Raw genomic sequence first — 55,983 nt, forward strand, 5'->3', positions numbered from 1 at the left:
GGGCGGGCCGGGTATGCGCGAGATGCTCGCGATCACCGCCGCGATCAAGGGCGCCGGACTCGGCAAGGATGTACTGCTACTGACCGACGGGCGCTTCTCCGGCGGCACCACAGGGCTGTGCGTGGGACACGTGGCGCCCGAGGCCGTCGACGGCGGACCCATCGCCTACGTCGACGACGGCGACCGGATCCGGCTCGACGTCGGCAAGGGCACCCTCGACCTGCTGGTGGACGAATCCGACCTCGCCGGGCGGCGTGAAGGGTGGGCTCCGCTGCCCCCGCGGTACACCCGCGGTGTGCTCGCCAAGTATTCGAAGCTGGTGGGGTCGGCGTCGACCGGTGCGGTGTGCGGCTGACCGTCAGCCTGCGCCTGGTTCGTCTGGGTCCTGTATGGCGTCGGTGATCCAGCCGATGTAGCGGTCGGCGGAGAAGCGGACCACCTCGCGGCCGTCGCCCATGATGTCGTGGCCGGGGAATCCGCCGTGGATGCGGTCGAACGGGAGCGAATCCACGGTGTCGGCGATCCCGCGGACCAGACGTTCGGGCAACGGAATCAGATTGGGATAGCTGCGCATGAACGACACGCTGCGCCGATCCGCACCGACCATCAACGTGTCACCGGTCAGGATCGCTCCAGGCCGCTCTGCCCCCGTGAGCAGGAGGACCGAACTGCCCGGAAAGTGTCCGCCGCACTGCACCAGTTCGACGCCGTCGGCCACGAGGTGACGGTCCGACCACAGTTCGATCACCGAATCATCCCGCGTGATCCAACCGGAGTCGGCACCGTTGACGAGCACCGGGACATTGCCCAGTAGGTGGCTCAGCGACACGCTCGCACCCACCAGGTGCGGATGACTCGAGGAGATCGCGCAGATGCCTCCATGATCGGCGATCCAGTCGAGCAGCGGCGCGCCCACGAACCCGGGTGGTTCCCACAACACATTTCCGGCAGGCATCTTCACGAAGAGCGCTCGCTGCCCGATACCCACCGTCGGCGACAACTGCAGTGAGTACAGGTTTGGCGCGATCTCGTCCACCGACAGTGTCCGGTCGTTGTGACCGGAATCGTCGAGGCGCACCCACTGCTGCCCCTCGGCGGGCACATACTGCCGTTCGTCGACACAGATAGGACAGTCGGCAGGCGGATCAGCGGCAGGCGGAAACTCGTTGCCGCACGCAACGCAGATCCACGACGAATCACCACCGGTCACTATTCTGTCCTACCACGCGAATGTCGACTGTTGTAGTCGAATATGTTGTCCCACTGGTGGTCCAGACGCCTCTTGGCTTCGGGTAGGTCGACGGCCGTCGTCCGCCCCTCTTGGTCGGTGGTGACGAGGTCGAGTTCTCGAAGCTTCGTCAACGCATCGGCCGTGTCGAAGTCGAACTTCTCGTTCCAACGCTCGGCGAACCACCCTTCGATGCGCTGGTCGACTTCTGCGACCGTCAACGGGCGGTCGGCAGTGCGCACGAAGTGGTAGGCCAGGATCGTTTCCTTGAACTCGGCATTCTCGGCTGCACCGAGCAAGCGGTAGAACACGCCCGCGTCGTTGTCCAGGTTGCGGTAGTACAGATTCTCTGCCAGTACCTTCATGAACTTGATCTTCCGGTTCGTGAACTTCGCGTACTGGCGCACAACGTATCCACCGACTGCCACCAGCGCAGCACCGAGCGCCACCAGCGCGGTCTGGTCGATCTCCACGGACTCGTCTCGTGCACCGACCAGAAACGCGGCGAACAGCAGCAGCAGCCCCAATGGGGCGATCAGCTTGGTCGTGACGACCACGATCCCGGAGACGACGGCTGGGACTCCGATCAACAGTTTGTCGAAGGTACGCATCCGAGGCGCAACATTGGGGAACAGCATTTCGAGGTCGTTGCGCGGGACATCCTCGAACAGCTTGACGATCGTCGTGCCCGGCGTGAACGGTAGGTTCGCAGGATCCGTATCGGTGAAGTGGTCGGCGTCTTTGAAGGTGACGTACATGAGCACCTTCGAGTCGCTCGTGAACTCGATTTTCTTGCGGCGCAACCCGAACCAGTGGGGCACCTCGGCCGTACGCTGCGACTGCCCACGGCGGAAGAACATCGCGGTGTCGATGGCATCGCGATCGACCTCCATGCGGACCTTCAACAAGGAGTGTTCTGCGAATGCTCTCCCGATCTCGTCTTCGCTGATCAGCGTGAAGTTGGCGTCCTCGGCCAGGACTGCCAGTTCCTCCTCGAGCCGGTGCCGCGCATCCCGCAATTCCTGTGGTGTCGGCCCTGCGACGACGCAGAGGTCGGCGGGAGGGTGCACCACGAAGAACTCGTCTTCGATCGCGACGAGCCGCTGGTGGAAACGTTCGTGGAACGTGCTCGCCAGAATCTCTGCGAAGTCGCGGAATTTCGGCTGCTCGTCATCGGTCAACTCTTCCGCACAAAAGTCGACGACGTCAGTCTTGCGGAACGGGATGAAGTGCTCATCACCCACTGATAACTCCCTCGGAATGCTTCAGGTCGAAACCCACCTTAGATCCGGGAGACCAGCAGTCGGTGTGCCCAGGGGCCACACTGGGTCACGGATGCCTCCACGCAGCCCCGAGCACTTCGTCCACGACACGTTTCGGGTGTACGTGGATTCGGGAGCTGTTCGCTACGTCAGATCGGCCTGAATCCAGCTCCCGGTCCTCCGCTGACATTCATGTCGTGCATGACCGATGCCATGGTGGTGCCGATCTCTGGTCCGATGCACGAGAAGCCGAGGTACGCGTTCACCATGGCGACCAGAGTGGTGCCGATGACCATGGGTGCGCCCGAGTCACCCTCCACCACACATGCCTGTGTCCAGGTCTCCTGCGATTGCAGAATGTCGCCGTAGACGATGCCGCACGTGTTGCCGGTGGTACGTCCTTCCTTGCACGCGATCTGCGGGAAGAAGGCGGGAGCACCGACGTGAGTGATGGTGACACCGCCGACCGTGTCGGTGGGGACCACCTTGGCGGGATCGAACTCGATCACCGCGTAATCGAAGTCGGCGTTCGACTTCACAATCGTGCCGACGACGCCGCTTTGTGGCTGGTATTCGGGCACGACCGTGGCGCCCGCTTCACCACAGTGCCCCGCAGTTATACCGACGAGGCTTCCCGAGTTGTCGTGACCGATCGTCGTGATCGTGCACAGCAACTCGTCGTCGAGGATGATGCCGGAGCCTCCGCCCAGCACGGCCGGAGCCGGGGCCGCCGTCGCGACCCCCGTACCCACCGCGAACGTACTCACCATTGCTGCCGTCGCCGCGAATGCTGCTGCGAACCGTTTCAACATGCCTCTGCCTCCCGGAAGGACCCCCGATGTCTTACCCTCCCTATCAGAATTCCACTTCGACGTGTCGGTTCGTGGGGAATTGCCGATGTAGGTGTGGCGTCTTCGCGGTCATACGGATTCTCCCAGCGCTTCGAGAAGTTTGCGGGCCTCTTCGAGCTCCTTGCTCAATTCGTCGACTCGCGCGGCCACCTTGCTTCGCGCCGCCACGATGATCGACTCCACTGCCTCGATCGCCGTGTCTTCACCCAGTTCGCGAACGGCACGCTCGACGGCATCGGGCGCGACCGGAACCGCCTTGCCCGGCTTCTTTGCCCCGTGTGCGACAGTGACGCTCCACTCGTTGTCCGCACCGGCATGGATCGTCACGCTCACGCCCGCAGGAGCCTTCTTCGGTCCGGCCCGGCGAGACCCGGTTGCGGGCTTCGGCCGCTCCGCGGGCGCCGACTCCGGCTTCGTCGCAGGACCGGCTGTCCGCGCCGGAACCGGCTTGGGAGCGGGCGGTGGCCCGGGTTCGATTCCCTGATGCACCACTGGCTCGGCAACAGCTTTCGGCTTCGGCGCGGTCTGTTTGGGCGTAGCGGGCTTCGACATCTGCAGTTCCTCGGCCTCGTAGGGCAGTTCATCATTGACACCCTTGGGGGAAATCATCACCGTATTGCCCTGAACCGATACTACTTTCGCAGAGGTTCCTGCAGGCAGGCCGAGGCCGGGGACCGCCTCGCGCAGGTACACGGTGGCGCGCTTGCCGAGTGCGACGGCAGAAGCGAGTGTCTCGAGGTTGTCTGCTGTGAGATGGTTCGGTTGGGTCGTTGCGCCACTACGACGACGGGGCGGCATGAGTGCGGTCCTTCCTGCATACGATTCGGGCTGCCCGGGCGGGCACCGCAACTCTTGCACAGCCCACCGACTTCTCACATTCGTCGGTGCGCGACCAGCGATCCAGCCAAACTCGAGAGACGCACGTTCACACGCAGAGGAGATCCGTGAACCAGGACGAACCGCGGTCGGAAGGACCGGATGTCGACTCGAGCACCCTCTCGCGTATTCAGAGCGACCTCGAGGAGTACCTCCTCGGCGGAACCCGAAAGTACACCCAAACGGAGGTGTCCGCCCTGGTGGGAGTCGACGTGGAGCGTGCCGACCGGCTGTGGGTGGCCATGGGCTTTGCAGTCGACAGCAACCCTGACGCGACAATGTTCACCGATGCGGACGTGCAAGCCCTGCGGTCCATCATCAGACTCGTGGATCAAGGCATGGTGGACCCGAACCAGGAGACTGCCTCCGCACGGGCACTCGGGCAGACCATGTCAAGCCTTGCCGAATGGCAGGTGGCGATGATCAGCACCCACGTGCTCGAGCAACTCACGGATTCCCATGGAAAGACACCGGAGGAGATCCGCGAACGGGTGACGGCGATCGTGACCGACGTCGTTCCTACTGTCGAGTCTCTGCAGAGTTATGTGTGGCGACGGCACATGGCGTCGACGACGGGACGCAATGTGGGTAATCCCGGGGGCGAGACGGCGAGTCGGCAGCTGGTGATCGGATTCGCCGACATCGTCGGATACACGTCACTCACCCGGCGCATCCAGCCTCGCGAACTGAGCGAGCTGCTGGGGCGCTTCGAATACGTCTCCGCCGAGGTCATCACTCAGAATCAGGGGTGGGTGGTGAAGACAGTCGGCGACGAGGTCATGTTCGCCGCGGAGTCGGTGGCGGACACAGCCGAGATCGGACTGCGCCTGCAGGAAACTGTGCTCGCCGACGACGAGGACCCGCAATTGCGCGTCGGACTCGCGTACGGGTCCGCACTGGTGCGGTTCGGCGACCTCTACGGGTCGGTCGTCAATATTGCAGCCCGCCTGACCAGCCTCGCGCGACCAGGATCAGTGCTGGTGGACAGCGAATTCGCCGAAGAGTTGGCGCAGACGCCGGGGTGGCGCCTGCGCCAACTACGTCCGAGACGCGTACGCGGTATCCGCAAGTTGGAGCCCTACGTACTGCGACGCGGCAACGAGTGAAACGATCAGGATCCGAACGGAAGAGTTCCGGGCTGAATCTCGTAACCGCTGCTGCCGGCGGCGACGGTACCGAGCATGTCGAGCATCCAGTTCAAGGCAATTGTGATCATGAGTCGATAGGTTAGCGAGAGCAACCAGGTCTGTCGACATCACCCCGCGTCTCGGGCCCGAACTGCGTCGAGCGATTCGGTCTCGGCACGAGCCGCCTTCCGTGCTGCGATGAAATCGTCGACGATCCGTTCGCACGCCGACCTGCCCAACGGCGTCAGCGTTGCCATGCGGGTGAACACGATGGGCCCGATCAATTGGGCCACAGCGAGGTCGTAGTCGAAGTCTCCGAACTCTGCACGTGCTTCCGGAGTACGCAGCACCTTGTCGAATGCGACTCTGTACTGCTCGGCGATGGTCTCGCGCAAGGTTCCGAACTCGGGCGGCGTGGTGTCCAACGAGAACCCGTCCAGTCCTGGCCCCATCCCGACCCAACACATGGCCGTCACCTTGATCGGCGCATTTTCGATGAGTGCCGCCTGACCGGCGAGGAGTTCGACGAGCCTGGTCCGCAGGTCGCCTTCGTCCGGGACCTCGGGGGCGGGCGGAATCAGCTTGCCGAACGCGGCGGCCAGTAGTTCGTTGCCGCTGCCGAAGTGTCGGTACAGCGTCGCCCTCGCAACACTGGCCGCTTTCGTGACCGCGTCGATCGTGACGGCATCCGTGCCGCCTTTTGCCAACAACGTGGTGGCAGCGTCGAGCAATCGCGTTCTCGAACGTGCCTTACGTGGATCCTGCTCGGACATCGCAGCCTCTCGCATCAGCCCTTGTGAACTATCAGTCTACCAACGATACTGACAGTCTCATTTCTATACGGTAAGGCGAGACGTGACACAAGAACTGCTGAACAAGCCGGACGACGAAATCGAATCCGGATGGACATTCCGCCAGCTCTGGATGCTCACCGTGTCCTGCTGCGCCGTCGCCCTCGTGGTGGCGACGATGGCAGCACTGAACACCGCCCTCGGCGACCTGGCCCGCGACACCGGGGCGACGCAGAGTCAGCTCACCTGGATCGTGGACGGCTACACCCTCGCTCTCGCCTGCCTGTTGCTGCCCGCCGGCGCTCTCGGCGACCGCTATGGGCGACGCGGAATACTCGTCCTCGGACTGTTCGTCTTCTCCATCGGCTCCGTGATACCGATCGCCTTCGACGAACCGACCTGGATCATCGCCGGCCGCATCGTCGCCGGTATCGGCGCCGCCTTCGTCATGCCGGCCACCCTGTCCTTGTTGACGGCAGGATTCCCGGCCACGCAGCGCGCGCGAGCAATCGGCATCTGGGCGGGCGTCGCCGGCAGCGGCGCCATCGCCGGCCTGCTCGTCTCGGGCGCGATGCTCGAGAAGTGGTCGTGGCACTCCATTTTCATCAGCCTCGCTGTGGTGTCCGTGCTGATTCTCTTCGCCAGCTTCACCTTGTCGTCGTCGCGCGACGAAAACACTGCACCACTCGACCTCCCCGGCACCGCGCTGATCGTCGCGGCCATCGGCCTGTTCGTCCTCGGCATGATCGAGGCCCCCGAACGCGGCTGGCTCGATACGATCGTCCTCGGTCTCCTCATCGGAGGCCTGGCCGCAGCACTGCTGTTCGCGGTGGTCGAACTACGCACCGAACACCCGCTCCTGGACGTACGACTGTTCGCCAACCGGGCTTTCGGCTCCGGCGCCTTCTCACTGATGCTGCAATTCCTCGCCACGCTCGGCTTCTTCTTCCTCGCCGTGCAATACCTGCAGATGGTGCTCGACTACTCGCCTCTGCAGTCCGCGTTGGCATTGGCTCCGATCGCCGCACCCGTCGTGCTGCTGTCGATGTTCATGTCCATGCTGCTCCCTCACGTCGGGCTGCGGATTCTGTGTGGGGGCGGCGCAGCGATCCTCGGATTGGGCATCCTGCTGATGACTCGCCTCGACGTCGATGCGAGCTATGGCGAGATCTGCGTTCCGCTACTCGTCGCCGCACTCGGACTCGGCATGTGCACGGCCCCGGCCACCGCCGCCATCGTGCAGAACACTCCCGACGACAAACAGGGTGTGGCATCGGCCGTCAACGACGCGGCTCGTGAGATCGGTTCGGCGATCGGCGTCGCTCTTGCGGGCAGCATTCTCGCTGCGACGTACTCCCACCACATCCAGCCCGCGGTCGATCAACTGCCGGAGGCAGCGAAAGAGCCCGTGTCCGGCTCGCTCGCCGCGGCACTGCACGTCGCAGACATTGCGGGTCCGCGAGGGCCGGAGTTGGCGGCCTTGGCGAAGGAATCGTTCATGGAAGGAATGGACCAAGCCTGTCTCGCGCTCGCCTGCGTTCTCTTCGCCTCGGCAGCGATCCTCGCGGTGTGGGCACCCGGCCGCACCCGCACCGCAACGCTCACTTCGAACCCCTCCTGACCTCGGCGAATGTCACACCGGTTCGCGTGAGCCGAACCGGTGTGACATTCGCCGGGGCGTGGGGTCGCCTTGAAAGTTCGGGATGCCGAACTCTATAGTGTGGAAGAACCAATTCCATCGGCAGGCGAGGTAGATGAGCATTGCTACGCGGGGGCGCATTCGCCCCGAAGGTAAGCCCCGGTCCAGCGGACGCTCCCTTGCGCTTCTGGGTCCGGCGTTCGTGGCGGCAATCGCCTACGTGGACCCCGGAAACGTCGCAGCCAACCTGACGGCCGGCGCCAAGTACGGGTACCTGCTGATCTGGGTACTCGTACTCGCCAACGCAATGGCCGTACTCGTCCAGTTCCTTTCCGCCAAGCTCGGACTCGTCACCGGCCGCTCCCTTCCCGAGATGCTCGGAGAACGCCTTCGGCCCGGCAATCGACGCGCGTTCTGGCTGCAGGCCGAGACGATGGCGATCGCCACCGACGTCGCAGAAGTGATCGGTGGCGCGATCGCTCTCAACCTGCTCTTCGGCATACCTCTGTTCCTCGGCGGCCTCATCACCGGCGTCATCTCCATGACGATCCTGTCCATCCAGAACCGGCGTGGTCAGCGCACTTTCGAGTTCGTGATCATAGGCATGTTGTCGATCATCACCGTGGGGTTCCTGACCGGATTGGCGTTCACCGACGTATCCGGGCCCGACGCACTTTCCGGGCTCGTGCCGCGCTTCGACGGCGCCGAAACCGTTCTGCTGGCCGCGAGCATGCTCGGTGCCACGGTGATGCCGCACGCCATCTATCTGCATTCGGCACTCGCCCGCGACCGCCACGGCCGGGTCGAACAGGGGCCGAAACTCGATCGCTTGCTCCGAGCAACCCGATGGGACGTCGTCGGTGCGCTGATCGTGGCAGGTGGCGTCAACATCGGCATGCTCCTTCTCGCCGCGTCCGCGCTCCGTGGCATTCCCGGAACGGACAGCATCGAAGGCGCGCATGCTGCCATCGAGTCCTCGCTCGGGCCGTCGATCGCGATCGTCTTCGCGATCGGACTGCTCGCCTCGGGTCTCGCGTCCACGTCGATCGGTTGCGCGGCCGGATCCGAGATCATGCACGGACTGCTGCACAAACGCATTCCGCTCCTGGTCCGACGCATCGTGACGTTGATCCCTGCCCTGATCGTTCTCGGTGTCGGCGTAGACCCCACCCTCGCACTCGTGCTGAGTCAGGTCGTGTTGAGCCTGTGCATTCCGTTCGCGATCATCCCGCTCGTGCGGATGACATCCGACCGCACATTGATGGGGGCGCAGACCAATTCGGTCACCATCACCACGGCAGCCTGGTTGACCGCGGGATTGATCGTGTCGCTGAACGTCGCACTCCTGTGGCTCACGTTCACCGGTTCCGCGTGATCACCCCAGTAGCGACTCGGGGCGCGCAACCGCTCGACAGACACCCTCGGCGCGTATAACTCCCTGGAATCCACCCGCAGTCAATTCGCCGACCACGTCTTCGAGGAGCCCTTCCAGCGCCAGTGTCGCACGCGTCGATCTCACGTTGCTGCGCTGCGCGAGGCATACGGTGCGCCGCAGCACGGGTTCGGTCAACCGCACCGCCCGCAGCCCCGGCCGGCTGAACACAGCAGTGGAAGGTACGACGGCAGAACCGATCCCACGCTCCACGAAACGCAGCACCGCATCCAGCTCACCACCTTCGACGGCCACGATCGGACGCAGACCCGCAGACTTGAACGCGGCATCCGTAGCAGTTCTCAGGTCGTAGCTTTGGTCGAACACCACCAAGGGGTGTTGCGCCAGATCTGCCAGGCGGAGCACGGGGAGTCGGGTGAGCGGCGGACGATCCGCTGCGGACACCACTACGAGTTCCTCGTGATACAGCGCCTGTAACTCGAGCCCCACGGCTGCGCGTCCGTCGGCGGCATCGATCACCAGCGCAGTGTCGAGTTCCCCGCGCGCCAACTTGTCGACCAGAACGCGTGAACCGTTTTCCGTGACATGCAGTTCGACGCCCGGGTACGACGAGCGGTATCGCTCGAGCAGTTCGGCCACAACGCTGATACACAGGCTCGGCGTGGCACCCAGTCTCAACCTGCCGGTGCGCAGGCCGGCGATGTCCGCAACAGCCCGACGCGCACTGTCGGCGTCCTCGAGCATTCGGGTGGCAACGGGAAACAGAGCTTCACCGGCCGCCGACAAGGTGATGTTTCCCCGTGCGCGATCGAACAACACAGCGCCGAGGTCGTGCTCGAGAGTGGCGATCTGACGACTCAGGCTGGGTTGGGAGAGGTGAATTTCCCTGGCTGCACGCGTGAAATGACCAGTACGAGCTACGGCGACGAAGCACTCCAGCTGATCCAGGGTCACACCGATAGCGTAAACACATCACTACGACTTGAACAATGCATTGGAGTTATCGCGGGGGCTCGCATAGCGTCCTTGCCATGGCTGCACACGAGAACAACCAACAGGTCGTCGTCATCGGAGGTGGATACGCGGGTGTCGCCGCCACCAACCGACTCATGAAGGACTCCCCCCACATCGGCGTCACCGTCGTCAACCCCCGTGACGTATTCGTCGAACGTGTGCGGCTCCATCAGTTGGCAGCCGGGACCTCCACTGCCACAGTGCCACTGAGCGACCTCCTCCGCCCCGTAGCACGCCTCGAGATCGCATCGGTCGACAGAATCGAACACACGGACCGGCAAGTGGTTCTCGACGACGACACAACCCTCGACTACGACTATCTGATCTACGCCGCAGGCTCGCGATCGAGACCGGATGCGATCGACGGCGCGGACATCCACGGATGGTCGGTCACGGAGTACGAGGACGCACACCGCCTACGCGAGCACATCCGCGGTCTCACCGCCGAATCCGTCGTCACCGTGATCGGCGGCGGCCTGACCGGCATCGAAACGGCGACCGAAATCGCGGAACAACGCCCCGATCTCGACGTCATGATGATCTCGAGCGACTCCATCGCAACGACTCTCTCGGACGGTGCCAGATCGAAGGTGCTGCACGTCATGGACAACCTGGGTATCACCACCATCTCGGATGCGGCCGTCACCGAAATAGCCGAAGGCAAGATCGTTCTCGCGGGCGGTCGGCACCTGCCCACCGATTGTGCGATCGTGGCGTCCTCGTTCGTCGCATCCGACCTGGCACAACGAAGCGGACTGGCCACGGACACGGACGGCCGACTGCTTGTCGATACGACGCTGGAAAGCGCATCCTCGCCGTTCATCGTCGGCGCAGGCGACGCGATGATCGTGGACGAAGCCCCCCTGCGCATGAGTTGCCAGGCGGCGGTCCCCCTCGGTACGCACGCCGCAGAAACCGTGCTCGCACTCATCGGTGGCACCCATCCAAAGCCATTGTCCCCCATGTTCGTCGGTCAGTGCCTCAGCCTCGGGCGGCGCAAAGCGGTATTCCAGTCCACGAACAGAATCGATGAGGTCCGCGAGTGGTCGATCGGCGGACGGACAGGCGCCGCACTCAAGGAACAGATCGTGTCGTCCACCGTGAAATTCGCTCTCAATCCCAAAAGAGGTTTCACCTACAGCTGGAGTTGATCGATGAACACTCGGATCACCGTCATCGGCGGCGGGATCGCCGGCCTCACCGCAGCAATCGAGTGCGCGGACGCGGGCGCGAACGTCACACTGCACGAAGCACATCGTGCAGTGCAATCGGCGCACATTCGGGCCTGAAGTAGCTATATTCGGGCGAAGTCGTTGCTCACTACGTCACAGGGGAGTGAAGGACCATGCCCGACCCGCGGAAAGATCTCGAATCACTTGTCGACGGCGAAGACGACGTGATGCCTGCGGCCGATCAGATCCGCCAGGCACAACGAGTGGTTGCCGCACAGGCCAAAGATGTCGACGAAGCACGTATGTTCCTGGCGATGCTCGGCATCGCCGACGCCCCCGAAACAGACGGACCCCACTGACCTGCAGTCCGGTTGTTCAGTCGATCCCGAAGAGGGCTACTGCGTTGTCGTGGCACACCGCCCGCAACCAGTCGTCGTCCGAAGCGAATCGGGTCATGCCCTCGAGTGCGCTGGCATAGGTATAGGGGATGTTCGGGTAGTCGCTGCCGAACAGGATGCGATCGCCTAGAGCTGCGAGACGTGGCAGCTCTCCGGGCGGGAACGGCGCCGTCTCCTCCGTGAAATCGGTGAATGCCATCGTGGTGTCGAGATGAACGTTCGGATACTTCTCCACCAGGTCGAGGAACTCCGAGTACTCGGGCAGACCCATGTGAGCGACGACGAGACACAAACGCGGAAAACGTCGAAGCAGCCCTTCGATGGGGACCGGGCCGGTATGAGTTCCGGGTGCAGGCCCCGAGCCGCAATGAATGACGACTGGGGTACCGGAATCCTCGATTGCTTGCCACACCGGATCGAGTAACGGGTCGTTGGGCGAATACTCACCGACCTGGATGTGCGACTTGAAGACCCGCACCCCCGCCTGAATCGCCTCGGGGACGTAGTGGGCGGCGGATTCCTCCGGGTAGAACGTGCCCGTGTGCAGGCAGTCCGGCGTGCGCCGGGCGAAATCGGCAGACCACTGCCCCAACCACGCCGCCATACCCGGCTTGTGCGGATACACCATGGACGTGAATCGGCGTACACCGAACTCGCGTAATTGCTGGACTCGCGTGCCTTCGTCGTGCCGGTAGGTGATCGGCCACGGCCTGCCGACGAGCGGACCCACCGCGTCGAAGTACTCCCACACCTTCTTCATGACGTTCCCGGGCATGAAGTGGGTGTGGACGTCGATGATTCCCGGCAATCCCAGGCCCTGCCAGAACTGCCGGACCGCGGGTGCGTCGGCAGTGTCAGAGCCGTACGAGCCGTCCTCGTTGCACATCGTCAGAACAGGGTCAGCGAATCGGATTCCTCGACGATTCCGGCAGACGGAACGGGTCGCGCGGGCGCATCGCCCTGCGTGGGTTCGGACACCGGCTGCGGCTGCAGATCACCGGATGCGATCGCTCGCGCTGCCTCGCCGGCCAAGGTGTCCGCCATCTCGTTGTAATGGTTACCGACGTGACCGCGCACCCACCGGAAGCGGACCGGTCCCGTCCGGCCGGTGATCGCACCATCGATTGCTTGCACCAGGTGCAGGTTCTTGACCGCACCACCGCCCGCGGTCTTCCAGCCCTTCCGCTTCCAGCCGGGCAACCATTCGGAGGCGCATTTGATGGCGTACTGCGAATCGGATTCGATCAGCAGTGGATCGGATCCCGGGTGCGCAAGAACTGCCTCGAGCAACGCCCGGAGCTCCGCGATCTGGTTGGTGCCCGAAGCTTCGCCACCGGAACAGCTGGGGCCTTCGTGATTGACCCACGCCCACCCGATCGCACCACCGGGGTTACGAAGACAAGATCCGTCGGTGCTCACGATGATCATGTTGGCACCCTACGTCTGCCGTCCGACAAGGCGGAGCACCGACGCCGTACTGTGGCGAGTTCCACGCGGCCCGCAGCGAGCGCTCCCACCTCGGGGCGAACGATACGCTGGTCACGATGACCGAGTCAGTCGAGGTGACGGTGACGTCCGCACGCCCGTTGGACGTGCAGTTGACGCTCGACCCCCTGCGCCGGGGTAACAGCGATCCGTGTCATCGGCGCGCTTCCAGCGGCGCGCTGTGGCGGACGTCGTATCTGCCGAGCGGCCCGGTCACCTATAGCCTCACGCAACCCGATCGGTTCACGGCAACAGGTCGGGCGTGGGGTCCCGGCGCTCGACAGTGGTCGGAAGGACTGGCCCGGCTCGTCGGTGTCCACGACGATTCCCCGGACTTCGCGCCGTCCCACCCGGTTCTCGTGGATGCGCACCGACGATTTCCGCACCTTCGGATCGGCCGTACGGACCGTGTATTCGAGGCACTGGTTCCGGCGATCCTCGAGCAGCGCGTCCACGGCATCGCCGCCTTCGCGTCGTGGCGGCGACTCGTGCGCAAGTACGGACAGCCGGCCCCCGGGCCGGCACCGGAAGGCATGCGCGTACCACCTCCTGCGGGCGTGTGGCGCACCATTCCGTCGTGGGAGTTCCACAAGGCAGGAGTCGACCCGGCACGGGCACGCACCATCGTCCGCTGCGCCCACTACGCGGACCGGCTGGAGAAGACTGTCGACATGAAACCTGATGCGGCTCTGCGTTGCCTCACTGCTGTCCCTGGCGTGGGAATCTGGACTGCTGCCGAGGTCGCACAACGGGCGCTCGGTGACGCCGACGCTCTGTCCGTGGGCGACTACCATCTGGCAGCCATGATCGGTTGGACGTTCCTCGGCCACCCCATCGACGACGACGAAATGGTGGAATACCTGGCACCCTTGCGCCCCCACCGGTATCGCGCCGTACGACTTCTGACGGTCAGTGGCAGCGCTGTGAAACCCAAGTTCGGCCCCAGGACTCCGATCACCGACCACAGAAGCCGCTGACGCAGCCAACCCAACGTTCCAGTCTTACTCCTGGCGGCGAGTGTCCACACGCGAAACGCGAAATTGATATTCCAATCGAAACCCCGCATGCGCCAACATGATCAACGGACTGGGATTACGTGCCATCTGGTCGGTCGACGTTTACCCGTCCGGTCGTACGGGTAGCCACCGGACACAGCGCGGGCGACGACGACGCCGCCGCCACGAAGCGGCCGGTGGGAGGCGACGCCCGTTCCCAACGACGTGGCGGGAAGTCCCATGAAGGTGATCAAAGCATTGACCCTGTCGTTCTTTGTCGTCGTAGCCATGGCGGTCGGGAGTGGTGCGGCAACCGCCGCCCCCGCCCCCGCCCCGGAGCCCGTCGACCTGAGCGTTCCCCTGTTCACACCGCTGCCTGACGGCAGTAGTAGCCAGGTGGCGCAGAACCTGTTCCCCACGAACAACGCGAAGCAGGACTCGTTCGATACGATGACCGACGAAATCAACACGGGCTGGCAGAATTCCGGCATCCAAGGCGTGATGATCGGGGCCAACGTCGGTATGGCCATCGGATGCGTGTCGATCTTCCCGAATTTCATTGCCGGCTGCATACTCGGTACCGTCATCGGCGCCGGTGTGGGCGCAGTAGCCGGTATCGGGCACGGCAATCCCGAGGCGCAGCCGGCCGTGGAGAAGTTCTTGGCAACACCCTGACCGTTACGTCTCGACGGACGGTTACGCGGACGGCTTCACCACGCCGGGTACGAGACCGAGTGCCAACAGGTCGTCGAGTGGTTCGTCGATGCTCCACGTGTCGAAGGAGCGGAAGGCCGCACGTAAACGTGTGGCCTTCGCCGCTGTCAATCCGTTCAGTTCGGCGGCGAGCGCCTGTCCATCTCTGTTCGCGAGCGCTTCGGCGATCGGTGCGGCCACCGCACCGTCCAGTGCCCGGTGGGTAGCGACGAGAAGGTTCAGAAATCCGTGCTGATCGATCTTCGTCTTCGGGTCCGTGTTCCGCACCCCACGCAGCAGCCCCCCGGACGCCTTGAATCGTACTCCCGATGCAACGAGTGCCAGAATGGATTCTGCGAGGTCCTTCTCAGCCGGGAACGACTGGACGGTGGGCCCCCCGGTAGGCAACTTCGCTGTGTATCCCAACGCGGTCAGGCCTGCGACGTATTCCAGATGATGTACGCCTCTTGGGATTTCCACACGAATTTCCACACCCTTGGGAATTCGCAGCGCGCTCAGTGCCTCGAAGAACTCGGGGGCGGGTCGCCCCATGGGATCGGCGAACTCCACGGCCGCCAACGTCACGCGATCGGCGGCTCGTATCTCCGGGAGTATCGCAGAAGCCTCGGCGCAACCGCCGGGAAAGGTCATCGCGACCTGGAACGTGTTCTCCGAAGTCAGGTCGGATACCGCCTCGGCAAGGGCAGGCCAGCGTGGACCTTCGACGACAAGTGGACCGATCAAGGCGGAATAGGCTGCGCCCCTGTGGCTCAGATGTTCCGCAAGCGCCTCGGGCAGCTTCGCACGCCTGGGCGGTGACATCGACGCATCGTCGCACAAGGCAGAGAACAGCGATGGAACAGCGGTCATGTGAGAGGTCCCCTTCCCGACCGGATCGAAACGCGGCCGGAGCCTTCACCCGGTCCAGACGCCTCGGCGCACACCCCGATCAGCGTTTGTACCCTTTTCGCATATCCTCCACGATGTGCGGTTGATCAAGCGTCGAGGGCTGGAGATGTTGCGGCGGACGGTCTTTCGGAAAATGTGCGGCAGCGTTCAGCGTAGGCTCGTCCAAGAAACTGAGGTCGGGGACATCGTCGGGCAGGAGCAGCTCCGGGGGCTGGTCGCCCTGCTGAGCGAGGACGAATCCCCAGTCGCCGAAGCTCGGCACGTACACGTGGTAGGGCGACACCGCCAGGCCCGCAGAATCGACTGTCGAGACGGTCCGCCAGTAGGCGTCGGGAGTGGAATAGGGGCTGCCGGACTGTACGACGATCAGCCCACCGGGATTCAGCATCGAGGCGGCAATGCCGTAGAACTCGGTGGAGTACAGGCGGCCGAGCTCCGGTGTGTCGGGATCCGGCAGGTCGACGATGACCGAGTCGAATCCACCCTCGTGCTCACGAATCCAGGAGAACGCGTCGTCGATCACGACGTTCACGCGCGGGTCCTTCAGTGCACCGTCGTTGAGTTCGAGCAGCCGAGTGTTCGCCAACTCGATCACTGCGGGATCCAATTCGACCTGCACGATCTCCCGGACACTGGGCAGCCGCAACACCTCACGGGCGGCCAAACCGTCACCGCCCCCGAGGATCAATACCCGCTCGGGGTCGTTCGACACTGCCGGGTACACCAACGACTCGGTGTACCGATGCTCGTCGATACTGGAGAACTGAAGGTCACCGTTGAGGAACAGCCTGGTGTCGTTCTTACGTTCGGTGACCACGATCTCCTGGTATTGCGAACGCTCGGCCGACACCACCGGGTCCGAGTACAGGCGCTGCCGGGCCGTGGTCTCGATGTCCGAGGCCCGAACCAGCAGCACCCCGATGAGTGCCGCCGCCAGCATCAGCGCCACCACCGCCACCAGCCGGACGCGCAGAGTCAGCTGAAACCTGAGAAGCACGAGAGCCACGACGGCCGCCGCGACCAAGTTGATCATGCCGGTGACGGCGGCACCCCGGATCATGCCCACCGTCGGCAGCAACACGAACGGCCACAACAGGCCGCCTACGAGGGCGCCCGCATAGTCGGCGGCATTGAGATTGGCCAGCACCTTGCCAGTGTTCTCCGCGTCGTTGTCGGTGCGGCCCGACTGCAACAACGTCATGAGCAGCGGAACTTCCGCGCCGACGAGAGTGCCGATCAGGGCAGTCGCCGCCACCAAAATCGCCGTCGTGGACCCGACGAACGTGAAGGAGACGTACAGCGTCACTGCGCTGAATCCGCCGATCAGCCCGAGAAGAACTTCCACGACGACGAACGACACGGCGGCGTAGGACACCAACGGCTTCGCCACCAGCGCACCCACACCGAGGGCGGCGACGAAGCCCGCCACGATCAGAGAGGTCTGGGTGATTCCGCCACCGGTCAGGCTGACCGACAGCGTGAGCAGCGCGAGTTCGTAGATCAGGCCGCACGCCGCGCACGCTGCCACCGCTGCCAGCAACATCGCGCGGGCCCGGCTGCCCAGTGGCCGCGCCGAAATCGATGGTCCCCCGGCGGTGCTTGTTGCGACAGCAGTATTCATACAGAGATCAGGACAGTGCTGCCGCGTTCACGAGTCCGATGGCGAAAAGGCTCGCGCCGACCGCCCAGCCCGCACCGCACATCTTCGGTTCGTTCACCAGGGACGTGAGACGGCCCGGCAGAAGGACATTCATGATACTCAGGGCGATCGCCTGCAAGACCACACCGAACAGCCCGTACACGAGCGAATCGGCCAGCCCCTGGGCAACACCGTCCGAACTGGTCATGATCGCCGTGACGACGATGACGGCGAGCGCCAGGTGGTTTGCACCCAAGAGGATTGCGGCGTTCGGATTCTTGTCGACGTACACCTGGTGACGCAGGTTCCCCGGCGTGAGAACGTCGAGCACGAGGAAGCCGATGGACAACACGGCGACACCGACGACGAAGAACGCCAGAGTTCCACCCATGCCGATGAGGAGCTGGCCCGGGTCCACCCGGCCGATCTCGGTGTCTTGAGCCGAAACGATGATGCTCACAAGTCATGCTCCGTTCGAGTTGGTGTCGCTGTGATCATTTGGCCCACCCGGAACCGCCACTGCCACCTGCTGCTCCGGCGGGCGAGTGCGGGTTGAAACCAGGTCCCAGGAAGATGAAGGCACCGCCACGGTAACTGCCGTCGATGTCTTCTACTCGGACGGTGCTGCCGCCGCCGGCCGCGGCGGAGACGATCACGATGTCCTCGTCGTAGCGCAGGTACTCGCTGCCACCGTTCTGCTCCCGTGCTGCCGGCGGCTTCGCGTCGGCGATGGCGGCTGCGGTCGTGCCGACCGGGTCGTTCGAGTGATAGGTGTCGGTGTCCCCCTGACTACTCTGGTGCTGATAGTTGTCGCGGATGTAGTCGTGTGCCTGGCTTCCACACGCGGACGTGAGAAGCAGAACGAAGGCCGCCATGACGGCGGCCGCTACGGCTCGCACGGGTCGGCGTCTCACGGCTGCCACCTGCTTCGTGTCGTCACAATGTCCCCACCCTCGTTGTTCGGGTACAGATGCCAGGTTTGCCAGGCCCATCCCGCAGGTTCCATCTGCTGAGCGGTCAATGCCGTCAGCGCCGTTCGATCCCCGGGAAACTGGCCGCAGATCCAGGCTGGGTCTTCCTCGGCGTTCCCGCGCAACCAGAGCGCGGACTTGTCGAATTCTGCCCTGTCCACACGGATCACCTCGGACTCGAAATGATAATTGCCCGTCTGCTCCAGCGGCGGCAGAGTCTTCCCACCGAATCTCGTCGCGTCGCACGACACCTGCTCGGTGAGGGTGTCCCGCTCGACGTACGCGGTGACCACGTGGGACGCGCCCAGCACGCCGAGGCGCACGCCGGTCGAACCGTTGTCGATGCACAGTTCGGCAAGAGCGTGGGGGGCCGCAGCATTCACCACGAGACCGAGCGCATCGGCTTCGACGTCGCGGGGGACGACGTCGAGCACATGAAGACTCATTCCGGCGGCCCGGAATGGATCACCTGCAACTCACCGCGGGTCACCGCGCGGCCGGTCGATACCTCCCACGACTGCGTACGTGCCCACCGCTCGAAGGCGAGCAGGCCGGTCTTGTCGGCGGTCGCGTAGTCCGCGTAGTCGGCGGTGCCGGACTGCGCCGTTCCCGTCGTTCCCTCTGCCGTGAACTTCGCGGTACCGCGTTCGATCTGACGGTGCACCTTGTCGTCGAGGATCACGTCACCACCGGGCTCGAGACCGGTGCCCTCGCGCCGCGTCCACAGAGTCATCTCCAGTTCGCCCTCGTCGTCCTCGACGCTCAGCCAGCGACGACCGGTGGATCCGTCGATCAGGTGCTCACGCCAGATGTACCCTTCCTCGTCGAGCGTGATGGTGCCGCGCACGACGTGATCGATTCCTGCGTAGGTGATGATGTCGCCGACGCCGATCTTGTGCGGGTCGTACACCTCCGGGTAATCGGCGAGCGGGTCGACACGCGCGGGACGCTCCTTTTTCGTCGGCCGTCCGCGCCGCGCGTAGACGACGATGCCTGCGATGACGACGATGATCAACAGCACCAACAACAGCTCGGTCAAGAGGTCACTCCTGGTCGATGGGTTCCGCGAAGGGGGACGGACGCGCCCTCAGCCTACTGGTTGGGCTCGGCACCGGCGCTCTCCGATGCAGCACGCCCCATTTGAATGAACTTAGGCTAACCTGACCCATAATGTCCGCTTTGCCATCATTACCGCACCCAGGAGCACGCATGAAGCTACCCACGATGCATCCGCGAGCAGCAGGGCTGGCGCTGATCACGGCCGCCGCATTGGTCGCCGGAGGCTGTAGCGCAGACACCAGCGTGAATACCGCGGACGCAGCTTCGGGTGCGCAGTCGAGCACTGACCCCTTCCCGGTGAGCATCACATCCGCCCTGGGTACCGCAGAGATTCCCGAGGAGCCCCAGCGCGTCGTCACCCTCGGATGGGGTGCCGAGGATGCGGCTCTCGCACTCGGTGTCGTCCCGGTCGCCGTCCAGGACATGTCCTCGAACACCAACGACGGCGACAGTCTTCTGCCCTGGAGTCGCGACGCCCTCGAAGGATTGGATGCCGACGCGGAGCCGACGATCTTGAAGGCCTCGAGCAAGCAGATTCCCTTCGAGCAGATCGCCGAGCTTGCGCCCGACCTCGTACTCGCAACTCATTCGGGTCTGACCCAGGATCAGTTCGACAAACTGTCCGAAATTGCACCTACCGTCGCTTACCCGGAGCGCCGTTGGGCGACGGGCTGGAAAGATCAGATCACCATCGCCGGCACAGCGCTCGGTCGCGCCGACGAAGCCGAGGAGCTCATCGACTCGACCGAGCAACTCATTGCCGAGACCAAGGCCGAACACCCGGAGTTCGCGGGCAAGACCGTGGCCTTCGGCAGTGCCACGCAGGCCGGATCCTACAATTTCTACTTCGACACCGATCCCCGGATGAAGCTCCTGGCAAGCCTCGGATTCACGCTGGCCCCGCTTGCGACCGAACTCCGTGAGGCCGGCGACCCCACCAAGTTCGCCGGACCGGTGAGCATGGAACTGCTCCCGACGTACACACCCGACGTACTGCTGTCCTGGTACCTGTCGCCCGACATGCAGCGTGATGTCGAGAACAGCCCGCTGTTCGCAGAGATGTCGGCCGTGCAGACGGATTCGTACATCGGTCTGACCGATCCGGCTCTGGTGTTCGCCTCGAGCTCGCCCACCGTTCTCGACATCCCGTGGCTGCTCGGTCAGCTTGCCCCGAAACTCGAGGTCGCGGCCAACAACGCCCAGCAAGGATGACTCACCTCATATACATGGCACCACGCTGTTCCCAGGTCGACCCCGTGAATCAGCGGTAGCCGCCTAGTCTGTCTTCTGTCTCCGACACTTGGACAGAAAGGCGGTCGCCCACTCATGGTCGACTTGACGAAGCCTCGAAAGTACTCCCTGCGCAATCCGTTCTTCTGGATTGCACCGCTCGCCGCAGTCGGATTCATCATGACCTTGCTCGGCGGCCTCTACATCGGGGGCATGCTCGATCCGGTCAAGAACCTCAATCACTTTCCGATCGCGCTGATCAACCAGGACGTCGGAGACACGATTCCCAATTCGGATCCCCCGGAGCACCGCAATTTCGGTGACGAGATCGCCGCAGGACTCGTCGACGGACTCGATCCGGAGAAGTTCGATATCAGGCACATCAGCGTCGCCGAAGCACGGTCGCAGATGAGCAAAGGGAAACTGTACGGCGCGATCATCATTCCCAGTGACTTCACCAAACGAACGATGATTCTTGCCCAGGCCGGGGTCGTTCCCGGTGACGTCGAACAGCCCATCATCACCGTGATGACCAACCCGCGTGCCGGCACGGTCGCGGCCAACATCGTCGGTCAGGTCGGCGATCGAGCGCTCGGTCAGGTGAACACCAAGGTGGGTGAGCAGCTCACGACGATGGTCACCGACACACTGGCAGCGACGGCCCCGGATCTGAAGTTGTCCGGAGCGACCAGCATCCTGTTCGAGAATCCGATCAACGTGCGTACGATCCAGTACGAGCCCCTGCCGGGCGGCACCGGATTCGGGTTGTCCGCCTTCTACTACGCCCTGCTGCTGATTCTTGCGGGATTCACCGGAGCCACCATCATCAACTTGCTGGTCGACGGACTGCTGGGCTTCACCCCCACCGAATGGGGCCCGCTCTACATCCACAACGACCGGACGAACCTGACCCGACTCGAAACCGTGCTCGTCAAGTGGCTGATCATCTTCCTGATGGCGCTCATCGTCTCCGGAATCTATCTGGGAGTGGGCACCTGGCTCGGTATGCCGGTGAGCAATCCACTCGCGTTGTGGGAGTTCGGCGTCCTGGCTATCACCGCAGTCGGTGTCACCTCCATCTCGGTGATGGCCGTGTTCGGGAACTTGGGTCTGCTCATCAATTTGCTCGTGTTCGTCGTGTTCGGACTACCGTCCTCGGGCGGCACCATCCCGCTGGAGGCGACCCCGCCGTTGTTCGGCTGGCTGGCTCAGTTCATACCGCTACATCAGGTGTATCTGGGAGTACGAGCGATTCTCTTCTTCGGCGCTCAAGGCGATGCCGGGTTGGTCCAGGCGGTTGCGATGTCACTGCTGGGGCTGGTGATAGGCCTGCTGTTGGGTGGGATCACCACCTGGATCTACGACCATCACGGCCTCCACCGTCAGTTGTCGACGAAAGACGCAGCGGACGAGCAGCCCACGCAAGCGTGAGAATCGCGGTGGTGCCGACGGCATCGACCGCCGCCGGTGTGACGGTCCGTTGCGACGACGACGGAACCCCGGTCGGCCCGCCCCAACGTTGGCAGAATCTCGCGGAGGCCGTGCACCGCATGGAGTCTCGAGAGCATCCGCGATGGATCTGGCTGTCCACCGCGGTTGTGTATCCACCTTTGCTGCGGCAGGGCGTGCGGGTGCTCCGTTGCCACGACCTGGCATCGACGGAAGCGATCCTGAACATGCGTGACGGGGTTCTCACCGAGGCCACCTGGGTGGACGAACGCCCGGGACTGTTCGACGCGGTCCCGGCCGTGGACCCGGTCGACGTCGTCGCCGAGTTCGCCGCACAGACCAGCAGGATTCGTGCAAACCCTACGGATGCCCGCCGACGCCTCGAGCTTCTCGTCGCAGCCGAATCCGCAGGAACGCTGGCAGACGCCGAGATGAGTCACGACGGCCTTCCGTTCTCCGCTCAGGCGCACCGCTCCTTTCTCGAGCAGGCTTTGGGCCCGCGCCCTACCGGGTACGAGCTGCCGATTCGCATTCGGACACTGGTCGACGAGATCAGCACAGTGTTCGGGAGACGGGTCAATCCCTCGTCACATCCCGACATCATCGACGCCTTTCGACGTGACGGCATCGAGCTGACCTCCACCCGCGCCCACGTCGTCCGTGAGATCGACCATCCTGCCGCGCCCTTGCTGCTGGCACACCGGGACCTGTCGAAGCTGTACAGCACCAACGGCTGGACGTGGCTGGACGACTGGGTCCGCGGCAACAGATTTCGCCCCGTGTACGTCCCGGGTGGTGTGGTGTCGGGACGGTGGGCAAGCCGCGGTGGCGGTGCCCTCCAAATCCCCAAAGCACTTCGCTCGAGTGTCGTCGCGGACCCCGGACATACATTCGTCGTTGCCGACGCCGGGCAACTCGAGCCGCGCATTCTCGCGGCCATGTCCGCAGACTCGAGGATGGTCGCGGCGGCGGGTACCGATGATCTGTACGCACCGATTGCTGCCGAAGCATTCGACGGAGACCGGGCGAAAGCCAAGGTCGCTGTTCTCGGCGTGTTGTACGGGGCCACCTCCGGTGATGGGCGAGCGTTGCTCTCTTTGCTGCGCAAGCGGTTTCCGCGGGCAGTGCGGTACGTCGAGCAGGCAGCATCAGCGGGCGAGGAGGGGGAGGTCGTCCACTCCTGGCTCGGTCGCGCCTGTCCGCCCGTACCGCAGTCGTGGACGAACGGTGACTCCGGCCCCGGCCACGACAAGCTCGCTCGCGCACGGGGCCGCTTCACCCGCAATTTCGTCGTCCAGGCAACCGCATCCGAGTGGGCCGGCTGCCTCCTCGCGGATCTGCGCCGCCGCCTTGCCGCGGAATCCGGCAGCGAACTCGTCTTCTTTCAGCACGACGAAGTGGTGGTGCACACTCGCTGTCCGGAATCGGCCGCCGCACATGTCGAGGCTGCCGCAGAACTGGCCACCAAGCTCCTCTTCGGCGATACCGTGGTTCGCTTCCCCATGGAAACAGTGGTGCGTGACTGCTATGCCGACGCGAAATGACCGTTCAGCGGCCGGTCCATTTCGGTTCGCGCTTCTCCGCGAATGCGGTCGGACCTTCGACTGCGTCCTGGCTCGAGAACACGATGCCCACCGCCGACTTGTTGAGCTCCTCCCAGATCGGCTCGTCCCATTCCGAACCGTACGAGGCGGACCGGTGAATCACCCGTTTGCTCTGCTGCACCGACAGTGGAGCATTGGCAGCAATGGTCTCGGCCAACTGCAGTGCAACCTCCAGGGAGGTGCCTGCCGGCGCGATCCGGTTGACCAAACCCCACTGGAGCGCAGTCCCTGCCGGCATGTGTTCACCGGTCAACGCCGCCTCGAGCGCGATCTTCAACGGAATCTGACGCGGCAACCGCATCACCCCACCCGCCGCCGCGAAGAGGCCGCGCTTCACTTCGGGTAGACCCAACTTCGCGTTCTCGTCGATCACCGCGAGGTCGCTGGCCAGCACGAGTTCGGTGCCCCCACCGAGCGCGAAGCCGTTGACCGCTGCGACGACAGGCGTATCGACGTAGTGACGCACCATGCCACCGAAACCCCATTCGGGGTGGCCGACGGGATTGATGTCCTGGCCCGATGCAATGGCCTTCAGGTCGGCGCCCGCGCAGAATCCGCGGCCACTGCCCGTGAGGACGATCGCGCGAACCTCAGGATCGTTGTCGCACTCCTCCAGACGGTTCCCGAGCGCGGTGGCCAGATCGGAATTGACGGCGTTCATCGCCTCGGGACGGTTGAGCGTGACGACGGCGACGTTCCCGCGGCGCTCCAGCAAGACCACATCGTTCGGGTGGGAATCTGTCACGTGTACTCCTTCGACATTGTTCGGCTACGGCTGTGTTCGGTCTCAGGGGTGAAAAACTACGCGTCCCACCGTCGATCCGTCACCGAGACGGCCAACTCCGTCCGCAACATCGGAGAATGCCAGTCGCTCACTGACCAGGGGCTTCACCTTGCCGGCGTCGGCAAGGCGCGTCAGCTCTTCGTGGCAGTCGAGAATCGCCTGCTGGTTGTACGCCTTGTAGAGGCCCCAATGCAGCCCGATGATCGAATAGTTCTTGATCAGCGCGTGATTGAGCCCTGGTGTGGGGATGGTTCCTCCGGCGAAGCCGATCACCAGGATCCGTCCCTCGAATGCGATGCACTTGGTGGACTTGGCGTAAGCGTCACCGCCGACGGGGTCGTAGATCACGTCTGCCCCACGGCCTCCGGTGAACTCCTTCACGATCGGGACGAAGTCCTCGCTGTGACGGTCGATGACCAGGTCCGCACCGAGCCGACGACAGTACTCTGCCTTTTCCGACCCGCCGACTACTCCGATCACGTTCGCGCCGGCGGCTTTACCGAGTTGCACGGCGGAACTGCCTACCCCACCCGCAGCCGCGTGCACCAGCAGAGTTTCACCGGGCTTCAGCTGGGTCCGGCGATGCAGCGCAAACCAACTCGTCTGGTATCCGATACTCAGAGTCGACGCCTCGGCATCGTCCAACCCGGTGGGAGCAGGAAAGGCATTGGTTTCTGTCATCACCGTCTGCTCGGCAAAACCACCCAACGGCAGATTCGGATTGCCGATCACCCGGTCCCCCACGGCGAAGCGGCTCACCCCGTCGCCCACGGCCAGCACCTCGCCGCACAACTCGACGCCGGGCGTAAACGGCAGCGGCGGCTTGATCTGATATTCGCCGCGGCACAGCAACACATCCGGGAAGTTTGCGGGTGTCGCGAGGGTACGCACCAGGAGTTCTCCGGCGCCAGGAGTCGGGTCGTCCATCTCTTCCATGCGCAATACGTCGCGGGGTTCACCGAGTTCTTTGACGCGCCATGCCTTCACAGTGTCTCCTGGATCTTTCGTACGCCGTGCCGTTGTCCGTCAGTCCTGCGGTCCACCGGCGACGTACACGACCTGACCGGACACGAACCCGGCGCCTTCGCTGGCGAAGAACGATGCGGTGTGTGCGATGTCCTCGGGCTGCCCGACCCGGTTCACCGGGATCTGCGACGCCGCCATCGCTTTGAACTCGTCGAAGTCCGCGCCCACTCGCTCGGCGGTGGCGGCGGTCATGTCGGTCTCGATGAATCCCGGTGCGATGGCGTTGGCGGTGACACCGAACTTCCCCAGCTCGAAGGCGAGCGTCTTGGTGAATCCCTGCATACCGGCCTTCGCCGCCGAATAGTTCACCTGCCCGCGGTTTCCGAGAGCCGACGTGCTGGACATGTTCACGATGCGTCCGAACTTGGCTTCCACCATGTACTTCTGCACCGCGCGCGACATCAGGAACGCTCCGCGCAGGTGCACACCCATGACCTGGTCCCATTCGTCCACGCTCATCTTGAACAGGAGGTTGTCGCGCAGGATGCCGGCGTTGTTGACGAGGATCGTGGGCGCCCCCAGTTCGGAAGCCACCCGCTCGACCGCGGCTGCAACCGAGGCCTCGTCCGCGACGTCTGCGCCGACGGCGATCGCCTGACCACCGGCCGACGTGATCGCTTCCACGGTCCGGGCGCAGGCCGCCTCGTCCAGGTCCAGCACGGCAACGGCGTAGCCGTCGTCGGCGAATCGCTTGGCGATGGCAGCACCGATACCGCGTGCCGACCCGGTCACGATCGCGGTCTTACGTTCCTGACCCACTGGTCCTCCTCGATCAATCGTCATCGGTTTCTCGCTTATACGTCACGGTACGGTCGCAGTTCCTGCCGCGCGATGGCGCGTTTGTGCACTTCGTCGGGGCCGTCGGCGAGCCGGAGGGTGCGAAGATGTGCGTAGGCCATTGCGAGGGGGAAGTCGTCGGTGACCCCGCCGGCGCCGTGAACCTGAATGGCGCGGTCCACGATCTTCAGTGCCATGTCGGGGGCGGCAACCTTGATTGCGGCGATCTCGGTACGGGCTTCCTTGTTCCCGACCGTGTCCATCAAGTACGCAGCCTTCAGCGTCAGCAGACGCACCATCTCGATCTCGATTCGCGCCTCGGCAATCCAATCCTGGATATTGCTTCGCTCGCTGAGCGGACGACCGAAGGTGACGCGGGACGATGCCCGCCGGCACATCAGCTCGAGCGCCCGCTCGGCCATTCCGATGGCCCTCATGCAGTGATGAATACGCCCCGGCCCGAGGCGCGCCTGAGCGATCGCGAATCCTGCGCCCTCACCCGCCAGAACATCCTTGGATGGAACCCGCACGTTCTCGAAGGTGATCTCCGCGTGGCCTTCTCGGTCTGCATAGCCGAACACGGGAAGATTGCGCAGCACCGTGATTCCCGGTGCGTCGATCGGGACCACCATCATCGACTGCTGCCGGTGCACTGCCGCGTCCGGGTCGGTCTTGCCCATCACGATCAGCACCTTGCAGTTCTTGTGCATCGCATTGGACGCGAACCACTTGTGGCCGTTGAGGACGTACTCGTCTCCGTCCCGGGTCATGCTCAGTTCGATGTTGGTGGCGTCCGAGCTTGCCACCGCGGGCTCGGTCATCGCGAACGCCGACCTCATCGTGCCGTCCAGCAGTGGCTCGAGGTACTTCTTCTTGTGCTCGTCGCTCCCGAAGAGGGTGAGCACCTCCATGTTCCCTGTGTCGGGAGCATTGCAGTTGCATGCCTCCGGGGCGAGGGCGCTGCGGCCCATGATCTCGGCCAGCGGTGCGTAATCGAGATTGCTGAGGCCAGGACCCCACTCCGCGTGCGGGTGAAAGAGGTTCCACAGGCCACGCTTTCGGGCCTGGGCTTTCAATTCCTCGAGGATCGGAGGCTGGAAGTGCGGATCACCTGATTCGCGCATCTGCCGGTCGTACACCGGCTCCGCCGGGTACACATGTGCGTCCATGAAGTCGAGGAGATCTGCCTTGTATTGCAAAGCACGATCCGAGAACTCGAACATGTCTACTCCTGTGGTCGATAACGAGAGTGGCCGTCAGGCTTCCTGCATGACGGCGTCCTGAAAGCGGCGCATACCTCGAATCCACCGGTCGTAGTCCGACCCCTTCTGGCGGTACAACTCGAGAACCTGCGCATGCGGAAGAATGAGGAATTGCTCGGCATCCATTGCTGCCAGAACCAATTCGGCAACCTCCGCGGGTTCGAGAACATCGCCCGCCGTGGTGACGGCACGCGTCGCGGCCACCCCGAGGCGATCACCGGAATCGCGTCCTTCGTACAACAGCTTGGTGTTGACGCCCATCGGGCACAGGCAGCTGACCCGGATTCCGCGGTTGCCGTACGTGACGGACAACCACTCGGCGAAGCCGACAGCGGCATGTTTGGTGGTGGAGTAGGTGGCCGAACCTATCTGCGTGAGCAGTCCCGCAGCGGAGGCGGTGCTCACGAAGTAACCCTCGCCTCGCTCCTCCCACTGCGGCACCAGGATCTGCGCAGCCCGGATATGCGCCCGCAGGTTCACATCGAGCGACTGCTCCCAGGTGCTCTCGCTGGCATCCAGACCGGGTTGTCCACCGATTCCGGCGTTGGCGAAGTACAGATCGACGGGCCCGAACTCGGATTCGGCGACCCTCAGGGCCTTGCGAATGTCCTCGGTATCGGAGGCATCGCCGCCGATACCCACCACTGCGTCCGGGTGTTCGGCGACGATCCCGCTTGCGACGGCCCGTGCGGCGTCACCGTCGAGGTCGGTCACCACAACCTTCGCACCTTCGTCGGCGAGGCGGCGTGCAAGCGCACCGCCGATACCGCCGCCGCCACCGGTGACTACGGCGACCTTGCCTGCAACCTTCACGGCAATCCCTTCGGTCATGATCCGGGTCTCGCAATATTCATAGTTGAATCCGACTTCAGATTCAAGATCGGTGCGCTTGTCGGTTCGGCCAGGTGTGCCGCGCGACTCGCAAGAAGTTCCCGCCGAGGACTGCCGCGACGTCGTCGTCCGACCACCCGCGCTGCGACAGATGCTTCCCCAACGTGATGAATGCTTCGGGAGCCATCCACTCGATGGCGCCCCACTTCGTGTAGGACTCGTCGAACAGGTGGGGATTGGCCTCGATCTCCCTCAGGAAGTCCTCGGCATCGAGGGAGTGATCGGTACTGACACCGACGTGCTCGATGCCCACGAGTTCGACGGCGTACTCGAGGTGTTGCCGCATCGCGTCGAGAGTAGGTGTGTTGGGACCGAGAAAGATCCCCACACCCGTGATACCCACGACACCACCCGTCTCGGCGCAGGCACGAGCCTGGTCGTCGGAGATGTTCCTGGGGTGATCCCACACCGACCGCATACATGAATGGCTGTAGACGACGGGCCGTGTCGAGGCGGCGCACATGTCCAATCCGGTGCGTGTGCTGCAGTGCGATCCATCGGGAACCATCCCGACCGCATTCATCTCGGCCACCAGTGCACGTCCCCACCTCGTGAGTCCGTGGTCGTTGGCATCGAGGCACCCACTGCCCGCCTGGTTGGCGTGGTTGTACGTCGGCAGCATCGTTCGCACGCCGAGGTCGGTGAATGTGTGGAGATTGGCCAGGTCGCCGTCCAGAGGAGCTGAATCCTCGAGATCGAAAGCGACCCTGATCGTTCCACCGGCACCACCGACTTCGATATCTTCGACGAAGAACCCGAGGTCGAGACGTGGATGCTCGGCGATTCTGGCCGAAAGATTTCGGAGAAGCCGGGTCGAATCAGCGAAGCTGTGCGGCGAATACCCGGCGTTGACCGAGACGAAAGTCGCGCCGGGGTGACCGAAGCGCATCAGCGGCCCGACATCTGCGTCCGGCTGCAACGGCAGACAGGCGTGCTGGTCCCAGATCAGGGTCATAGGTGTTCATCCTGCCCTTCCCGGAAGGGCTACGCTCCGATACCGAACCGCTCGGCGAGTTGACGGCGAGTGTCGTCGGCGCAGGTGTCGAGGACCCCGGCAATGCCGAGTCGGGCCGCCGTCGAGGTTCTGCTGAAGGTCGTCGATCATCACAGCCTGTTCGGTGTGCACCTCGAGGCGATCACGGCCAGGGTGTCCGTATCCGGGGTGAGTACACCCCCGAAATCCACCAGCACGGCGGTGCGCGCCGAATCCTTCTCGAGTGTGGACATATACGCAGACGCCTCGGGTATCAGTCCTGAACCGGCAGGCGCAACGCATTTGCCCAGAGCCGTGTGGCGGTCGCGACGAGCGCCTCGAACGACGACGGCCGGCCACCGTCCGCCACGCTCGGCTCGATCACGAAGTAGGCGAATCCGAGACGGCTGATCATCCCCGACAACGCCAGCGATGCGAGAAGCGGATCCATCCGGTTGTCCGCGAGCCCCCGATCCTGCAGAGCTGCGATGCTGCGCGCGTTTCGCCGAACGAATGCGTCGGCACGCTTCTGCCGCAACCGCCGGAACTGCGGATCGATGTTGGCAACCTGTTCGAGCAGACCCATCAGCTTGGCGTTGCGCTGGTACGCGGCGAAGTAGGCACGGTTACTCGCCTCGATCACGGCCACCGGATCGTCGTCCGCCGCCACATGCGGCATACCCGGATGCATCATGTCTTCCTGCGCAGTCTCGAGAACCGCCGCGAAAATCTCTTCCTTACCCGCGAAGTACGTGTAGAAGGTGCCCGCGGAGCATTGCGCTTCCGCGGTGATGTCGATGAGCCGGGAGTCGAGATACCCGTCGCGCTCGAACACCGTGCGCGCCGCCGAGACCAGCGCCGACCTCGTGCGCAGCCCGCGGACGGTCGTCGGCAGGTCGCGCAACAGCGAAGTATCCGCCAACGAGGGCGGCTCCTCGTTTGCCTCGTCTGGTGCGTTGAGAGACATGCGCCTATTTATACGTCAACGATCGCCACGGATGCGCTCCCGGGACCACCGATCCTGACGAAATCAGCGTGTCGCACCTGGTACGCCGTGTTGTACTGGACTCCGTGGGAAACCCGCCTTCGTGACCGGTGGTGGGCCTGACGACCGCGTCGGAGGAGCAACCCGTGAGCACACTGGCATCATCCGAGAAGGATCAGAAGGACGCACCGGTACGTCGAGGCTGGCCGGTGTTCACCATCGTCGCAATCGCGATCATCGCGTTCTTCGCCGGCGGATTCGGCGGAACGTTCCAGAGCAAACTCACCGAGGTCCAGAAGAACGACAACGCTTCCTACCTGTCGGATACTGCCGAATCCACCTTGGTCACCAACGAATCCGCACAGTTCCTCCAGGTCGAGACCATCCCCGGTTTCGTACTGTTCCATAGTGAGACGGCACTCACCGACCAGGACAAGGCTGCGATTGCGCAGGCCCGTGTCGCGATAGCCGACATCTCCGGTGTGGATCCCCAGGCCATTGCGGACCCGAAGTACTCGGCCGACGGAACCACCGCATCCCTCTATGTGCCGCTGATCTCGCAGTCCGGAGGCGAGCCGGTAGCGGGTGACGTCCTCGCCGCCACGGAGGAGGATGTTCTCGCCGCCGCCGAGAAGGCAGTCTCCGAGCTCGAAGTCCTTCCCGCAGGACCAGCGGGGCTACTCATCGCCTTCATCGATGCGTTCGAAGGACTCGACGGCACCTTGCTGGGCGCGGCCCTGCTGGTCGTCATCCTGATTCTTCTGGTCGTCTACCGCTCACCGGTGTTGTGGTTTTTCCCCTTGCTCTCGGCGCTGCTCGCGTTGGGCCTCGCCTCGATGGTGATCTATCTGCTCGCCGACGCCGAACTCCTCACGCTCACCGGTCAGAGTCAAGGCATTCTGTTCGTGCTGGTGATCGGCGCGGGAACCGACTACGCATTGTTGCTGATCGCCCGCTATCGGGAAGAGCTGCATTTCCACACGAGCCGGTTCGACGCCATGATCAAGGCGTGGCGTGAATCCGCGCCCGCCATCACCGCGTCGGCCGTCACCGTGATCCTGGGTCTGCTGTGCTTGATGTTCTCGGAACTCAACTCGAACAAGAGTCTCGGCCCCGTGGCTGCGATCGGCATCGCCTGCACCTACCTGGTGATGATGACCTTCCTCCCGGTCGCATTGGCCGCCGCGGGCCGGTGGGTTTTCTGGCCCCGCAAACCCAAGGTCGATCAAGCTGCGGATGTGACCGCTCACGGCATCTGGGGGCGGATCGCTGGATTGGTCGGGCGCAAGGATCGACCACTCTGGATCGGCACCACCCTTCTGCTGCTGGTGCTGTTCTTCGTCGGCATCGGCAGCCTGAAGACCGACGGATTGTCTTCGACCGAGAACTTCACCAACACCCCTGATGCCGTGGTGGGACAGGAACTCTACGATTCGAAGTTCGACCCTGGCGCAGGCGCTCCTGCCGTGATCATCACCAACGCCGATTCGGTTGCCGCGGTGACCGATGCCGTCGAGGGGCTCGAGGGGGTGTCCCAGGATCCTGGAGCCGTGTGCCCGCAGGTGGACACCGCCAAGGTCGCAGAAGCGTTGAAGACCAATCCCGAGGCGGTGGCGGCGGGCGCCGGGGCGGGATGCGCGCCCGAGGCCTTCCAGGTCGCCCCCATCGACGGACGCATGATGTTGAACGTCGTATTGGCCGATTCGTACGACTCGGATGCAGCACTTGATACCGTGCAGCGTCTCCGCGACGCCGTCCATGCGATCCCCGGCGCCGACGCCCTGGTCGGTGGCACCACCGCAACCACACTCGATGTGCAGCAGGCGTCCGTGCACGACCGGAATCTGATCATCCCCATCGTGTTGGTGGTGATCTTCATCGTTCTTGCCGTTCTGCTTCGGGCGCTGCTGGTTCCGATTCTTCTCATCGGCACCGTCGTGTTGTCGTTCGCCGCGACCCTGGGTGTGTGCGGCCTGTTCTTCACACACGTATTCGGATTCGCCAACGCCGATCCAGCATTCCCCTTGTACGCCTTCGTGTTCCTGGTCGCACTGGGCATCGACTACAACATTTTCCTGATGACCCGTGTCCGTGAGGAAACGGAGCAGCACGGCACTCGCGACGGAGTGCTGCGTGGTCTTGCCGTCACCGGCGGTGTGATCACCTCGGCCGGCATCGTTCTTGCCGCCACGTTCGCTGTGTTGGGTGTGCTGCCGCTGGTGTTCCTGGCCGAAGTCGGTTTCGCGGTGTCGTTCGGCGTTCTGCTCGACACGATGATCGTGCGCAGCATCCTCGTCCCCGCGTTGTCGCACGACATCGGCAGGAAGATCTGGTGGCCATCGGCACTTGCCAAGGCGAATAGCTGAAGTTTCAACACTTGACGTTTCCGAGTACTGCCTGCGTACGCTCAGTGTGTCGCATCTGCTGTGTAAGCAGAAGGGAAGCGCGGTGGCTGCCAAAGAAGGGCGCGCCCGCGATCTCGACGTCTGTGTCTGCGCGACCGGCCTCGTGGGAGGCGATGCCGATGGCGCATGCGCCATCGAGCATCGTGGTCGGGGCCCGATTACTGTAGGCCTTGTCTCGCCCGGGTTTCGTGGGCGAGAAGATCCACGACCCCATACCCTCACCCACCGCCATCGCACCCGATACCGGGTCCGGCAGCGGGTGTGTCGCGCACCGATTCTCAATCAACCCGTACACCAGTCCCGACCTACTGGCCGACTGCGCATGACGTGCGTGAATCCGGCCCACCCAGGGTGTGGTCACATCACCACCTTTGGTTGATGCCGCCCACCAAGCCTCTTGCATACCGTTGGAGTCAACACCACAAAGGTGTAACCAACGGAAGGAAATACCATGAGTACCAACATCATTCAACGGCGCAACGCAGTAAGCATGGCGGCCGCTTTCGCGGCAGCAGGCGCTTCCCTGCTTCTCGCCGCGCCGAACGCATCCGCTACGGTAGTAGACCCGTCCCTCAAGGTGACCTCGAATGCAATGTTCGGGGTCTTCAGTCTCGCAGGCACCGACCACGGCACCACCTGCTCGTACGAACTGGCGGCAGAAGCAGGCGCCGCAAACGATGTGGCCAATTTCGCGCTCGCAGAGGAGGACCCCGCCAATCCTGGCACCTACCTTCCTCCCGTGCCGCTCGGCGCCAGCGATGCTGCAACCGCTGCCGGTGACCCGCTGACGTACGAGTGGGTTCCAGACGCCACGGGGAAGTATCAACTCTCGGTCACGGAAACCGGAGAAACGGTCGATGTGGAAGTTGCCTCGGGTATCGGCTTCGCTGGCTTCGTGTGCATTGTGCTCCCCGCATAATCCATGCACGGAACGAGGGAGGGGGCGGCTCATCTGTCACCCTCCCTCGCCACCGCGCCCGCTTGTCGACGCTCGTCACGGTGCAACAGTCATCGACCCATTACGGCACTCGCCCTGATCACACCGTTTCCAGGTCCGACACCGTCCCACCCAGCGTGTGGACGCTTCCCGTGGATTGCGCCTCACACCGACCCTGTTTTGTACCGTCGAAAAAGGTACCGAAATGACAATTGGAACAGAAGGACACACTATGCGTACCAACATGATTCAACGGCGCAGGACCGCTAGCGTGGCGGCCACTCTCGTGGCAGCCGGCGCGTCCGTACTACTGACCGGGTCCACCGCATCCGCGACCGTAACAGGCCCTTTCACCGTGGGAGCTCCAATTGCCTTTCCGGTCTTCACCAGCGCTGGCTACGGCACCTCCTGCACATACGAGTTGGCGGCGACGGCAGACAGTCCAGGCGATACCGCCCACTACGAGATAGCGAAATGGGATGACACCACTTCAGCTTTCTTGCCACCCGTGGCGCTCGGCGCCAGCACCTCAGCGTCTCCTGGCGCTTCTCCTGTCACCCCTGAGAAATTGACGCTCGAGTGGGTACCCGACGCCGTAGGGAAGTATCAAATTTCGCTAGTGGAAACCGGAGACAAGAAGACAGTGGAAGTTGCCAGCGGGTTCGCGATCCCAGGCGTATGCGTCATCTACGACAACCCATTCGCGTGATCCCAGAACGAAACGAGAGACGGGCGGCATACGACCTCGAGGACAACTCCATGTGGTCGTGTCGAACGAAGGGAAATACGATGACTACCCACATGATCCATCGAAGTAGGTCGGCAAGCACGGCGGTCGCTCTCGCGGCAACCGGCGCCTCCCTACTACTGGCAGCACCCAGCGCCTCTGCGGCTGTATCGGGACTCGATGTGACGCCGGGCGTGACGCCCTTCAGTCTCGCGGGCACCGACTACGGCACCACCTGCTCAATCGAACTGGCCGCTAACGCATCGCTTCCCGGCGGATTCACCATCTTCTACATAGACAAATGGGATGACGCCGCTTCAGACTACCTGCGGCACAAGGTAGTCCAAACATCCAGGGAACCAGCACCGGGACCGAGATCCGCCTTCTGGGAACCCACAGACGTGGGGAAGTATGAAATCACCCTGGCGGGGACCAGCGAAACGGAGACCATAGAAGTTGCCAACGGCATTGATATCGGCGGGTTGGTGTGCGTGGTGCTCCCCGCATTCCCGTGATCCCGCGCGCAGGCAGGGATGGGGCGGCGCATCTGCCGCCCCCTCCCTGCCGCCGTGCTACTTCGGCGCGAGACCGCTTTCCAGCACGCGGAGGTCGAACAGGTCACCGGGAACACGGGATAGCGTCGGGCCTGGCGCGAAAGGTCCGGGGTCCGGTACGTTCGCGTCATCGACTCCGCGCATGAGAATGCGGAAGAACTCGTGGTAGAGCTCCGAGTTCGCAGGGTTCGAGCTGGTGGCCTGTGACGCCTCCAGTCCGGTCCAGGTGACCGACATGCCCAGGCTCGGCATCACGAACACGTTCTGATTCATTGCACCGTTCAACGAGTAGAGATCGGTGGGGGCGCTGGGAATCATGCGGTGTCCGACCACTTCCTCCATCGGAAACGCAGGGCTCACACAGGTGTCTCCGGCGTTGGTCCACATGAGCAGGCTGTAGCAGCCGTTCTGCGGCGACGGCTCACCGAGTTTCGTGATGTACTCGGACGATAGAACACGGTGTCCGCTCCAGACTCCGTCGTTCGCGAGCATGACGCCGATTTTCGCGAAGTCCTTGGGCCGCATGAGCATATTGGCGTATCCGTACGTGTTCCCCGAACGGTCCCGCAGCCAGTTGTACGAACCTTCCGCGATACCGATCGGACCGAACAGCTCCCGTTGCGCGAAGGTTTGGATGTCCTCCTCGACCGCCTGGCCGACCACGTACGCCATCAGGTCCGCCGTGCGCTGGCTGTATTGGAAGTCTGCACCAGGCTCCCGAACGATAGGAAGGGACATCGCTTGACGCGGTAAACTCGGATCGTTGCCGATCGTCACGAACTCGAGGGGCAACGATTCGAGAAGACCCGATGTCTGGGTGAGCAGTTGCCGGACGGTGATCGCGCGGTGTGCGTCGTCGCCCAACCCTTCGGGCAGATAGGTGCCGATCGGGCCATCGAGATCGAGCTTTCCTCGGTCCCAGGCAACCCCGGCCACCAGTGACACGATTCCCTTGGTGGCGCTGAACAACTGCCACGGTTTGTCGGCGCTGTACTGGTTGTACGGACCCTCACCGATCAGACAATTGTCTCGAACCACCTGAATCGAAAAACGAAGGCGGGCACTCGCATACTCGAGAGCATCGTGAAGTGCACCCGGATCGACGCCCATGCTCTCGGGCGCACGCCGCTGAAAATCCGCACCTGCCGTAGGCACGGAACATCCATCTCGCACGGGTTCGGCCGAAGCCACCGGCGTGATCGTCATTCCCGCGAGAACCATTGCGCTCACCACGCCGGCGAACCACTTCATCCGAGCCCTCCCACACCGTCAGGAAATGCTTCACGAATGTGTCCCCCGTCACTGTTACACGGCCGGTCGAGCGAAACAACTACCCATACACCGCGTCGGCCCACAGATGAAACAGCGCATACGCGCGCCACGGGCGCCAATTCTCGGCAAGGCGCGCGGCTTCGGCGCTGCTGTCGACACCGAGGGCCCGCCTGAGCACCAGATCACCCGGGGCGAACGCGTCCGGATCTCCGAGAACCCGCACTGCGAGATAATCGGCTGTCCACGGTCCGATCCCCGGAACCGCGAGGAGTTCGCGGCGATACCGCGCCGAATCATCGCCTCGATGCAGTGACAAGTCGCGATGCAGTGACAACCCGTCACACACGGCGGACGCCAAGGCCGTGACGGCGCGCGCACGAGATCCCGTCAGACCCACCACCGAACGGAGGCTTTCTGTCGGTTCCGCGGCAAGACGCTCTGGGGTGGGAAACAACGTGAAGTCCCCGCGATCACGCCCGTAGGCGGCGACCAAACGAGAACCGAAAGTTCTTGCCGCAGCGACGGACACCTGCTGACCCACCACCGTGAGCACCGCCGTCTCGAAGCCATCGACCGACCCGAGCCTGCGCATCCCAGGGTTCCTCCGAACGAGCGGAGCCAACACCGGATCGCGCCGGAGCCCGGAATCGATGACTGCCGGCTCCGCATCGAGATCGAGCCATGACCGGACGATGCCGATGATCTCGTCGACGTCGACCTCCACAGATTCGATGTCCGCTTCCACGTGACAGGCCTCCGGACGAACCGTCAGCACCACCGTCGCCCACCCACTCGAACACTCGATGACGCGACCGTGGCTGCCGGTATACGGATCCTGCCGTTCCAGCCCATCGACCGCGTGCGCGGCCAGCGCGTTCCACAACGACTCGTGCGCGAAAGGCGGGTCGTAGGGAAGGCGAACGATCATATGGCCCGTTTCTCGAGTTCGAGTAGCGTCCGCTTGCGCTCGAGTCCGCCCGCATACCCGGTCAGGGAGCCGTCGCTGCCGACAACCCGGTGACACGGTACGACGATGCTGATCGGATTTGCACCGTTCGCCGCCGCGACGGCCCGCACCGCAGTAGGCCGGCCGAGTGCGGCGGCAAGATCGCGGTACGACCACGTCTGCCCGTACGGGATGGTCCTCAACGCTTCCCACACCTGACGCTGAAACGGCGTACCGCGGAGGTCGAGAGAGACGGTGAACTCCGCGCGCTCGCCCTCGAAGTACTCGGCGAGCTGGCACTGCACGCCACCGAAACCGTCGCCGGTCCTCGGCCCGAACGTCCTCGGGTCCGGGCTGTGTTTGTGCTCGCTCATGTAGACGCCCGCCAAGACCTCGGCCCTGTTGACCAAGGTCAGCGGTCCGATCGGGGAATCGACCTGCGTGTGGGTGACTGCCTCGACGTTCACGGATCCATCCTTTCACTCCGGTACGGCACCCGCGAGGTTCCCTCCACGGGGATTCCATGTACACACAGCAGACGCCGGGGCCGTGAAATATGTGAGGTGCCGTCCGCGATGATGTGGGCATGGATCTGCCGCCCATCACGCCCCGCGACATCGTGCGCACCGCTTCCGAGGTTGCGCGATGGTCGGTCGACACCACCGCATTCGTCGCCGGCCTCCCGATGCGCCTCAACGCACTGCTCGACCAGGTCGAGCTGCTGATGGCCCGTGTCGAGGAAGTCACCGAAGGCGCGGCGGTGGTCGTCGCCAGGGCCGGAGCGGTGACCGACGGCGCAGAGCAGGTCGTCACTACTGCCGGTCGAACATCCGACAGCGCCCAGCACCTGCTGGCCGTATACGAGCCGATGGCCACGCAGGCTGCGCCGCTGGCCCGGACATTCCTCGACGACCTGAGTCAGGACGAGATTCACGCAGCGATAGGACTCGTCGACCATCTCCCCGAACTCACCGCGCGAATGACGGCACTCATGCCGATCCTCGCCACACTCGACACCGTCTCACCCGAGATCCACGAACTGCTCGAGGTCGTCAAGGATGTCCGTCAGGCCATCCAGGGTGTCCCCGGATTCAAGTTCTTCCGCAAACGCGGAGAGGCGCAGGACGGCGAGTAATGCGACTTCCCCTGTGCGTGGTTGACGAGTCCAGACACTCGTTAACCACGCACAGGCTCAGGCCTCTGTGCGTGGTTAACGGTGCTCACGTCCCACGGTCCATTACAGTCGACGGAGCACGACCTCCGAGACGAAGGCGAGCCCACCGATGCCCACAATTCATCACTGCGCGGTTGCAGCTGTACCCCTCGATGTCGCTTTCGCCTACCTGGACGATTACGAGACCGTGCCCGACTGGATGTTCGGCGTTTCGGAATTCACCCCAACCGGCGAGTTCGTCCAGGGCCTGGGGGCCACATTCGATGCCACTATGCATGTCGGCCCCACGAAGCTCGGTTCCCGGGTCGAGGTCACCGAATGGATCGAGAACGAGGTGATCACCATCGCTTCACTCGACGGTGTGGCGAACTCGTCGACCTGGCGTTTCACTGCGGTCGACGACAGCCACACCGAGTTGACCGTCGACTTCGCCTACAAGCTTCCCGGCGGTCTCGCCGGGAAGGCTCTGGGTCACCTCGTCGGACCGTTCGTGGAAAGTGCCATCAAGAACACCGAGAGCACCCTTCGGCGAAACCTCGAAAGCCTCCCGCAAGGCGAACACTGATTCGTTCAGGTGACGGTGATTCCGCCGTCGACCGGAATGGTCTGGCCCGTCACGTAGGCCGCCGCATCCGACGACAGCCACACCACCGTCGCCGCAAGCTCTTCGGGATCACCCAGCCGCCCCAACAACAGCCTGGGCTTCATGCTCTCCAGATAGCCCTCGTGATATTGGTCGGTCATCTCCGTGGCGAAGAAGCCCGGCGCAATAGCGTTGACACGGATACCTTTTCGCATCCCCCACTGCTGGGCGAGATCACGTGTCAAACCGATGATGCCCGCCTTGCTCGCCGCGTAGGCAGCCTGCGGAAGTCCCGCCGTGGTCAGACCGAGAACGCTGGAAATGTTCACGATTGCGCTGCCTGGCAGCATTACCTTCCCGGCGGCCTGTGCGGCCCAGTAGGAGCCGTTCAGGTTGACGTCGATGACCTGCCGGAATTGTTCGGGTGTCTCCCGCGTCGCGGGGAATGCCGTACCGATACCGGCATTGTTGATCAGTACATCGACCTTGCCGAACTTCTCCATCGCAGCCTCGATCATGTGCTGCGCCTGTTCGGGTTCGGCGATATCGGTGGCCACGGTCAGGGCCTCGCGACCGGCCGAACGCACCAATTCCGCTGTGGTCTCGAGCTTGTCGGTCCGGCGCGCCGCCAGCACCACGTCGGCACCCGCCTCCGCACTTGCTTTCGCAAACGCCACACCCAGCCCGGACGACGCGCCCGTCACTACCACTACCCGATCTTTCAGCGTGAACTTGTCGAGAACGGACATCTGTCGATACTCCTTCGTCGCCGAGGTGAGTGAACGCCTGCAACTACTTTGCCAGTGCCTGCTACGGCTCAGAGACCGAGGTCGCGGCCGATGAGTTCCTTCATGATCTCGTTGGAGCCGGCCCAGATCTTGGTGACGCGGGCGTCCATCCACGCGCGAGCGGCGCGGTATTCGGTCATGAATCCGTAGCCGCCGTGGAGCTGCACGCAGTGGTCGAGAACGTCGTTCTGCACCTGCGCAGTCCACCACTTGGCCTTGGCGGCGTCGATTGCGGTCAGTTCACCGGCAGCGTGGGCAGCGACGCAGCTGTCGACGTACGCCTGGGTCACCTCGACACGAGTGACGAGGTCCGCAAGCAGGAATTTGTTCCACTGGAGTGAACCGATGGGCTGGCCGAACGCCTTGCGCTCCTTGGCATATTGGAGAGTCTCTTCGAGAATGGCCGCGACGTGCGCGAGGTTGGACACTGCCGCCCCGACCCGTTCCTGCGGCAGCATTTCCATCATGTGAATGAACCCGCGGTCGAGCTCGCCGATCATGTTTGCGGACGGCACGCGCACGTCTTGAAAGAAGAGTTCCGCTGTGTCCGATTCGTGCTGGCCGACCTTGTCGAGTTTGCGTCCGCGCTCGAACCCTTCCATCCCGGTTTCGACGGCAAACAGGGTGATACCCTTCGCCTTCTTCTCCGGGCTGGTGCGGGCGGCGACGATGACCAGGTCGGCGTTGTATCCGTTGGTGATGAATGTCTTGGAGCCGTTGATGATCCAGTCGTCGCCATCACGGACGGCAGTTGTCTTGAGTGCTGCAAGATCGGAGCCGCCCGAAGGCTCGGTCATGCCGATACCGGTGAGCAGTTCACCGGTGCAGAACTTGGGCAGCCAGCGCTGCTTCTGCTCCTCGGTGGTGAGCTGCACCAGGTAGGGCGCAACGATGTCGGCGTGAATGCCGAAACTCGACGAGATGGCCGCACTTGCCCGCGAGAACTCCTCAGCGAGAACGGCGTTGAACCGGTAGTCGCCTGCCTCGCTGCCGCCGTACTGCTCCGGAACCTCGAGCCCGAGGAACCCGTTACGGCCGGCTTCGAGCCAGATCTCCCGGTCGATGAAGCGCTGCTCGATCAGTTTGTCCGCCACCGGTGTGATGTTGCGATTTACGAACTCCCGAACCGACTCGCGGAATGCCTCGTGGTCGGGGCCGTACAGGGTGCGTCGCATCGTCGCTCGTTCTCCTCGTTCTAAGCGTTCGCTTATTTTCTAAGCGCTTGCTTATAATCGTGTGGGCGGGCGATATTGTCAAGAGTCGATTCGAGGACGGAGGTGACGGTGTGCCCGAGGTACCCGCACAGACGATCAGCACGTCGAAGGCTGCGGCACGGATTCGCGCTGCCGCGATCGACGCCTTCGCCGCCGGCGGCTACGGGGGAACGACCACCCGCGACATCGCCGCCCGCCTCGACATGAGCCCCGCCGCGATGTATCCGCACTACCGATCCAAAGAGGATCTGCTTTTCGCAATCAGCTACGAGGGGCACCGTGTGGCGCACGATGTAGTCGCTGCCGCCGACCGGAGGGATGCCTCCCCCATCGACCGTCTGCGCTCCGTGATCTCGGCCTTCGCGAGTTGGCAGGCCACCCATCACGCGCAGGCGCGGGTCATCCAGTACGAACTCACCGCGCTGACGCGCGACCATTACCGCACCGTCGTCCGGATGAGACGAGAAACGACGGCCGTCATCCGGTCCGTGGTCGACGCCGGAATCGAATCCGGGGCCTTCACCGTCCCCGACGCGGAGGGTGTCACCTTGGCCTTGGCGTCGTTGTGTGTGGACGTGTGCCGCTGGTTTCCCGCCGGTGCATACACCGACCCGCAGATGGTCGGCGACCTGTATGCCGATTTGGCGACACGCATGGTCGGCGCGCGATAAGCCTGGCACCTGTGAGTGCTCGAGGAGTCCAGAGACTCGTTAACCACGCACAGAGGACGGGAGGTAACATCGCGCACGACTGGCGCCAACCGCACGAACCCGGGGGATTCACATGTCGGACCCGTTGTACTTGGACGACGGCACCGCAGCAGAGTGCGTGGCACTCTGCGACAGCCTCATCGCAAAGTTCGACAAAGCAATCGAAGAGTGCCGTGCCTTCGATCGAATTTCTGGTTTCGGTGGATTCGATTCTGCCCAGCAGTTGCAGCGGGGGTTCGAGGACAAGCTGGTCAACTCGCCCGCCTCTGTCCGAAACCGGCTTTATCAGTTTCAAGATGCGGTGAAACTATTGCGCGCGACGTTCGAGGCAAACGGCAAGGGCTTCGAGGACACTGAAAGCGAAGTTTACCAAGCTATCCGTGCGATCGGATCGGTCGAGCAGCTGTGAGGCGTTCAGTAGCTGCTGGAGTGGTCGCGTTGTGCGCTACGGTTCTGCCCGGCTGCGCAACCTCCGGTCCCCAAGACGGCGCCACCAGCGAAACAACAGCTCAGACCTCCCAGTCCACGGAAGAATCGGGGCGGCCGTCGGTCGCGTTCGATCCGTGCCGGGATGTTCCCGATGACGTAATTTCCCAGGCTGGCTACGATCCCGCCTCTAGGGAGGCTTCCGTGTACCCCATGTCCGGGTACACGTTCTTGAGGTGCTATTTCGAAACGCCGGTCCGGGAATACGGGCTGAGCCTTCTCTCGGGCAACATCACCTTCGCGGAGGAGGAGAAGAAGACCGAGGCGTTCGCGGAGCCCATCGAAATCAATGGTCGACGTGCCCTTCTCGAATTGGATCCAACTGACCGAGACGGCTGCGCGATCTCGCTGGAAACCAACTACGGGATCCTCATCGTGCTCCGTGGTCTCCATCACGATTACATCGGCCCGGCTCCGCGGGATGAATGGTGCGCCGGACTCGACGACACTGCCCGCCTGATCGAACCGCTTCTCGCGGACGGGTGACCGCGAGGCACAGTGGAACCAATACATATCGAGCTTCATTCGTAGTTCAGAGGGGAAATAGGAATGGGACCGACTCCGCCGCAAGGATCGAACGATCCGCAATTCTCACCGCTGCCGTTCGACGTGCTGAATCCGACCACGGAGTCGCCGTCGACGACCTCTCTTCCCTTCGGCGTTCTCGATTCGACAACGACTTCGGTGGCAGATGGAAGTCCCGCCGACTTCCCCTCGGAGTTGGCCGCCGTGAATCCGATCGCCGCGCTCATGAACGTCGACCTTCCGACGCCCACCGAACTGTACGAAGAAGGCCTCGCAGCGGTTCAAGAATCCATCGGCGGCAACCACGTCGTCGACACCTCGTACATCACGCAACCCGAGAACTTCGCCAGTTGGCCTTCCTACAATTCCCTGGCCATCCAGGTCGCCGATATGAAGCCGGATAACGTCGACGCACTCGCCACGGCATGCAAGACGATTGCGGACATGGGGCTCGATGAGGAGCTGCAGGCGATCGTCAATCTGATAGACAGGCAGTGGACCGGCGTCGCCGCAACCGCCGCGACCGCAGCCGTCTCCTCGATGTCCGGTGACGTCACAGAACTGAACACCGGAATTACGGACGTGGGAACGCGCCTCGAATTCGTTTCCAGCACAGCTGGTCTCATCCGTCTCAAGATTCCGTTCAAACCGGAACTGGAGGTGGCGAAGGCGGTAGCGGCCGCTTCACCCGGATCCATGGCGCGCTACGCCGCCGACGTCAAGGCGGAGATGGAACGTCTCGACGCCGTCGCGGCACTCGAGTCGATCTACACCCCCAGTTACACCGACGCCGGCACCGGTGTTCCGGTTCTTCCGGAGCCCAAGTTCGTACAGGGCGCCGGCGGAGCAACGGACAGTGTGCGGGGAACACTTTTCGGCGGTCCGGCTCACACCGGCACTCCGGTCACCAACCCCGGTGCTGCCGAGGGCAACCCCAGTGCGGTCGAGAGCAAACCAACCGGTCAGCCCGGCGCACAGGACCCTGCCGCCACGGCTGCCACAGGCGAGCAGGCCGCACCCGGCCAGCTCGGGGGACCGGCATCCGCGGAAGGCCCGGCGAGCACCAGCGCGGCGGCAACGATGAATCCCAACGCGATCGGCGCCAGTGGCCAGGTCGATGCCGAGACCACACGTGGTGGTGTCACCGGTGGAAGCACCGGTGTCGGTGGCGCGACGGGGCAGAGCGTGGGGGGAAGCGCGTATCTGCGCGGCGCGGGCGGAGGCTCGGGCAGTTCTGGCTCGCGAAGCAGTGAGCACAACCAGGAAGGCGTTCAGTCCGGCGCCGTCGGGCTGGTCCCGGGAGTACCGCCGGGTGCGGCCGCGCTCGGTGCCGGGGTCGGAGCCGGTGCGGGTGCGGCTGTCGGTGCGGGCGCCGCGGCGGCCTCCCCAACGAGCCTCGCACGTCCGGGCATGGGCATGGGCATGGGTGGCCCGATGATGGCCGCACCCCGCGGCGCGGCAACCGGCGGCGACGACGACACAGAACACGAGACGCCCAGCTATCTCGTCACGGTCGACAACGGCAACGAACTCATCGGCCCCATCGATCGGGTCTCACCTCCGGTGATCGGCGCGTGATCTGGGAGCTGCGCTCCGAGCAGTTCATGACCCTCTGGGAGGCAACCGATCTCGACCGGATGCCCTACCCACTGCGGTACCGCTCGAGCGCCACGACGATGGACGCCCGAGTGGTGGTCGAACACCAGCTCCGCGCCTGGCACGCGTCCCTGAACGACCCCAAGCTGACGGCCTGCGTTCAGGCGCTCCGCCACCCGGACTATTCGGTGACGGTGTTCGTTCCCGACGAGGCCGACGGTCACCCAGACGGCGGTGCTCTCGACGAGACGACGGCTGTTCGTCGGCGCGGATGCGTCCGGGGCCGGATCGCGGTGATGGCGGAGCAGATGCCCGGCCCGGTCGGCCACGGCACCATCGCGCTGCAGGCCAGCCACGGCACCGACACCGAGAACCGCCGGTGGTTGGCCACCCAGCTCACCGCCGGACTGCCCGAGGTTCCGCCGGGCAGCATTCGCTCCCTGTCGAGCCTGCCCGAGGGCCTCGAGCGACGCCAAGCCGGGTCGACGATGGTGCTCCACAACAGTGCGGTGCCGGACGGCGAGCGCATGCGCCGACTACTCACCCGCCCGCGCACTTCCAACGGCTACGTGTGCCTGCTCGGCCCGCGCAGAGGCCTCGAGGAACCTCCGGTCGACGAGATGGCCTGGTTCGATATCGCCGACGACGGCCGCTACCTGCACTTCGTCGACCATCAGGTTCGCCTTCGGGCCGTCTCGCGCAACGACCTGCGAAACGAATTCGAGCTCCGGTTCGAGAAGCACGCCACGGGTCCTTCAACGGAACGTGTGTCGCCGCTAGTGTGAATACATGACCGAACGGGAACGGGACAGCACGGGCAAACCGCTCAATGCACGCCCGCGTGACGAACTCGGGCGACCGCTCCCCCGAGGCGCCGAAGGTGTACCCCGTATCCCCGACGATCTTCAGCTTCCCCCGAACGAATCGATCGCCGAGGCTCAGCGCCTCCTCGACCACAACATGCCGTTCCACGCTCATGAGGTGCTGGAGGGCACCTGGAAGATCGCAACCGAGGACGAACGCGAATTGTGGCAGGGCCTCGCGCAACTCGCAGTCGGCCTGACGCACTTGATGCGCGGAAACAAGAGCGGCGCGGTCACCCTGTTGCAGCGGGGACACGACCGCATTCGGCATTACGAAGAAGAAGCTCCGCATCTGCTCGACATCTCCGGCCTGATGATCTGGGCCGAGCACCTGATCGCCGAGATCGAGGGAGGGCTCGAGATTCCCACTGTTCCCGTGCCTCGCCTACGGATTCCCTGATGGGTGGTACCGAACCGTTCGAGCTCCCCATGTTCCCGCTCGGATCGGCCATTCTGCCGGGCGACAAGCTTCCCCTCCATGTGTTCGAGCCCCGCTATCGGGACCTGGTACACGCATGTCTGGCCGCACCGGAGCCACGGTTCGGCGTGGTGTTGATCGCACGCGGCAGTGAAGTCGGCGGCGGCGACGTTCGGCATGACGTCGGCACCATCGCTCACATCGACACCCACGCCGCGATCGGCGACGGCAGGTTCGAACTGCTGTGCCGCACAACGGATCGCATTCGTGTGACGAAATGGCTCGAGGACGACCCCTACCCGCGCGCCCTGGTCGAATCGTGGCCCGACGAGAACGAAGGCGCACCGGTTACCGAGTGGGAGTACAGCACGCTGGGCGAACGGATCGATCTGCTGTACGGCCTGCTCGGCAAGCTGGCCGCGAAGACCGACACGCCGCCGCCCACACCACCCACCATGGCCGCATTTCAGGGGACTCTCGGCAACAAGCTGTTCGAGATAGCCACGTACGTTCCGATGGGCGATGCCGACAAGCTTGCACTACTGGCGGCACCCGGAGCCGACGAGCGGATCCGCACCTTGGCCGAAACCATCGAGAATGCGATCGAGATGGTGCAGTTCCGGCTCCTGTGAACAGGACGTGGCTGTGACCAGGTAGACAGCGCCGCGTTTTCACTCTGCCGAAGAGGATGTGTACAGTGGACGGTACGACGCGGGGTGGAGCAGCTCGGTAGCTCGCTGGGCTCATAACCCAGAGGTCGCAGGTTCAAATCCTGTCCCCGCTACTAGAGAACGCCCCTCACCAGGCAATACGTCGGGTGAGGGGCGTTCTAATATCTCAGCCGGTGTGGAGCTACGACGCATGGCAAAGAAGCCGGCGATGAATGGATGAGCCACCGATTCCGTTTGAGCACCAGGGTTGCTTCGACGCAACCGATCCCTTACCCTCGATCGCAGTAGCTAGGGATGAAACAGCTCCCCGAGCGCTAATTCGAGAACCCCGTACCTTCAGGTGCGGGGTTCTACGCATCTCGGACATCAGGTGCTGCGATACTGCTCGTCATGCTGTTGGCCTACATTGACGAGATCGGCGAGACTGGAGCCTTCGTTTCTCACGATGACCGTCGATTCAACACAAGTCCGGCCTTCGGCTACGCCGGTTTCGTGATACCCGTCACCAACGCGCGGGCCTTCGGTGCCGTCTTCACCAGGAACAAGCGTGACCTGTTCAAAACAGATATCGGAGACAATGACCCGTCGTGCTTCGAGCGCAAGGGTGCCAGCATCTTTCGACCCACGACTGCCAACGAGTACCCCCATCAGATCCGCGTATTCAACAGTTTGGTTGGTCAGGTGCGCAGCTTCGGCGGCAACCTGTTCTATTACGCGGACGAGAAGCAGATTGGCACTCCGAAGCAAACGAAACTCGACACTGATGCACGTGAGACTGCGGCCATGCGTGAGACACTCAACCGGCTAGCGCGTCACACCCAGAACTCGGGTGAATCCTCCCTCTTGGTGATGATCGATCAGATCAATGAAAAAACTCGCATCGAGCGACTGCAGCAGATGTATGGCCACATCCTCGGCCGCGCCTCAGATTTTCCCGAAATGAAGCTCATCGTCGAACCTCCCATGCACGTTGACAGCCAACTCAGTGCCAACATCCAGTTCGCAGACTGGGTTGCCGCGTATATCACGAGGGCCATCGACTATCACCTGATCGACGCCTCTCGGTACAAGTGGGTTACTGACGACGCGATCCTGCCAGCGGTGCGAGGATCATTCACCAATGAGTCGAAGCTGCACCTGTGGCAACGATCAGTCACTGACCTGCACCATTCCCAGTTACTCAATAGCGTGCGGTCGATCCACCCGCGCGCGAGCGGGCGCCTACTCGGCACTGAGCACGCGGAGCGACTCCGGAAGATCAAGGCCGCCGCTGAGCGTGCAAGCGCTAGATTCAGCGATCAGTACGGCTACTCGGGCATTGCGGTGCCCGAAGTCGGCCGGCTACGTCGTTGGCAGTTCGGCGGACGCGCGGATGCAGTGGGACCGCAACAACACCCAGAGGTCGAAGGTTCAAATCCTGTCCCCGCTACGAATGTGGCCCGCAGCCATGACGATTCGATCGTCGGCTGCGGGCCACAGCTTTTTCTGCCACTCTGGACAGATGAGCACTGTCGACGCGGTCGTCATCGGCTCCGGCCCCAACGGACTGGTCGCCGCGGCAGCCTTGGCAGACGCCGGATGGGACGTCGTCATCCTCGAGGCCCAGACCACACCGGGCGGTGCGGTGCGCAGCGCAGAGTTGTTTTCCGGGTTCCGCTCCGATCTGTTCAGTGCGTTCTACCCGCTGGCAGCCGTCTCCCCGGCCTTGGCGGCCCTGGAACTGGAGTCGCACGGTCTCGAGTGGAGTCACGCGCCGTATGCACTCGGGCACGCGCGCAGCGCCCAGGACACCGACGCTCCCGTCATCCATGGCGACGCACGCGACACTGCCGCCGATCTCGAGCAGCGCCACCCTGGGGACGGTCGCGCGTGGCTCGATCTGGCGGAGCAGTGGCACCGCGTGAAAGAACCGCTGACAAAGACCCTGTTCGACCCTTTCCCGCCCGTTGCCGGACCGCTGGGTCTGCTACGCACCCTCGGCACCGGGGACGCGCTCCGCTTCGCCCGCTTTCTGGCGCTGCCAGCAAGGCGTATGGCGCACGAGTTGTTCGGTGGCGACGCAGCACGGGTGCTGTTGCTCGGCAACGCCATGCACGCCGACGCTCCCCCCGACGCACCAGGAAGCGGAGTCATGGGGTTCTTGCTGACCATGCTCGCCCAGGACACGGGGTATCCCGTTCCGGTCGGCGGCGCAGGTGAACTGTCCGCGGCGATGGTGCGCAGGGCGACGGCAGCCGGCGCCGACCTCCGGTGCGGCGACCCGGTCGTCTCCGTCGAGGTGCGCGGTGGGCGGGCGGTCGGTGTCACCACAGCCTCGGGGACACGGGTGCGTGCGCGCCATGCCGTTGTCGCCGACGTTTCGGCACCCGCGCTGTTCGGCGCACTCCTCCCGCACGAGGCGGTGCCCGGCGGACTGCGGCGCGATCTCGAACGATTCGAGTGGGATACTCCCGTGGTAAAGGTCAATTATGCTCTGAACCAAAAGATTCCGTGGCGCTCTCCCAGCCTCTCCAGGGCCGGAACGGTGCACCTGGGCGCAGACGACAACGGACTAGTTCGGTGGATGGCAGACCTCAGCACCGGTGTGGTGCCCGCATCCCCGTTCCTCCTGTTCGGGCAGATGACCACCGCCGATCCGTCGCGGTCGCCGGAGGGAACCGAAAGCGCCTGGGCCTACACCCATCTCCCCCGGGACGTCACCGACGATGCATCGGCCGAAGTTCTGGCCGACCGGGTCGACGACCTCCTCGAGGCACACGCACCCGGATTCACCGACGCGGTGGCGGGCCGCATGGTGCAGCGCCCGTCCGACCTGGAATCCGCGAATGCGAATCTGGTGGGAGGAGCGGTGAACGGTGGTACAGCCCAGTTGCACCAGCAGCTGATGTTCCGTGGCCTCGGCCGGGCGGAAACGCCCATCGCCGGGTTGTTCCTCGGCAGTGCTTCCGCTCATCCCGGCGGCGGAGTTCACGGCGTATCCGGTTTCAATGCCGCCAAAGCCGCTCTCGGGCAGAGGGGAGCGTTGGGGTGGATTCGCCGGAGGACGACCAGCCGGCTCCTGGAAACCTTGACCCACGGTCGGTGAGGAACCACCCCGTTTCGTGTGTTTTGGGGTTTCATCCGAACATCGTTGGTGCCGGGTGAGGGTGTCCGGCTCTTCGCGGGGTCGGAGCACCGAGAACTGAACTACCGCGCAAGCATCCTCTCGATCGCGGCGATCGCCCGGTCGATCATTCGCTCGAACAGTTCGTCGCTGGTTCGATTCGGAAGCATTGTGGCACTGCGGGACACGGGAGCCTCGATGTCGGGGTGCGAGTCGAGCCACATCTTCGGTACCGGATCCTGCATCGCGCGGCGGATCGTCTCGTCGGACCGATCGTAACGGTAGTCGATGAGCAGCGCGTACCCGAACAGGTCGACGAGGAACTGTGCATGCCACGCGAGGGCATCCTCGAGGTCCAGTCCGAGATCGGTGAGAAACGCGAGCATCCGCTCGGGACGCAGGATGCGATGCGGGTGGAGTTCGGACCTGGTGACGGTCTCGTCGAGCGAGAACAGCAACGCCCGGCCCAGCCTGCGGTACAGCTCCCGCGCCTCCACGTAGAGCCGGCGAACCGAACCTCGCCAGTCGTCGGTGTCGAAGTCGTGCTCGGGTTGGAGCTCCATCATGCGCGCTGCGACGAGATCGATGACGTCCTGCCGATCTGTCACGTGGTTGTACAGCGCGCGCACGGTCACGCCGAGTCGGGCGGCGAGGTTGCGCATCGTCAGCGCGGTGAAGCCGTCGTCGGCTGCCAGGTCGAGTGCGGTCTCGGTGATGAGTTCGCGGCTGAGTGGCGGTGCCGCGCTGTCGCGACGGGGTCGGCCGCGTGGTCGTCCTGCGGTGCGGTCGTCGGGGCTGGGCATGGTGGTCACGGTACCGGGCCGAACATTTAATACATGCGCTGTTGATTTACTGCGGACTGACGCCTATCGTTCGTGAGGTGACCCTTACCTCACCGGAAACGCTGGGCTCGATCGTTGCCCGTCACCGCGTCGGCCTCGTCTTCTCCGCCTTGTTCGCAATCGTGGCCGGCGCCTGCTCACTCGCCCCCTATGTGGCGGTCTACGCCGTGACGGTGACGCTGTTCGACACACCCGGCGCAGACTTCTCGGCGATCGGCTGGATCGCGGCTGCCACAGCACTGGCGATCGTCGTGCGCGCGATGTGCTCCGGCCTGTCGACCCATATCGGGCATGTCGCCGCCTACAAGATCCTGGCCGACCTGCGCCGCGCCATCGCACGGAAGCTGCAGCATCTTCCGCTGGGCCGAGTGCAGGCACGCTCCGCCGGCGAGATGAAGAAGCTTCTGCACGACGACGTCGAGCAGATGGAGGAGGCTCTCGCCCATGGTGTTCCTGACATCGCCGCTGCGGCGGCGGTCCCGATCGCGACGACGATCGTCCTGTTCGTCGTCGACTGGCGACTCGCACTCATCGCGCTGGGCGCACTCGTCCTGCTGGTGATCGTCTCCGGCGTCGGTATGGCACTCGCCTCGAAGGACAATGCTGCCCTCGCCGAACACACTGCCGTTCTCAACCGTTCGGTACTCGGATACCTTCAGGGAATCAAGGTTATTCGCGGATTCCTGCGGCCCGACTCCGGATACGATCAGGCGCGCGAGTCGATCCGGACAGGCGAAGCACTCGAGATCCGCACCACTGCCGGACCGCTCCGGTGGTTGGTCGCGGTGATGACGGTCGCTACCGGGTTCGCAGTGGCCCTGTTGATCCCGACAGCGGGAACCTCGTTTGCGAACGGCGAGATCGGGCTCGCCACGCTCGCCTTGTTCCTGCTCCTGGGACTCGGCTACCTCACGCCGATCATCGGGTTGGTGGGCACCATTGCGACGATCGTCGCCCGTATCGAGTTCTCCGCGGGCACGATCAGGGGTATCCTCGCCGAGAAGTCATTACCAGAACCCGAAACACCGCGTGTTCCAGGTCGTTTCGATATCGACTTCGACAGCGTGTCCTTCGCCTACTCCGGCGACTCCGCCCCGGTGCTGACCGATCTCGACCTGCATATCGCGCAGGGCACACGATTCGCATTGGTGGGCCCCACCGGCGCCGGGAAATCGACGGTTGCGCGCCTGGTCGCGCGGTTCTGGGACACCACATCAGGAGCGGTCTCCATCGGTGGGGTCGACGTCCGCGACATTCCGCAGGCCGACCTGGCCCGGCTGGTGGCATTCGTACAGCAGGACGAATACCTTTTCGCGGCAAGCCTGCGTGAGAACATTCGCGTCGCCCGGCCCGATGCCACCGACGCCGACGTGGAGGCCGCTGGTCGTGCCGCGCAGTTGAATACACTTGTCGCAGACCTCCCGGACGGGTGGGATACCGAACTACCGCCAGGCGGAGGCACTCTCTCCGGTGGTCAACGGCAACGGGTCTCGGTTGCGCGGGCACTTCTCAAAAAGGCACCCGTGATCGTGCTCGACGAGGCAACCGCCTCACTCGACGCGGCCACCGAACAGGAGACACTCCACGCCGTCCGTGAGCTGACCGAGGGACGCACAGTAATTGCGATCGCCCACCGGTTGAACACGATCCGCGACAGTGATCGCATCGCCTATCTCGACGACGGCGCGGTCGCCGCGGAAGGAGCCCACGACGATCTGCTCGAGCACAGCACCGGCTACCGAACGCTCTGGGACTCCTACACCCGAGCAGCCGGGTGGCACCTCGACCGGGACGACACGCACCCACTCGTTCCTCCCATCGTCCGACATGCGACGCCTGTGCCCGCCGATGAGAAGCACGACGCCGAACGTGTCGTCATCACCCCCGGCATCGGAGGACTCGGCTTCACCCGCCAATGGGTGTCGCTGCTCGGTCGGGGATGGCCGGCGCTTCTGCGTCGCGGCCTCCCGAAGCTTCTGCTCGAGGGTCTGGTACGTGGAATCCCCCTCCTCGCAGTGTTCCTCGTCCTCGATGCCGCGATCGACAGCGCAGCGGACGGGACGGGGTTCGACACCGGATTCGTGTGGCAGGTCACCGCAATCCTGGCGGCCGGGCTCGTCGCGCGGCTCTTGGCTGCGCAGTGGGCCAACGGCACCGTATGGACCGTTGCCGCGAACAGCAAAGCCGACCTGCAGATGTCTGTTGTCGAACGACTGCGGCGCGTACCTCTCGGATTCTTCTCCCGAATAGACAACGGCCGCATCACCACGCTCATCGCCAACGACATCCCGATGCTGGACTTCCAGAACGTGCCCCAGCAGATCGTCGGCGCCCTGATCCAACCCCTCTACGTCACGATCATCCTGCTGATCGTGGATTGGCGCCTCGCGCTCGCCGCGCTGATCGGGCTTCCGGTGTTCTGGCTGCTGACCATGTGGAGCGACCGCATCTATCATCGCGTGTTCGTGGACGTGCACGCCGCACGACGCGACGCGACGATGATCCTCGTCGAGCAGGCCAAGGGCGCGTCGGTGCTGCGGGGAAACCCCGGCTCGTTCATCGCCACCCGATTCGACACCGCCGTCGACCGGTTGCGGCAGGCGTCGATCGCCATGTCGGTACGCGCCACGCCCGCGATCGGTCTCGGGTCGATCGCTGTCGAATCCGGTCTCGTCGCGCTCATCGCGATCGGCGGCGCGCTGTACGCGTCGGGTGCGGTGGCCGCGACCACACTCCTCGTGTTCCTCCTGCTCTCGCTGGTGCTTTACCAGCCGATCCAAGAACTCAATGCACTCGCCGGATACCGGCACAACCAGCAGCAGATCGCGGCGAAGATCGCCGAGGTGTGGGACACTCCGGTCCTGCCTGAGCCCGAGACCCCTGCGGTACCTGCCGACACGTCGATCGAGTTCCGCGAGGTCGGGTTCTCGTACGACTCCGACGACGGCGCCGCCCGTGCGGTACTCGCGGGGGTGTCGTTCATCGCGACCCCAGGCACCATCACGGCGTTGGTCGGGCCGTCCGGTGCCGGCAAGTCGACCATCGTGAACCTCACCGCGCGACTCTGGGACGTCGACACCGGATCGGTACTGATCGGCGGGCAGGATGTGCGCGACCTCGGTTCCGATACCGTGATGCGGTTGGTCACCACCGTCTATCAGGAGGTGTACCTGTTCAATGACACCGTGCGCTACAACGTTGCGCTAGGCAAACCCGACGCCACCGATGACGAGATCTGGGCGGCATTGGAAGCCGCGCAAGCCGACGACGTCGTCCTGGCGTTACCCGACGGCCTCGATACCGTCGTCGACGACGGCGGCGTGAGCCTGTCCGGTGGACAACGACAACGACTGTCGATTGCGCGTGCGTTGCTGAAGGATTCGCCGATCCTCGTCCTCGACGAAGCGGTGGCGTCGGTAGATCCCGACACCGAGTCCCGCATCCAGGATGCTATCGGACGGCTCGCTGCGGGCCGCACCGTGTTGGTGATCGCGCACCGAATCGACACCGTCCGCAACGTCGATCAGGTCATCGAAGTGCGGGACGGAACGGCTGTCGTCGGCGTGCCGGCGATGTGACGCGGAACGCCATCCGATCAACGCGGTCACGCCGATCTTCCTACCTCGGGGCCGCGGGTAGGAATCGACGATCACCGGTGTGTGATCACTGAGGGGAACCCGAATGTGCGGGTGCACTGCGGTAACGAATGGCCGACGGTCTCACGTTTCGCTGATGACGATGAGAGCGGTGCCGACTCGAGGTGACCGGATGCCGGTAACGTACGGCGATGCGCTTGAACCAGGTCACCGTCAGCGTCACAGATATCCGTCGCACCGAACGCTTCTACTGTTTGCTGGGCCTGACGCTCATCGTCCGGGACGAGAACTACCTGAGATTCGTATGCCCCGACGGTGGCAGCACGTTCTCGGTCGACCGCGTCGACACGATCACCACCGGTGGCGCGGTCCGAATCTACTTCGAGTGCGATGATCTCGATGCCCGCTGTCGGCGACTGGTCCACGCCGGGGTCGTGTTCGACCAGGCACCCACGGACATGCCGTGGCTGTGGCGAGAGGCGCGCTTGCGCGATCCGGACGGCCACCTGCTGTGCTTGTTCGACGCCGGGGTCAATCGACTCAACCCGCCCTGGGCGATCCGCTAGGCCGATCACGCCACTCTCGCCCAAGACGGCCATCCGCGAAAATTCCTGTATCACATCGAATCGGCGAAAAGTGGCTTATCGTATCGGGTGTGACGGTGCAGAGCCGCCCATGAGTAAGGGTTCCAAAGTCGGGGGATACCAACCTCATACAAGGGGACGATCATGGAAAGTGTGTTATTCGGTCTGAACAGCGCTTTGAACAGCGGGATCACGCTGGGCCTGGCGAACACGGTCATCACTCTCGGTGGCCTGATTTTCAATCTGGACGTGGATGTCAACAACTTCGGATTGCAGTAGGGCGTAGACATACGCAGCGCGAACGCGATCGTCGATCCACGCATGTAAGTCGCTGCCGCATGCGATGATCTGGAAGCATTGCAACCGGATCAAAGGTGGGCCTGTCATGCAGCACGAGGAATCGAGTTTCTCCGGTGTCGGCGGTACACGCATCGTGTACGACGTGTGGACTCCCGAACAGAAGCCGCGCGGCGTGCTCGTGTTGTGTCACGGATTCGGCGAACATGCCCGGCGATACGACCACGTGGTTGCACGGCTCGGCGAGCTGGGCCTGGTCGTGTATGTGCCCGATCATCGCGGCCACGGCCGATCGGGCGGGAAGCGAGTTCACCTGCGGGAGTGGAGCGAATTCACCGATGATCTCCATCAGCTGTTCGGGATCGTCGGACAAGATCGCCCCGGCCTCGACACGTTCTTGCTCGGTCACAGTATGGGCGGTGCCTTGGCGTTGTCGTACGCGCTGGACCATCAGCAGGATCTGAAAGCGTTGATGCTGTCGGGACCAGCCGTGGATGTCACCGAGGGCACCCCGAAGGTGGTTGTCGAACTGGGCAAGATCGTCGGGCGCTTCCTTCCCGACGTACCGGTTCAAACTCTCGACTCGTCCGCAGTGTCACGAGATCCCGAGACCGTCGCGAAGTACCGGAACGACCCACTGGTCCATCATGGCAAGGTGCCGGCAGGTATCGCGCGTGGGCTGATCGTCAACGGTGAGCGCGTGCAGGAGCGGGTCTCGACGTTGACGATTCCCCTGCTGCTTCAGCACGGAAGCGACGACAAGCTCGCGAATGTGAACGGAACCAAGATGATCGCCGAACATGCTGAATCCGAAGACCTCACGGTGAAGATCTACGACGGTTTCTTCCATGAGGTGTTCAACGAGCCCGAGCCCGATCGCGACCGAGTGATCGACGATCTGATCGAGTGGTTACGTCCTCGCGTCGCCTAGGGACGCTCCGAGCAGGGTGCGGTCAGGACGCCTCGGAGTGACTTGCGTCGAGGTGTTCCTCGAGCACTGCCATCTGAACCTTCTTGGCCTCCGCGTGCACGGCGCGCCCGTGATCGGTGACGTCCACGAACACCCCGCGGCGGTCTGCCTGGCACAGAGCCCGCATCACGAGGCCGGCCTTCTCCAGGCGTGCGACTGTTCGTGACAGTGCGCTGGGGCTGAGGTACATCTCCGAGGCGAGGTCCTGCATTCGGGCTCGCTCGCAGGTGGTGTCGATC

Annotated in this window: 59 protein-coding genes, 1 tRNA gene and 2 pseudogenes (2 of these 62 only partly in view); 32 read left to right on the forward strand and 30 right to left on the reverse strand. The window is 63.8% G+C overall.

All coding sequences use genetic code 11. The features are described 5' to 3' along the window. On the forward strand, positions 1-355 hold the final stretch of the coding sequence (gene ilvD, locus ACZI8Q_RS17480; protein ID WP_463374836.1) for a dihydroxy-acid dehydratase. The gene continues 1,346 nt to the left of window position 1, outside the view; only the last 355 of its 1,701 coding nucleotides appear in the window; its start codon lies off the left edge, out of view; its stop codon occupies positions 353-355. A gap of 3 nt (positions 356-358) precedes the next feature. Here ilvD and ACZI8Q_RS17485 read toward each other — a convergent pair whose 3' ends face one another. From ACZI8Q_RS17485 to ACZI8Q_RS17500, 4 genes are all read right to left on the reverse strand, one after another. Continuing rightward, entirely contained in the window at positions 359-1,210 is an 852-nt protein-coding gene (locus ACZI8Q_RS17485) for an MBL fold metallo-hydrolase (RefSeq protein ID WP_463374837.1), read from the reverse strand. Beyond that, positions 1,210-2,472, reverse strand: a complete 1,263-nt coding sequence (locus ACZI8Q_RS17490; protein ID WP_463374838.1) for a TMEM143 family protein — start codon at positions 2,470-2,472, stop codon at positions 1,210-1,212. Before ACZI8Q_RS17490 ends, ACZI8Q_RS17485 begins: the two co-directional genes overlap by 1 nt. A 167-nt stretch (positions 2,473-2,639) precedes the next feature. Beyond that, positions 2,640-3,302: a chymotrypsin family serine protease gene (locus ACZI8Q_RS17495; protein ID WP_463374839.1), complete on the reverse strand. Its 663-nt coding sequence runs from the start codon at positions 3,300-3,302 to the stop codon at positions 2,640-2,642. Positions 3,303-3,410: 108 nt separating this feature from the next. Then, on the reverse strand, positions 3,411-4,139 hold the full coding sequence (locus tag ACZI8Q_RS17500) for a DUF6319 family protein (protein ID WP_463374840.1): 729 nt from the start codon (positions 4,137-4,139) through the stop codon (positions 3,411-3,413). A 146-nt stretch (positions 4,140-4,285) separates the two neighbouring features. Between ACZI8Q_RS17500 and ACZI8Q_RS17505 the strand changes: the two genes are divergently transcribed. Then, a complete protein-coding gene (locus ACZI8Q_RS17505) occupies positions 4,286-5,323 on the forward strand; it encodes an adenylate/guanylate cyclase domain-containing protein (protein ID WP_463374841.1) in 1,038 nt (345 codons plus the stop codon). A 149-nt stretch (positions 5,324-5,472) separates the two neighbouring features. On the opposite strand, the gene ACZI8Q_RS17510 is transcribed toward ACZI8Q_RS17505, so the two are convergent. Next, positions 5,473-6,117, reverse strand: coding sequence for a TetR/AcrR family transcriptional regulator (locus tag ACZI8Q_RS17510; protein ID WP_463374842.1), 645 nt, complete (start codon positions 6,115-6,117; stop codon positions 5,473-5,475). A 151-nt stretch (positions 6,118-6,268) separates the two neighbouring features. On the opposite strand from ACZI8Q_RS17510, the gene ACZI8Q_RS17515 reads away from it, so the two are divergent. Then, positions 6,269-7,756, forward strand: coding sequence for an MFS transporter (locus ACZI8Q_RS17515; RefSeq protein WP_463374904.1), 1,488 nt, complete (start codon positions 6,269-6,271; stop codon positions 7,754-7,756). 133 nt (positions 7,757-7,889) lie between these two features. Continuing rightward, positions 7,890-9,149 carry an Nramp family divalent metal transporter gene (locus ACZI8Q_RS17520; RefSeq protein ID WP_463374843.1) on the forward strand — a complete coding sequence of 420 codons (1,260 nt, stop codon included), beginning with the start codon at positions 7,890-7,892 and terminating at the stop codon, positions 9,147-9,149. On the opposite strand, the gene ACZI8Q_RS17525 is transcribed toward ACZI8Q_RS17520, so the two are convergent. Further along, positions 9,150-10,121: a LysR substrate-binding domain-containing protein gene (locus tag ACZI8Q_RS17525; RefSeq protein ID WP_463374844.1), complete on the reverse strand. Its 972-nt coding sequence runs from the start codon at positions 10,119-10,121 to the stop codon at positions 9,150-9,152. It lies immediately after the preceding gene. A 77-nt stretch (positions 10,122-10,198) separates the two neighbouring features. Here ACZI8Q_RS17525 and ACZI8Q_RS17530 point away from each other — a divergent pair, with 77 nt between their 5' ends. From ACZI8Q_RS17530 to ACZI8Q_RS17540, 3 genes are read left to right on the forward strand one after another with little or no spacing between them, the layout of a single operon-like run. After that, on the forward strand, positions 10,199-11,332 hold the full coding sequence (locus tag ACZI8Q_RS17530; protein ID WP_463374845.1) for an NAD(P)/FAD-dependent oxidoreductase: 1,134 nt from the start codon (positions 10,199-10,201) through the stop codon (positions 11,330-11,332). Positions 11,333-11,335: 3 nt separating this feature from the next. After that, a complete protein-coding gene (locus ACZI8Q_RS17535) occupies positions 11,336-11,470 on the forward strand; it encodes an FAD-dependent oxidoreductase (protein WP_463374846.1) in 135 nt (44 codons plus the stop codon). A gap of 56 nt (positions 11,471-11,526) precedes the next feature. Next, on the forward strand, positions 11,527-11,712 hold the full coding sequence (locus tag ACZI8Q_RS17540; RefSeq protein WP_463374847.1) for a hypothetical protein: 186 nt from the start codon (positions 11,527-11,529) through the stop codon (positions 11,710-11,712). 16 nt (positions 11,713-11,728) lie between these two features. On the opposite strand, the gene ACZI8Q_RS17545 is transcribed toward ACZI8Q_RS17540, so the two are convergent. After that, positions 11,729-12,637, reverse strand: a complete 909-nt coding sequence (locus ACZI8Q_RS17545) for an amidohydrolase family protein (RefSeq protein ID WP_463374848.1) — start codon at positions 12,635-12,637, stop codon at positions 11,729-11,731. A gap of 2 nt (positions 12,638-12,639) precedes the next feature. After that, entirely contained in the window at positions 12,640-13,179 is a 540-nt protein-coding gene (locus ACZI8Q_RS17550) for a ribonuclease H family protein (RefSeq protein ID WP_463374849.1), read from the reverse strand. Between the two features lie 116 nt (positions 13,180-13,295). On the opposite strand from ACZI8Q_RS17550, the gene ACZI8Q_RS17555 reads away from it, so the two are divergent. Continuing rightward, positions 13,296-14,213 (forward strand): DNA-3-methyladenine glycosylase family protein, encoded by a 918-nt coding sequence (locus ACZI8Q_RS17555; protein ID WP_463374850.1) that lies wholly within the window; start codon positions 13,296-13,298, stop codon positions 14,211-14,213. 258 nt (positions 14,214-14,471) lie between these two features. Further along, positions 14,472-14,906: a hypothetical protein gene (locus ACZI8Q_RS17560; RefSeq protein WP_463374851.1), complete on the forward strand. Its 435-nt coding sequence runs from the start codon at positions 14,472-14,474 to the stop codon at positions 14,904-14,906. Between the two features lie 21 nt (positions 14,907-14,927). Here ACZI8Q_RS17560 and ACZI8Q_RS17565 read toward each other — a convergent pair whose 3' ends face one another. From ACZI8Q_RS17565 to ACZI8Q_RS17590, 6 genes are all read right to left on the reverse strand, one after another. Next, positions 14,928-15,794 carry a hypothetical protein gene (locus ACZI8Q_RS17565; protein WP_463374852.1) on the reverse strand — a complete coding sequence of 289 codons (867 nt, stop codon included), beginning with the start codon at positions 15,792-15,794 and terminating at the stop codon, positions 14,928-14,930. A gap of 79 nt (positions 15,795-15,873) precedes the next feature. Continuing rightward, positions 15,874-17,454, reverse strand: a complete 1,581-nt coding sequence (locus tag ACZI8Q_RS17570) for a polyamine aminopropyltransferase (RefSeq protein ID WP_463374853.1) — start codon at positions 17,452-17,454, stop codon at positions 15,874-15,876. Between the two features lie 7 nt (positions 17,455-17,461). After that, the gene (locus ACZI8Q_RS17575; RefSeq protein WP_463374854.1) at positions 17,462-17,932 is read right to left on the reverse strand and encodes a DUF350 domain-containing protein; all 471 of its coding nucleotides are present in this window, start codon (positions 17,930-17,932) and stop codon (positions 17,462-17,464) included. Positions 17,933-17,966: 34 nt separating this feature from the next. Beyond that, on the reverse strand, positions 17,967-18,395 hold the full coding sequence (locus tag ACZI8Q_RS17580; RefSeq protein WP_463374855.1) for a DUF4247 domain-containing protein: 429 nt from the start codon (positions 18,393-18,395) through the stop codon (positions 17,967-17,969). Continuing rightward, entirely contained in the window at positions 18,383-18,889 is a 507-nt protein-coding gene (locus ACZI8Q_RS17585; RefSeq protein ID WP_463374856.1) for a DUF2617 family protein, read from the reverse strand. The genes ACZI8Q_RS17580 and ACZI8Q_RS17585 overlap by 13 nt, the downstream gene beginning before the upstream one ends. Then, positions 18,886-19,482, reverse strand: a complete 597-nt coding sequence (locus ACZI8Q_RS17590; protein WP_463374857.1) for a DUF4178 domain-containing protein — start codon at positions 19,480-19,482, stop codon at positions 18,886-18,888. Before ACZI8Q_RS17590 ends, ACZI8Q_RS17585 begins: the two co-directional genes overlap by 4 nt. Before the next feature lie 170 nt (positions 19,483-19,652). On the opposite strand from ACZI8Q_RS17590, the gene ACZI8Q_RS17595 reads away from it, so the two are divergent. From ACZI8Q_RS17595 to ACZI8Q_RS17605, 3 genes are all read left to right on the forward strand, one after another. Next, positions 19,653-20,714, forward strand: a complete 1,062-nt coding sequence (locus tag ACZI8Q_RS17595; RefSeq protein WP_463374858.1) for an iron-siderophore ABC transporter substrate-binding protein — start codon at positions 19,653-19,655, stop codon at positions 20,712-20,714. 114 nt (positions 20,715-20,828) lie between these two features. After that, positions 20,829-22,163 carry a YhgE/Pip domain-containing protein gene (locus ACZI8Q_RS17600; protein WP_463374859.1) on the forward strand — a complete coding sequence of 445 codons (1,335 nt, stop codon included), beginning with the start codon at positions 20,829-20,831 and terminating at the stop codon, positions 22,161-22,163. Beyond that, positions 22,160-23,725 (forward strand): bifunctional 3'-5' exonuclease/DNA polymerase, encoded by a 1,566-nt coding sequence (locus ACZI8Q_RS17605; protein ID WP_463374860.1) that lies wholly within the window; start codon positions 22,160-22,162, stop codon positions 23,723-23,725. Before ACZI8Q_RS17600 ends, ACZI8Q_RS17605 begins: the two co-directional genes overlap by 4 nt. Before the next feature lie 4 nt (positions 23,726-23,729). On the opposite strand, the gene ACZI8Q_RS17610 is transcribed toward ACZI8Q_RS17605, so the two are convergent. The 9 genes and pseudogenes from ACZI8Q_RS17610 to ACZI8Q_RS17650 all read right to left on the reverse strand — a co-directional run bounded on the left by ACZI8Q_RS17610 (position 23,730) and on the right by ACZI8Q_RS17650 (position 30,465). Continuing rightward, positions 23,730-24,530, reverse strand: a complete 801-nt coding sequence (locus ACZI8Q_RS17610; RefSeq protein ID WP_463374861.1) for a crotonase/enoyl-CoA hydratase family protein — start codon at positions 24,528-24,530, stop codon at positions 23,730-23,732. Positions 24,531-24,572: 42 nt separating this feature from the next. Continuing rightward, positions 24,573-25,556: an NADPH:quinone oxidoreductase family protein gene (locus ACZI8Q_RS17615; RefSeq protein WP_463374862.1), complete on the reverse strand. Its 984-nt coding sequence runs from the start codon at positions 25,554-25,556 to the stop codon at positions 24,573-24,575. 39 nt (positions 25,557-25,595) lie between these two features. Then, positions 25,596-26,354 (reverse strand): 3-oxoacyl-ACP reductase FabG, encoded by a 759-nt coding sequence (gene fabG / locus ACZI8Q_RS17620; protein ID WP_463374863.1) that lies wholly within the window; start codon positions 26,352-26,354, stop codon positions 25,596-25,598. Between the two features lie 35 nt (positions 26,355-26,389). Next, on the reverse strand, positions 26,390-27,595 hold the full coding sequence (locus ACZI8Q_RS17625; protein WP_463374864.1) for an acyl-CoA dehydrogenase family protein: 1,206 nt from the start codon (positions 27,593-27,595) through the stop codon (positions 26,390-26,392). Between the two features lie 33 nt (positions 27,596-27,628). Further along, positions 27,629-28,447 carry an SDR family oxidoreductase gene (locus ACZI8Q_RS17630; RefSeq protein WP_463374905.1) on the reverse strand — a complete coding sequence of 273 codons (819 nt, stop codon included), beginning with the start codon at positions 28,445-28,447 and terminating at the stop codon, positions 27,629-27,631. A 61-nt stretch (positions 28,448-28,508) separates the two neighbouring features. Beyond that, positions 28,509-29,480 (reverse strand): dipeptidase, encoded by a 972-nt coding sequence (locus ACZI8Q_RS17635; RefSeq protein WP_463374865.1) that lies wholly within the window; start codon positions 29,478-29,480, stop codon positions 28,509-28,511. A gap of 29 nt (positions 29,481-29,509) precedes the next feature. Then, positions 29,510-29,663: pseudogene (locus ACZI8Q_RS17640) on the reverse strand (HAD family phosphatase); the annotation flags it as partial. After that, positions 29,630-29,752: a hypothetical protein gene (locus ACZI8Q_RS17645; protein WP_463374909.1), complete on the reverse strand. Its 123-nt coding sequence runs from the start codon at positions 29,750-29,752 to the stop codon at positions 29,630-29,632. The pseudogene ACZI8Q_RS17640 and the gene ACZI8Q_RS17645, both read right to left, overlap by 34 nt. Before the next feature lie 20 nt (positions 29,753-29,772). After that, positions 29,773-30,465, reverse strand: a complete 693-nt coding sequence (locus tag ACZI8Q_RS17650) for a TetR/AcrR family transcriptional regulator (RefSeq protein WP_463374866.1) — start codon at positions 30,463-30,465, stop codon at positions 29,773-29,775. A gap of 164 nt (positions 30,466-30,629) precedes the next feature. On the opposite strand from ACZI8Q_RS17650, the gene ACZI8Q_RS17655 reads away from it, so the two are divergent. From ACZI8Q_RS17655 to ACZI8Q_RS17670, 4 genes are all read left to right on the forward strand, one after another. After that, positions 30,630-32,849: an MMPL family transporter gene (locus tag ACZI8Q_RS17655; protein WP_463374867.1), complete on the forward strand. Its 2,220-nt coding sequence runs from the start codon at positions 30,630-30,632 to the stop codon at positions 32,847-32,849. A 490-nt stretch (positions 32,850-33,339) separates the two neighbouring features. Then, entirely contained in the window at positions 33,340-33,807 is a 468-nt protein-coding gene (locus ACZI8Q_RS17660; RefSeq protein ID WP_463374868.1) for a hypothetical protein, read from the forward strand. 289 nt (positions 33,808-34,096) lie between these two features. After that, on the forward strand, positions 34,097-34,534 hold the full coding sequence (locus ACZI8Q_RS17665) for a hypothetical protein (protein ID WP_463374869.1): 438 nt from the start codon (positions 34,097-34,099) through the stop codon (positions 34,532-34,534). Between the two features lie 80 nt (positions 34,535-34,614). Then, positions 34,615-35,067, forward strand: coding sequence for a hypothetical protein (locus ACZI8Q_RS17670; protein WP_463374870.1), 453 nt, complete (start codon positions 34,615-34,617; stop codon positions 35,065-35,067). A gap of 57 nt (positions 35,068-35,124) precedes the next feature. Here the strand turns inward: ACZI8Q_RS17670 and ACZI8Q_RS17675 are convergent, their stop codons facing one another. The 3 genes from ACZI8Q_RS17675 to ACZI8Q_RS17685 form a co-directional block, all read right to left on the reverse strand. Further along, on the reverse strand, positions 35,125-36,357 hold the full coding sequence (locus ACZI8Q_RS17675; protein ID WP_463374871.1) for a serine hydrolase domain-containing protein: 1,233 nt from the start codon (positions 36,355-36,357) through the stop codon (positions 35,125-35,127). 79 nt (positions 36,358-36,436) lie between these two features. Continuing rightward, positions 36,437-37,306, reverse strand: a complete 870-nt coding sequence (locus tag ACZI8Q_RS17680) for a DNA-3-methyladenine glycosylase family protein (protein ID WP_463374872.1) — start codon at positions 37,304-37,306, stop codon at positions 36,437-36,439. Beyond that, positions 37,303-37,791 carry a methylated-DNA--[protein]-cysteine S-methyltransferase gene (locus ACZI8Q_RS17685; RefSeq protein WP_463374873.1) on the reverse strand — a complete coding sequence of 163 codons (489 nt, stop codon included), beginning with the start codon at positions 37,789-37,791 and terminating at the stop codon, positions 37,303-37,305. The genes ACZI8Q_RS17680 and ACZI8Q_RS17685 overlap by 4 nt, the downstream gene beginning before the upstream one ends. A 119-nt stretch (positions 37,792-37,910) precedes the next feature. Here ACZI8Q_RS17685 and ACZI8Q_RS17690 point away from each other — a divergent pair, with 119 nt between their 5' ends. Both ACZI8Q_RS17690 and ACZI8Q_RS17695 read left to right on the forward strand, forming a co-directional pair. Further along, the gene (locus ACZI8Q_RS17690) at positions 37,911-38,459 is read left to right on the forward strand and encodes a ribulose 1,5-bisphosphate carboxylase large subunit (RefSeq protein ID WP_463374874.1); all 549 of its coding nucleotides are present in this window, start codon (positions 37,911-37,913) and stop codon (positions 38,457-38,459) included. Between the two features lie 148 nt (positions 38,460-38,607). Beyond that, positions 38,608-39,063, forward strand: coding sequence for an SRPBCC family protein (locus ACZI8Q_RS17695; protein WP_463374875.1), 456 nt, complete (start codon positions 38,608-38,610; stop codon positions 39,061-39,063). A 5-nt stretch (positions 39,064-39,068) separates the two neighbouring features. Here the strand turns inward: ACZI8Q_RS17695 and ACZI8Q_RS17700 are convergent, their stop codons facing one another. Then, positions 39,069-39,830 carry an SDR family NAD(P)-dependent oxidoreductase gene (locus tag ACZI8Q_RS17700; RefSeq protein ID WP_463374876.1) on the reverse strand — a complete coding sequence of 254 codons (762 nt, stop codon included), beginning with the start codon at positions 39,828-39,830 and terminating at the stop codon, positions 39,069-39,071. 68 nt (positions 39,831-39,898) lie between these two features. Further along, complete coding sequence (locus tag ACZI8Q_RS17705) at positions 39,899-41,044, reverse strand: acyl-CoA dehydrogenase family protein (protein ID WP_463374877.1); 1,146 nt, start codon at positions 41,042-41,044, stop codon at positions 39,899-39,901. A gap of 110 nt (positions 41,045-41,154) precedes the next feature. Here ACZI8Q_RS17705 and ACZI8Q_RS17710 point away from each other — a divergent pair, with 110 nt between their 5' ends. The 10 genes and pseudogenes from ACZI8Q_RS17710 to ACZI8Q_RS17755 all read left to right on the forward strand — a co-directional run bounded on the left by ACZI8Q_RS17710 (position 41,155) and on the right by ACZI8Q_RS17755 (position 49,437). Next, the gene (locus ACZI8Q_RS17710; RefSeq protein ID WP_463374878.1) at positions 41,155-41,754 is read left to right on the forward strand and encodes a TetR/AcrR family transcriptional regulator; all 600 of its coding nucleotides are present in this window, start codon (positions 41,155-41,157) and stop codon (positions 41,752-41,754) included. 112 nt (positions 41,755-41,866) lie between these two features. Next, positions 41,867-42,202, forward strand: a complete 336-nt coding sequence (locus ACZI8Q_RS17715) for a hypothetical protein (protein WP_463374879.1) — start codon at positions 41,867-41,869, stop codon at positions 42,200-42,202. 20 nt (positions 42,203-42,222) lie between these two features. Further along, positions 42,223-42,765: a DUF3558 domain-containing protein gene (locus tag ACZI8Q_RS17720; protein ID WP_463374906.1), complete on the forward strand. Its 543-nt coding sequence runs from the start codon at positions 42,223-42,225 to the stop codon at positions 42,763-42,765. A 63-nt stretch (positions 42,766-42,828) separates the two neighbouring features. After that, positions 42,829-44,382 (forward strand): hypothetical protein, encoded by a 1,554-nt coding sequence (locus tag ACZI8Q_RS17725; protein WP_463374880.1) that lies wholly within the window; start codon positions 42,829-42,831, stop codon positions 44,380-44,382. Next, positions 44,379-45,185 carry an ESX secretion-associated protein EspG gene (locus ACZI8Q_RS17730; protein WP_463374881.1) on the forward strand — a complete coding sequence of 269 codons (807 nt, stop codon included), beginning with the start codon at positions 44,379-44,381 and terminating at the stop codon, positions 45,183-45,185. The genes ACZI8Q_RS17725 and ACZI8Q_RS17730 overlap by 4 nt, the downstream gene beginning before the upstream one ends. 4 nt (positions 45,186-45,189) lie before the next feature. Continuing rightward, positions 45,190-45,663, forward strand: a complete 474-nt coding sequence (locus ACZI8Q_RS17735) for a DUF309 domain-containing protein (protein WP_463374882.1) — start codon at positions 45,190-45,192, stop codon at positions 45,661-45,663. After that, positions 45,663-46,313, forward strand: coding sequence for an LON peptidase substrate-binding domain-containing protein (locus ACZI8Q_RS17740; protein ID WP_463374883.1), 651 nt, complete (start codon positions 45,663-45,665; stop codon positions 46,311-46,313). Before ACZI8Q_RS17735 ends, ACZI8Q_RS17740 begins: the two co-directional genes overlap by 1 nt. A gap of 78 nt (positions 46,314-46,391) precedes the next feature. After that, positions 46,392-46,465, forward strand: a tRNA-Met gene (locus ACZI8Q_RS17745). A 277-nt stretch (positions 46,466-46,742) separates the two neighbouring features. Then, positions 46,743-47,324, forward strand: a pseudogene (locus ACZI8Q_RS17750) (DUF3800 domain-containing protein); the annotation flags it as partial. A gap of 529 nt (positions 47,325-47,853) precedes the next feature. Beyond that, entirely contained in the window at positions 47,854-49,437 is a 1,584-nt protein-coding gene (locus tag ACZI8Q_RS17755; protein ID WP_463374884.1) for a phytoene desaturase family protein, read from the forward strand. Between the two features lie 101 nt (positions 49,438-49,538). On the opposite strand, the gene ACZI8Q_RS17760 is transcribed toward ACZI8Q_RS17755, so the two are convergent. After that, the gene (locus ACZI8Q_RS17760; protein ID WP_463374885.1) at positions 49,539-50,258 is read right to left on the reverse strand and encodes a TetR/AcrR family transcriptional regulator; all 720 of its coding nucleotides are present in this window, start codon (positions 50,256-50,258) and stop codon (positions 49,539-49,541) included. A gap of 77 nt (positions 50,259-50,335) precedes the next feature. On the opposite strand from ACZI8Q_RS17760, the gene ACZI8Q_RS17765 reads away from it, so the two are divergent. The 4 genes from ACZI8Q_RS17765 (at position 50,336) to ACZI8Q_RS17780 (ending at position 55,705) form a co-directional block, all read left to right on the forward strand. Next, the gene (locus ACZI8Q_RS17765; protein WP_463374886.1) at positions 50,336-53,875 is read left to right on the forward strand and encodes an ABC transporter ATP-binding protein; all 3,540 of its coding nucleotides are present in this window, start codon (positions 50,336-50,338) and stop codon (positions 53,873-53,875) included. A gap of 209 nt (positions 53,876-54,084) precedes the next feature. Next, complete coding sequence (locus ACZI8Q_RS17770; RefSeq protein ID WP_463374887.1) at positions 54,085-54,459, forward strand: VOC family protein; 375 nt, start codon at positions 54,085-54,087, stop codon at positions 54,457-54,459. A gap of 162 nt (positions 54,460-54,621) precedes the next feature. Beyond that, a complete protein-coding gene (locus ACZI8Q_RS17775; protein WP_463374888.1) occupies positions 54,622-54,756 on the forward strand; it encodes a hypothetical protein in 135 nt (44 codons plus the stop codon). A 106-nt stretch (positions 54,757-54,862) separates the two neighbouring features. Further along, complete coding sequence (locus ACZI8Q_RS17780) at positions 54,863-55,705, forward strand: alpha/beta hydrolase (RefSeq protein ID WP_463374889.1); 843 nt, start codon at positions 54,863-54,865, stop codon at positions 55,703-55,705. A 22-nt stretch (positions 55,706-55,727) separates the two neighbouring features. On the opposite strand, the gene ACZI8Q_RS17785 is transcribed toward ACZI8Q_RS17780, so the two are convergent. Beyond that, positions 55,728-55,983: the 3' portion of a MarR family winged helix-turn-helix transcriptional regulator gene (locus tag ACZI8Q_RS17785; protein WP_463374890.1), read on the reverse strand. 137 nt of this gene lie beyond the right edge of the window; only the last 256 of its 393 coding nucleotides appear in the window; the start codon falls outside the window, past its right edge; it ends in the stop codon at positions 55,728-55,730.

Source organism: Rhodococcus quanlei, from assembly GCF_055231015.1.

What these genes read in the sequence shown, in the direction of transcription:
- ACZI8Q_RS17585 (WP_463374856.1), bottom strand. Translation starts at nt 18,889, where the DNA reads ATGAGTCTTCATGTGCTCGACGTCGTCCCCCGCGACGTCGAAGCCGAT.
- ACZI8Q_RS17735 (WP_463374882.1), top strand. Translation starts at nt 45,190, where the DNA reads ATGACCGAACGGGAACGGGACAGCACGGGCAAACCGCTCAATGCACGC.
- ACZI8Q_RS17700 (WP_463374876.1), bottom strand. Translation starts at nt 39,830, where the DNA reads ATGTCCGTTCTCGACAAGTTCACGCTGAAAGATCGGGTAGTGGTAGTG.
- ACZI8Q_RS17740 (WP_463374883.1), top strand. Translation starts at nt 45,663, where the DNA reads ATGGGTGGTACCGAACCGTTCGAGCTCCCCATGTTCCCGCTCGGATCG.
- ACZI8Q_RS17530 (WP_463374845.1), top strand. Translation starts at nt 10,199, where the DNA reads ATGGCTGCACACGAGAACAACCAACAGGTCGTCGTCATCGGAGGTGGA.
- ACZI8Q_RS17635 (WP_463374865.1), bottom strand. Translation starts at nt 29,480, where the DNA reads ATGACCCTGATCTGGGACCAGCACGCCTGTCTGCCGTTGCAGCCGGAC.
- ACZI8Q_RS17625 (WP_463374864.1), bottom strand. Translation starts at nt 27,595, where the DNA reads ATGTTCGAGTTCTCGGATCGTGCTTTGCAATACAAGGCAGATCTCCTC.
- ACZI8Q_RS17600 (WP_463374859.1), top strand. Translation starts at nt 20,829, where the DNA reads ATGGTCGACTTGACGAAGCCTCGAAAGTACTCCCTGCGCAATCCGTTC.
- ACZI8Q_RS17500 (WP_463374840.1), bottom strand. Translation starts at nt 4,139, where the DNA reads ATGCCGCCCCGTCGTCGTAGTGGCGCAACGACCCAACCGAACCATCTC.
- ACZI8Q_RS17695 (WP_463374875.1), top strand. Translation starts at nt 38,608, where the DNA reads ATGCCCACAATTCATCACTGCGCGGTTGCAGCTGTACCCCTCGATGTC.
- ACZI8Q_RS17555 (WP_463374850.1), top strand. Translation starts at nt 13,296, where the DNA reads ATGACCGAGTCAGTCGAGGTGACGGTGACGTCCGCACGCCCGTTGGAC.
- ACZI8Q_RS17520 (WP_463374843.1), top strand. Translation starts at nt 7,890, where the DNA reads ATGAGCATTGCTACGCGGGGGCGCATTCGCCCCGAAGGTAAGCCCCGG.
- ACZI8Q_RS17570 (WP_463374853.1), bottom strand. Translation starts at nt 17,454, where the DNA reads ATGAATACTGCTGTCGCAACAAGCACCGCCGGGGGACCATCGATTTCG.
- ACZI8Q_RS17595 (WP_463374858.1), top strand. Translation starts at nt 19,653, where the DNA reads ATGAAGCTACCCACGATGCATCCGCGAGCAGCAGGGCTGGCGCTGATC.
- ACZI8Q_RS17540 (WP_463374847.1), top strand. Translation starts at nt 11,527, where the DNA reads ATGCCCGACCCGCGGAAAGATCTCGAATCACTTGTCGACGGCGAAGAC.
- ACZI8Q_RS17550 (WP_463374849.1), bottom strand. Translation starts at nt 13,179, where the DNA reads ATGATCATCGTGAGCACCGACGGATCTTGTCTTCGTAACCCCGGTGGT.
- ACZI8Q_RS17775 (WP_463374888.1), top strand. Translation starts at nt 54,622, where the DNA reads ATGGAAAGTGTGTTATTCGGTCTGAACAGCGCTTTGAACAGCGGGATC.
- ACZI8Q_RS17515 (WP_463374904.1), top strand. Translation starts at nt 6,269, where the DNA reads ATGCTCACCGTGTCCTGCTGCGCCGTCGCCCTCGTGGTGGCGACGATG.
- ACZI8Q_RS17675 (WP_463374871.1), bottom strand. Translation starts at nt 36,357, where the DNA reads ATGAAGTGGTTCGCCGGCGTGGTGAGCGCAATGGTTCTCGCGGGAATG.
- ACZI8Q_RS17690 (WP_463374874.1), top strand. Translation starts at nt 37,911, where the DNA reads ATGGATCTGCCGCCCATCACGCCCCGCGACATCGTGCGCACCGCTTCC.
- ACZI8Q_RS17560 (WP_463374851.1), top strand. Translation starts at nt 14,472, where the DNA reads ATGAAGGTGATCAAAGCATTGACCCTGTCGTTCTTTGTCGTCGTAGCC.
- ACZI8Q_RS17755 (WP_463374884.1), top strand. Translation starts at nt 47,854, where the DNA reads ATGAGCACTGTCGACGCGGTCGTCATCGGCTCCGGCCCCAACGGACTG.
- ACZI8Q_RS17535 (WP_463374846.1), top strand. Translation starts at nt 11,336, where the DNA reads ATGAACACTCGGATCACCGTCATCGGCGGCGGGATCGCCGGCCTCACC.
- ACZI8Q_RS17645 (WP_463374909.1), bottom strand. Translation starts at nt 29,752, where the DNA reads ATGTCCACACTCGAGAAGGATTCGGCGCGCACCGCCGTGCTGGTGGAT.
- ACZI8Q_RS17680 (WP_463374872.1), bottom strand. Translation starts at nt 37,306, where the DNA reads ATGATCGTTCGCCTTCCCTACGACCCGCCTTTCGCGCACGAGTCGTTG.
- ACZI8Q_RS17705 (WP_463374877.1), bottom strand. Translation starts at nt 41,044, where the DNA reads ATGCGACGCACCCTGTACGGCCCCGACCACGAGGCATTCCGCGAGTCG.
- ACZI8Q_RS17770 (WP_463374887.1), top strand. Translation starts at nt 54,085, where the DNA reads ATGCGCTTGAACCAGGTCACCGTCAGCGTCACAGATATCCGTCGCACC.
- ACZI8Q_RS17660 (WP_463374868.1), top strand. Translation starts at nt 33,340, where the DNA reads ATGAGTACCAACATCATTCAACGGCGCAACGCAGTAAGCATGGCGGCC.
- ACZI8Q_RS17780 (WP_463374889.1), top strand. Translation starts at nt 54,863, where the DNA reads ATGCAGCACGAGGAATCGAGTTTCTCCGGTGTCGGCGGTACACGCATC.
- ACZI8Q_RS17670 (WP_463374870.1), top strand. Translation starts at nt 34,615, where the DNA reads ATGACTACCCACATGATCCATCGAAGTAGGTCGGCAAGCACGGCGGTC.
- ACZI8Q_RS17760 (WP_463374885.1), bottom strand. Translation starts at nt 50,258, where the DNA reads ATGCCCAGCCCCGACGACCGCACCGCAGGACGACCACGCGGCCGACCC.
- ACZI8Q_RS17565 (WP_463374852.1), bottom strand. Translation starts at nt 15,794, where the DNA reads ATGACCGCTGTTCCATCGCTGTTCTCTGCCTTGTGCGACGATGCGTCG.
- ACZI8Q_RS17725 (WP_463374880.1), top strand. Translation starts at nt 42,829, where the DNA reads ATGGGACCGACTCCGCCGCAAGGATCGAACGATCCGCAATTCTCACCG.
- ACZI8Q_RS17715 (WP_463374879.1), top strand. Translation starts at nt 41,867, where the DNA reads ATGTCGGACCCGTTGTACTTGGACGACGGCACCGCAGCAGAGTGCGTG.
- ACZI8Q_RS17495 (WP_463374839.1), bottom strand. Translation starts at nt 3,302, where the DNA reads ATGTTGAAACGGTTCGCAGCAGCATTCGCGGCGACGGCAGCAATGGTG.
- ACZI8Q_RS17510 (WP_463374842.1), bottom strand. Translation starts at nt 6,117, where the DNA reads ATGTCCGAGCAGGATCCACGTAAGGCACGTTCGAGAACGCGATTGCTC.
- ACZI8Q_RS17545 (WP_463374848.1), bottom strand. Translation starts at nt 12,637, where the DNA reads ATGTGCAACGAGGACGGCTCGTACGGCTCTGACACTGCCGACGCACCC.
- ACZI8Q_RS17650 (WP_463374866.1), bottom strand. Translation starts at nt 30,465, where the DNA reads ATGTCTCTCAACGCACCAGACGAGGCAAACGAGGAGCCGCCCTCGTTG.